Below are 57024 nucleotides of genomic sequence, written 5' to 3' on the forward strand. Positions count from 1 at the left end.
CAGGTGGAAGCCGGCGGCCGCGTGGCGGTGCAGCGGGCCGAGCAGCAGCCGTCCCGGGTCGGCGGGGTCGGGAGCGTAGGCGATGTCGCCGTAGGCCGGCTCGTGGGTGGCGATGGCTTCGGCCTCGACCTTGGCCGCGTCGCCCTCGGGGTGGGCCGCGACGGCGCCCAGCGGGACACGGGCCGCGAGGGCGGTGGTGTGCCGCCAGGCGGCGTAGGTGACGATGCCGCCGACCAGGGCCACGCCAGTGCCGAGCACGGAGGTGGTCAGGGTCGGGCCGAGGTCGCGCCCGTCGAACCAGTCGGGCAGCAGGCGGAACGTGAAACCGCCGAGGGCGAGGGACGGCACGGCGAGGACCCACAGCACGACGGTCATCGTCAGGGGCTGCCTGCCGTGATCAGGGGCTTCGGTGCCCCGGCCGCGGAAGGCGAGCAGCCACAGGCGCATCGCGTAGGCGGCGGTGAGCACGGCCGTGAGCAGGCCGGCGACGAGGACGATCCAGCCCGCGGCGGCGGGGGCGTGCTCGGTGTGCCCGGTGACGACGTGCTCGGCCACGCCGAGCACGGCCTCCTTGGAGAAGAAGCCGCTGAACGGCGGGATCGCGGCGAGCGCGAGCAGTGCCACGGTCATCGTCCAGTAGGCGTCGGGGATGCGGTCGCGCAGGTTCCGCATGCGGGACATGGCGGCGAGCGAGTTGGTGCCGGCGGCGTGGATGATCACGCCGGCCGCGAGGAACAGCAGCGCCTTGAAGGCGCCGTGGGACAGGAGGTGGAAGACGGCGGCCCCGCGGTCGCCGACGGCGAGGGCGCCGGTCATGTAGCCGAGCTGGCCGATCGTCGAGTAGGCGAGGACGCGCTTGATGTCGTCCTGGGCGAGCGCGGCGAGCGCCGAGCCGGTCATCGTGACGGCGGCCATGACGGCGAGCACGACCATCGCGGCCTGGGAGGCCTCGAAGACCGGGAGGAGACGGGCGATGAAGTAGACACCGGCCGCGACCATCGTCGCGGCGTGGATCAGCGCGGAGACCGGGGTGGGGCCCGCCATCGCGTCGGGGAGCCAGGTGTGCAGCGGGAACTGCGCCGACTTGCCCGCCACGCCGGCGAGGAGGAGAAGGGCGATCAGGGTGGGGTGGTCGAGTCCGCCGCTCGCGACGGTGCCCAGGATGCGGGTGATGCGGAACGAGCCGGCGTCAGTGGCCAGGGCGAACAGGCCGATGAGGAAGGGGACGTCGCCGAGCTTGGTGACCAGGAAGGCCTTGAGGGAGGCGGCGCGGGCCTCCGGGGTCTCCCAGTAGTGGCCGACCAGGAAGTAGGAGCAGATGCCCATGACTTCCCAGCCGACCAGCAGCACGATCAGGTCGCCGGAGTAGACAACCAGGAACATCGCGGAGGTGAACAGGGAGACGAGGGCGGCGTAGGAGGGGTAGCGCGGGTCGTCGCGCAGATAGCCCGTCGAGTAGATCTGCACGCAGGAGGCGACCAGGCCGACCAGGACGGCGACGAGGGCGGCGAAGCCGTCGATGTGCAGGGCGAGCTCGATGGGGACCGAGCCGGTGGGAGTGAGTTCCGTGGCCGAGTCGACGGCCGCTCCGCCGCCCTGGCGTGCGGCGACCAGCGCGGCGAGCACCAGGGAGGTGAGCGTCGGCAGGACGGCGAGGGGGCGGACGAAGCCGGGTGCCGTGCGGCCCAGCAGCAGGCCGGCGGCGGCGCCGAGGAACGGAAGGAGGGGGACGAGGACGGCGAGGGTGGTCGTGGTCACGCGGTGGCCTCAGCCTTCTGGGCCTCGTCGGACTGCTCGGCCGGGCGGGCGTCGTGGTCGGGGTCGTCGGGGTCGTGCCGTTCGGCGGTGTCGCGGAGCTTGTCGATGTCCGCGGTGCCGCGGTTGCGGTGGACGGCGAGGACGATGGCCAGCCCGATGCCGATCTCGGCGGCGGCGATGGCGATGGTGAACAGGGTCAGGGCCTGACCGGAGTGCAGGGTCTCCCTGGCGGCCTTGCTGAGCCAGACGTCGAAGGCGACCAGGTTGAGGTTGACGGCGTTGAGCATGAGCTCGACCGACATCAGGACCAGGATCGCGTTGCGGCGGGCGAGGACGCCGTACAGGCCCGTGCAGAAGAGCAGGGCGGAGAGCACGGCAGGGTAGGCGAGGTGCATCAGCGGGCACCTTCCTGCTCGGAACTCTGCGAACTCTCCGTGACCGTCCGGGAACTCTTGGTGGCGCCCGGGGCGTTCACAGGGGGAGAGCTCGACTCCGCCTTCGCCTTGCGGGACAGGACGATGGCGCCGACCAGGGCGGCGAGGAGGAGGACGGAGAGGGCCTCGAAGGGGAGCACCCAATTCTGGAAGAGACTCGCGCCGGTGGCCTCGGTGGAGCCGGCGGCGGGGCCGTCCAGGTCGATCCAGGTCGTGCGGAAGGCGTCGACGACGACCCAGACCAGGGCGGCGGCAGCGGCGACGGCCACGGCGAGGGCGGCCCAGCGGTTGCCGGAGTCGGCATCCGGGGAGCGGCCGATGGGGGCTCTGGTGAGCATCAGACCGAACAGGAGGAGGACGACGACGGAACCGACATAGATGAGGACCTGCACCCAGGCGATGAACTCGGCGGTGAGCAGGAGGTACTCGACGGCGAGGCCGCCGAGGGTGACCACCAGCCACAGGGCGGCGTGCACCAGCTGCCTGGTGGTGACGGTGACGAGGGCGGCGCCGAAGGTCACCAGGCCGACGAGAAGGAAGGCGATCTCGACGCCGGTCGGGGAGAGGAAGCCGTGGGTTTCCGCGGCGGCCCCGGTGGCCGGACCGGTCGCGAGGAGAGCGGCGTTTGCGGCGAGCGTCATTCCGCGCCCTCCTGCCCCGGCTTCGGCTGACCCGGCTCCGGGTGACCCGGCTCCGGACGAGTCGGCTCCGGATGAGTCGGCTCCGGGCGATCCGGCTCCTGATGGGTCAGCTCCGTGCGGCCCGGCTTCGGCTGGTCGGTCTGCTGCTTGGAGTCGCCCTGGGGTCGGGTGGGCTGTTCGGCGGCGCGGGCCTGCTGGTCGGCGTGGGATTCGGCGGCCGGTGGTGCCTGCTGGGCGGCCAGCTTGTCGGCGGCCTTGCGGGCGGCGGCGAGTTCCTTCGGTTCCTCCGCGCCGGGGTCGAGGGCCGGCGGGGCCGGGACGGTCCACATCCACTCGCGGAGCTTGTCGCGCTCGTGGGTGAGGTCGCGGATGTCGGTCTCGGCGTACTCGAACTCGGGTGACCAGAACAGGGCGTCGAAAGGGCAGACCTCGATGCAGATACCGCAGTACATGCACAGGGAGAAGTCGATGGCGAAGCGGTCGAGGACGTTGCGGCTGCGCTCGCGGCCGCCCGGGGCGGCCGGCGGCACCGTCTCCTTGTGGGAGTCGATGTAGATGCACCAGTCCGGGCACTCGCGGGCGCACAGCATGCAGACCGTGCAGTTCTCCTCGAACAGGCCGATCACACCGCGGGTGCGGGGCGGGAGATCGGGCTGGGCGTCGGGGTACTGCGCGGTGACGGACTTCTTCGTCATCGTGCGGAGGGTGACGGCCAGGCCCTTGGCGAGGCCACTGCCAGGAATGGGGGCCATGGTTACTGGATCACCACCTTGACGATGCCGGTGAGGGCGATCTGGGCGAGGGAGAGGGGGACGAGGAGAGTCCAGGCGAGCTTCTGGAGCTGGTCCTCGCGCAGGCGCGGGTAGGTGACGCGCAGCCAGATCACGAGGAAGGCGAGGACGGCGGTCTTCAGCAGGGTCCAGACCCAGCCGAGGCCGTCTGCGCCCCAGGGGCCGTGCCAGCCGCCCAGGAAGAGGACGGTGGTCAGGCCGCACAGGACGACGATTCCGGCGTACTCGGCGAGGAGGAAGAGAGCGAAACGGAGGCCGGTGTACTCGGTGTAGGCGCCGAAGATGATCTCCGAGTCGGCGACGGGCATGTCGAAGGGCGGGCGCTGGAGTTCGGCGAGGCCGGCCACGAAGAAGACGATCGCGCCGATGATCTGCCAGGGCAGCCACCACCACTCGAAGGCGTCGAGGATGCCGGGGAGGGAGACGGTGCCGGCCGCCATCGCCACCGAGGCGGCGGTCAGAAGCATCGGCAGTTCGTAGGCGAGGAGCTGGGCGGCGGTGCGCAGGCCGCCGAGGAGGGAGAACTTGTTCGCGGACGCCCAGCCGGCCATGAGCGAGCCGAGGACGCCCACGCCCATGACGGCCAGGACGAAGAAGACACCCGCGTCGATGACCTGCCCGACGGCTCCCTCGCCGGGGCCGATGGGGATGGCGAGCAGGACGAGGAGGTAGGGCAGGAGGGCGACGGCGGGGGCCAGTTGGAAGATGCGGCGGTCGGCACCCGCGGGGACGACGTCCTCCTTCTGCGCGAACTTCACGCCGTCGGCGATCAGCTGGGCCCAGCCGTGGAAGCCGCCGGCGTACATGGGGCCGAGGCGGCCCTGCATGTGGGCCATGACCTTGTGTTCGGTCTGGCCGATGATCAGGGGGAAGGTGAGGAAGACGACGAAGACGACCAGAAGTCGCAGGGCGACGTCGAGCACGTCGTTCACTGCGGGCCTCCTGTGGGGTCCTCGGGATTGGCGGGGCGGGCGGAATCCCCGGTGTCGCCAGGGTTGGCGGTGGGCTTCGCTTCGTCGTCCGTGGGCTTCGCGTCGTCGCCCGTGGGCTTCGCGTCGTCGCCCGTGGGCTTCGGCGCGTTCGCCGAGTTCGCAGTATCCGGGGTGGCCGAAGCATCCGGGATGGCCGAGGTATCCGGGGTGACCGGGGTGGCCGAGGTGCCCGGGGCGTCTGGGGTATCGGAGGCGCCGGGATTATCGGAGGTGCCTGGGGTTTCCGAGGCGCCCGGGGTGTCCGGGGTTGCCGAGGTATCCGGGGTTGCCGACGTATCCGGGGCGGAGGTGCCCGGGGCGTCTGGGGTATCGGAGGCGCCTGGGGTTTCCGAGGCCCCCGGGGTTTCCGGGCCTGGGCCGGTCGGCGGGCTGGTGGGGCTCTCGGGAGTTTCCGAGGACTCAGGGTTGTCCGCAGGCTCGGAGGTCTGCGACTCGTCCGACGGCTCTGGAGCCGGCAACTGCGCTGCCTCCGGAGACGGTTCGGGGGCCGGTTCGTCGAAGGCGGGACGGGCGTGGTGCCAGGGGGCGTCCGAGCTGCGCGGGGTGGCAGACCCGGAACCGGGCATCGCGGACTCGGAACCATCCTGCGGGGATACGGAGCCGGGCGCCCGGGATGCCGGGTCGTTGGGCTGCTGGCTTGCCGACCCCTGTGCCGCCGAGCGGTTTCGCCGCGGTCCCGCCGACGCCCGGGCAGTCGGCTCCTCGGGCGTCGACTGGCTCGCCGAGCCGTCCGCAGCCGTACGCGCCCGACGCGGAACAGCCGGAGCCGTCTCCGTGCCGGGGGCCGAAGCCGCCGCGTCCGCAGCCGGAGCCTGCGCGCCGGGAGCAGACTGACTCGCCGAACCTCCGGCAGCCGTACGCGCACGACGCGGAGCAACCGGCGACTGCTCACCGGCGGTCGAAGCCTGCGCACCCGGGGGCTGAGTCTCCGTTCCGGCTCCGGACTGGCTCGCCGAGCCTTCCGATGCCGAGCGGGTTCGGCGGGCGGGGCGTTCTCCCGCGGGGCGTTCTCCCGCCGGGCGTTCTCCCGCCGGGCGTTCTCCCGCGGGGCGTGCCGCGGCTCGGGCGGGGCGTTCGCCCGCGGCACGGGCCGGGCCGCGGGCCGGGCGGGCGGGGGCCGGCGGGAGTTGGCCCTTGAGGGGGCCCCATTCGTTGGGGTCGGGGACGCCGGGCGGGAGCATCTGACGGCGCTTGGGGCCGCCGTGTTCCGACTCGCCCGGCTCCTTCGCGCCGGGCCAGGCCTTGGCGACGCGGGCAGCCAGGACGAAGTCCTTGCGCAGGGGGTGGCCTTCGAAGTTCTCGGGCAGGAGCAGGTGGTCCAGCGCCGGGTGGCCTTCGAAGATGATGCCGAACATCTCGTACGTCTCGCGTTCGTGCCAGGCGGCGCCCGCGTAGACGTCGACCGCCGAGGGCAGGGTGGGTGCCTCGTGCGGGACGGTCGTACGCAGCAGGAGGCGTCGAACGGGGGAGAGCGCGGCGACGTGGGCCGCGACGCGGAAGCCGGTGCCCGGTTCGTCGACGGCGCTCAGCCAGTCGAAGTAGGTGCAGCCGAGGCGGTCGCGGGCGGTCTCCAGGGCGGTGATCCAGGCTGCCGGGGGGACGTCGACCGTCAGGACCTCGTAGGACTCCTCGGCCGTGGCGTCCGGGCCGAAGAGCTCCTCGGCGGTGGCGGGCAGCCAGCCGACGGCGGTCATCGCACCTCCCCCGAGGTCGTCTCCGGTGCGGGCGGCCGCACCAGTCCGCTCTGCAGCGCCGCCGCCGAAGGACGCCCCGCGCCGCTGCCGTACCGCTCCCCCAGCGACTCGCGGGCGATCTTCTCCTGGAGTTTCAGGATGCCCTGGAGCAGCGCCTCGGGGCGGGGCGGGCAGCCGGGGACGTAGACGTCGACGGGGATGATCTGGTCGACGCCCTTGGTGACGGAGTACGAGTCCCAGTAGGGGCCGCCGCAGTTGCTGCACGCGCCGAAGGAGATGACGTACTTCGGTTCCGGCATCTGCTCGTAGAGGCGCTTCACGGCCGGGGCCATCTTGTCCGTGACCGTGCCGGAGACGACCATCAGGTCGGCCTGGCGGGGGCCCGGGGCGAACGGGATGACGCCGAGGCGGATGAAGTCGTGGCGGGCCATCGACGCGGCGATGAACTCGATCGCGCAGCAGGCGAGGCCGAAGTTGAAGACCCAGAGCGAGTAGCGGCGGCCCCAGTTGAGGACGACCTTCATCGGCTCGGGGGCGAGGCGGGCCAGGGCGCCCAGCCGCTTGGGCTCGGGCAGCAGAACAGGCTCGGACACCGAGGGGTTCACGTCCATGCCAGGACGCCCTTCTTGTAGGCGTAGAGCAGGCCGACCGCCAGGAAGCCGAGGAAGATGAACATCTCGGCCAGGGTCGTCGCGCCGTAGCCGGGGGCGGCGAAGACGGTCGCCCAGGGGAACAGGAAGATCGAGTCGACGGCGAAGATCACGTAGAGGAAGGCGTAGACGTAGTAGCGGACCTGGGTGTGGGCCCAGCCCTCGCCGACGGGGTCGACGCCGCACTCGTACGTCAGGAGCTTCTCGGGGGTGGGGACCACGGGCCGCAGCAGGCGGCCGGCCCCGAAGGCGACGGCGACGAACAGCACACCGATCACGGCGAGCAGTCCGACGACCGAGTAGGACTGGAAGTAGTCCGCCGCGACGACGGTCGTGGTGACGACGGTCGGTTCCGGCACGTCCGTCCCTCGCTCCCTCAGAATTCGGACCTGGATCCTTCGACGATGCCGCGGCCCACTGGGGCGCCGCCGTTCGACGATCTGTACGCACGGGAGTCTAGGCCCTGATAAGGGCAGGGTAAGCAGCCCGTCACCGCCGGGCATACGGGGGTGGGGTTTTCCTCAGTCGATCCTGGCGGTCCACCTCATGGCGCAGCCGTCCGCCGCCGGGCACGCTAACGCATATGACCCAACGTATCCCGTCCCCGGGCACGAGTCCGGCCCGGTCGGCCACCGGGCCGGACGACCGTCCGCCGCCGGCCCGGCTCGCCTTTGACCGGCACTCCTGGAAAGAGATCGCGCACCTGCTGGCCAACCTTCCGGTCGCGCTGGTCGGTTTCACCTATGTCGTGACGATGCTGTCCGTCGGTTTCGGGCTGACCGTCACGGTGGTCGGGTTCCCGCTGCTCGCGGCCGGCCTCATGGGCGCGCGGCAGCTGGGCCGGCTGGAGCGGGCGCGGGCCCGGGCGCTGCTCGGGGTGCGGATCGAGGAGCCGAGCCGACTGCGGCTGCGGGGTGAGGGCGGCTTCTTCCAGCGGTTGTGGATGCAGCTGAAGGACCCGGTGGGCTGGCGCACGGTCCTGTACGAGTTCATCCGGCTGCCGTGGGGCGTGCTCACCTTCACCGTGACGCTGGCGTCGCTGTTCGTGCTGTGGCCGGTGCTGCCGTTCATCGCACGGGGGCTGGCCAACGCCGACCGGGCCATGGTGCGGGCGTTGCTGTCGCCCTCCGACGAGCTGGAGCGGCGGATCGCCGAGCTGGAGTCGGACCGGGGGGTCGTGGTGGACACGGCCGCGGCCGACCTGCGGCGCATCGAGCGGGATCTGCACGACGGGGCGCAGGCCCGGCTGGTCAATCTGGCGATGGGGCTCGGCCTGGCGAAGGAGAAGGTGCTGGAGGATCCCGATGCGGCGGCGGCGATGGTCGAGGAGGCGCATGGCGAGGTGAAGCTGGCGCTGCAGGAGCTGCGGGACCTGGCGCGCGGCATCCACCCGGCGGTCCTGACCGACCGCGGCCTGGACGCGGCCCTGTCCTCGGTCGCCTCGCGCTGCACGGTGCCGGTGAAGGTGACGGTGGATCTGCCGGAGCGGCCGGCCGCGGCCATCGAGGGCATCGCCTACTTCACCGTCTCGGAGCTGCTGCAGAACGTCAGCAAGCACAGCAGGGCGAAGTCGGCCTCGGTGGATGTGTGGCGGACCGACACCCGGCTGCTGATTCAGGTGTGGGACGACGGTGGTGGCGGCGCGAGCCTGGACGGCGGTACGGGGATGAAGGGCCTGGCGGACCGGCTGGACGCCGTGGACGGGCTGTTCGTCCTGGACTCGCCCGAGGGCGGCCCGACGACGGTCACGGCGGAACTGCCGTGGCGTGAGCGGTCCGCGGCCCTGCGGTAGGGAAAACCCCCCGTTCAACACGCCGACGTACTCCATGGTCCGCCGACCTGCGGCGGAGCAGGGTGGAGGTACGGGAGCACAACCGCGGGACGAGGAGAAGGACGGCGCCGATGGCCACGGAGTACGGACACGGGTACGGGCTCGACAGCGGACCCGGGTTCCCCGGGAGCACCGAACGGCGGCACCGGCTGCCGGCCGTGCTGCGGGCGCCGGTCGAGGGCCGCACCTGGCGCGAGCTCGCCCATGTGCTGCTCAGCCTGCCGCTCGGCATCCTGATGTTCACCTACGCGGTGACGATGGTGTCGCTGGGAGCGGGACTGCTGGTCACGTTCCTCGGCATTCCGGTGCTGGCGGTGGCGCTCGCCGGGTGCCGCGGCTTCGGGGCGCTGGAGCGGACGCGGGCGCGGGCGCTGCTGGGGCTGGAGGTGGGTGAGCCGGAGCCGCTGCGGATGCCCAAGCCGGGCGCGATGGCGTGGATGGGGGCCGTCCTCAAGAGCGGCGTCTCGTGGCGGGCCCTGCTGTACACGGTGCTGCATCTGCCCTGGGCGGTTTTCTCGTTCACCGTCGCCGTGAGCGTGTGGGTGATGGGCTGGGCGCTGCTGACGTACCCGCTGTGGTTCTGGGTGCTCCCGATGCACGCCGGCCCGGACGGGTTCCAGCTGTACGGCGACGGAGCGCACCGGATCCGCCTCGACAACCCCTTCGAGATCACGGTGACCGCGCTGGTGGGGTTGCTGTTCACGATCGCCACGCCGTGGATCGTGCGGGCGCTGACGGTGGTGGACCAGTTGCTGGTGCACGGGCTGCTCGGGCCGTCGCGGCTGGCCTCGCGGGTGGTGGAGCTGGAGTCGGACCGGGGGGTGGTGGTCGACACCGCGGCGGCCGATCTGCGGCGCATCGAGCGGGACCTGCACGACGGGGCGCAGGCCCGGCTGGTGGCGCTGGCCATGGATCTGGGTCTGGCGAAGGAGAAGCTCCAGGAGGATCCGCGGGCGGCCGCGCGGATGGTGGACGAGGCGCACGGCGAGGTGAAGACGGCGCTGCAGGAGCTGCGGGACCTGGCGCGCGGCATCCACCCGGCGGTCCTGACCGACCGCGGCCTGGACGCGGCCCTGTCCTCGGTCGCCTCGCGCTGCACGGTGCCGGTGCAGGTCGAGGTCGACCTGGCGGAGCGGCCGGCGCCGGCGATCGAGGGGATCGCGTATTTCACGGTGTCGGAGCTGCTGCAGAACATCAGCAAGCACGCGCGGGCCACCTGGGCCGGCGTGGAAGTGTGGCGGACGGAGGACCGGCTGATGCTGCAGGTCGTGGACAACGGCGTGGGCGGGGCCGACGTGTCCCGGGGGTCGGGTCTGGCGGGGCTGGTGGACCGGCTCGACGCGGTGGACGGGATCCTGGTGGTGGACTCGCCGGCGGGCGGCCCGACCCGGGTGACCGCGGAGCTGCCGTGGCGGGGGGCTCATGTGCGGTGACCTCCGGTCCGGGCTGGTGCCGGGGCTCCGCTCCTGTGGCCCTGCCAGGGGGTTCCGCTCCCCGGGTCCCCGGCCTTCGCCCACCCACCACTCGACACGGTGAGGCGGGAGGCGGGCCGCTGCTCCTGACCGGCCGTGGGGCCGGGGGCGACGGGGCCAGGGCCAGTCAGCCCAGGCGGTGCATCCAGGAAGCAGGCCCGCCCTCGATTCGGCCGGACAAGAAGCCGCTCCTTCCCCCAACCACCCCCCGACCCTGAAATGCTGGACCCGTCGCACGGGTGGGCGCGCAGCCGTTGTGGGCTGCGGACGGGCGGCATCGTGCTGTGGGGGACCGGACATCGTGGAGGACAGGGTGCGGGTGGTCATCGCCGAGGATTCAGTGCTGCTCAGGGAGGGCCTGACCCGGCTGCTGACCGACCGGGGGCACGACGTCGTCGCCGGTGTGGGTGACGGTGAGGCGCTGATCAAGACCATCACGGAGCTGGACGCGCAGGGCGAGCTGCCGGACGTGGTGGTGGCGGACGTCCGTATGCCGCCGACGCACACCGACGAGGGCGTGCGGGCGGCGGTGCAGCTGCGCAGGGCCCACCCGGGGCTCGGGGTGCTGGTGCTGTCGCAGTACGTGGAGGAGCGCTACGCCACGGAGCTGCTCGCGGGGTCCAGCCGGGGTGTCGGCTACCTGCTGAAGGACAGGGTCGCCGAGGTACGGGAGTTCGTGGACGCGGTGGTGCGGGTGGCGGAGGGCGGTACGGCGCTCGACCCGGAGGTGGTCGCGCAGCTGCTGGGCCGCAGCCGCAAGCAGGACGTGCTGGCGGGGCTCACCCCGAGGGAGCGTGAGGTGCTGGGGCTGATGGCCGAGGGGCGGACGAACTCGGCGATCGCGCGGCAGCTCGTGGTCAGCGACGGGGCGGTGGAGAAGCACGTCAGCAACATCTTCCTGAAGCTGGGGCTGTCCCCGAGCGAGGGGGACCACCGCAGGGTCCTGGCCGTGCTGACGTATCTCAACACCTGACGTTCACGATCCCTGACCCCGGAAACCCGGACAAAGGCGGACGCATAACCATGCCGAAATCGTGTCCAAGATTCGAATGACCCGGAGAACGCGGCCCTTGCGGTCGTAGTGTTGATCCTGGGAAGGCCTGCGGGAAGGCCTGTCCCGGACAGCGTCCTCAAGGGAGGTCCAGTTCAGTGACCAGCCAGGTCAGTAGCCCAGCGGAGCAGGCCGACGAAGCAGTCGTAGGAGAGCAGCGCAAAGCGGCGGGCGCGAAGGACGTGCGTCGCCTGGACCGGGTGATCATCAGGTTCGCGGGGGACTCGGGTGACGGTATGCAGCTCACCGGTGACCGTTTCACTTCGGAGACCGCGTCGTTCGGCAACGACCTGTCGACACTGCCGAACTTCCCGGCCGAGATCAGGGCACCCGCCGGGACCCTGCCGGGTGTGTCGTCCTTCCAGTTGCACTTCGCCGACCACGACATCCTCACGCCCGGCGACGCGCCGAACGTGCTGGTGGCGATGAACCCGGCCGCGCTGAAGGCGAACATCGGCGACCTGCCGCGCGGCGCCGAGGTGATCGTCAACACGGACGAGTTCACCAAGCGGGCGATGCAGAAGGTCGGCTACGAGACGTCTCCGCTGGAGGACGGGTCGCTGGACGGCTACCACCTGCACCCCGTGCCGCTGACCACGCTGACGGTCGAGGCGCTCAAGGAGTTCGACCTCAGCCGCAAGGAGGCCGAGCGCAGCAAGAACATGTTCGCGCTGGGCCTGCTGAGCTGGATGTACCACCGGCCCACCGAGGGCACCGAGAAGTTCCTGAAGTCGAAGTTCGCGAAGAAGCCCGACATCGCGGCGGCCAACGTCGCGGCGTTCCGGGCCGGCTGGAACTTCGGCGAGACGACGGAGGACTTCGCCGTCTCCTACGAGGTCGCCCCGGCTGCCACGGCGTTCCCGCCGGGTGTGTACCGCAACATCTCCGGCAACCTCGCCCTGTCGTACGGGCTGGTCGCGGCGAGCCGGCAGGCGGATCTGCCGCTGTACCTGGGGTCGTACCCGATCACTCCGGCGTCGGACATCCTGCACGAGCTGAGCAAACACAAGAACTTCGGCGTGCGGACCTTCCAGGCGGAGGACGAGATCGCAGGCATCGGGGCCGCGCTGGGCGCGGCCTTCGGTGGTTCGCTGGCCGTGACCACGACGAGCGGTCCGGGTGTGGCGCTGAAGTCGGAGACGATCGGTCTCGCGGTCTCGCTGGAGCTGCCGCTGCTGATCGTGGACATCCAGCGCGGCGGTCCGTCGACGGGTCTGCCCACCAAGACCGAGCAGGCGGACCTGCTGCAGGCGATGTACGGGCGCAACGGCGAGGCTCCGGTGCCGGTGGTCGCGCCGCGTACCCCGGCGGACTGCTTCGACGCCGCGCTGGAGGCGGCGCGGATCGCACTGACGTACCGCACGCCGGTGTTCCTGCTGTCCGACGGTTACCTGGCCAACGGCTCCGAGCCCTGGCGGATCCCGGACATCGAGGAGCTGCCGGACCTGCGGGTGCAGTTCGCCCAGGGCCCGAACCACACGCTCGACGACGGCTCCGAGGTGTTCTGGCCGTACAAGCGCGACCCGCAGACGCTGGCCCGCCCGTGGGCGATCCCGGGCACGCCGGGCCTGGAGCACCGCATCGGCGGCATCGAGAAGCAGGACGGCACGGGCAACATCTCCTACGACCCGGCCAACCACGGCTTCATGGTGCGCACCCGGCAGGCGAAGATCGACGGCATCGACGTCCCGGACGTCGAGGTGGACGACCCGCACCAGGCCCGGACGCTGGTCCTGGGCTGGGGCTCGACGTACGGCCCGATCACGGCGGCGGTGCGGCGGCTGCGCAGGGCCGGGGAGTCCGTCGCGCAGGCGCATCTGCGCCATCTCAACCCCTTCCCGCGGAATCTGGGTTCCGTGCTGGAGCGTTACGACAAGGTGGTGATCCCCGAGATGAACCTCGGGCAGCTCGCCACGCTCATCCGGGCGAAGTACCTGGTCGACGCCCACTCGTACACCCAGGTCAACGGCATGCCGTTCAAGGCGGAGCAGCTCGCCGCGGCTCTGAAGGAGGCCATCGATGGCTGAGACGTCCACGACAGGCACCCGCACCGTCGAAGCACTGTCCCTGGTCCCCAAGGCCGAGGGCAGGCAGTCGATGAAGGACTTCAAGTCCGATCAGGAAGTGCGCTGGTGCCCGGGCTGCGGCGACTACGCCATCCTCGCCGCGGTGCAGGGCTTCATGCCGGAGCTGGGGCTGGCGAAGGAGAACATCGTCTTCGTCTCGGGCATCGGCTGCTCCTCCCGTTTCCCGTACTACATGAACACGTACGGGATGCACTCGATCCACGGCCGCGCGCCCGCCATCGCCACGGGTCTGGCCAGCTCCCGCCGGGACCTGTCGGTGTGGGTCGTCACGGGTGACGGCGACGCGCTGTCCATCGGCGGCAATCACCTGATCCACGCGCTGCGCCGCAACGTCAACCTCAAGATCCTGCTGTTCAACAACCGGATCTACGGTCTGACCAAGGGCCAGTACTCGCCGACCTCCGAGGTCGGGAAGATCACGAAGTCGACGCCGATGGGTTCGCTGGACGCGCCGTTCAACCCGGTGTCGCTGGCGATCGGCGCGGAGGCGTCCTTCGTGGCGCGGACGGTGGACTCGGACCGCAAGCACCTGACGGAGGTGCTGCGCCAGGCCGCCGCCCACCAGGGCACGGCGCTGATCGAGATCTACCAGAACTGCAACATCTTCAACGACGGTGCCTTCGACGCCCTGAAGGACAAGCAGCAGGCCGAGGAGGCCGTGATCCGGCTGGAGCACGGCAAGCCGATCCGCTTCGGTGCAGATCAGGCCAAGGGCGTCGTGCGGGACCCGCTGACCGGAGACCTGAAGGTGGTCGCGGTGACGCCGGACAACGAGGCACAGGTGCTCGTCCACGACGCGCATTCCCCCTCCCCGACCACGGCGTTCGCGCTGTCCCGCCTCGCCGATCCGGACACTCTGCACCACACCCCGATCGGTGTCCTGCGCTCGGTCGAGCGGCCCGTCTACGACACGCAGATGGCCGATCAGCTCGACACCGCGATCGAGCAGCACGGCAAGGGCGACCTGGGTGCGCTGCTGGCGGGTGGCGACACCTGGACGGTCGTGGGCTGACCTGCCGGCCCGACCCGAGGCCCGGACCGCTAGGAGGCGGCCCGGGTCTCGTCATATGTCTGCCGCGCCTTCTCCACGTCGTCCATGCGGTCGCGCGTCCACTGGGACAGGGCCCGCACCTGTTCGGCGGCCTCGCGGCCCAGGCCGGTGAGGGAGTAGTCGACGCGTGGCGGGATGACGGGCTTGGCGTCGCGGTGGACGAGCCCGTCCCGCTCCAGGGTCTGGAGGGTCTGCGTGAGCATCTTCTCGCTGACGCCCCGGCCGCCGTATCCGCTGATCGTCCGGCGCAGCTCGCTGAACCGGTACGGCCGCTCCAGGAGCTCGATCAGGACGAGCACGCCCCAGCGGCTGGTCACGTGCTCCAGGACCAGCCGGTACGGGCACAGGGCTTCGTTATCACTTACCGCCATGCCAGTACCTTACTTCAAAGTGGGTACTTTCCAAGAGTTAGCGCATCTCCTAGGGTTAGTGCCAACGCACCCCACAAGGAGAGTCCTCACCATGAGCATCGTCGTCACCGGAGCCACCGGAAACCTCGGCCGTCACGTCGTGGAACAGCTGCTGGAGAAGGTCCCGGCCGAGCAGATCACCGCGGTCGTGCGCAACGCGGACAAGGCCTCCGACTTCGCCGACCGCGGGGTGAGGATCGCACTCGCCGACTACAACACCCCCGCCTCCTTCGACGGCCTGTTCTCCGCCGGCGACAAGGTGCTGCTGGTCTCCGGCAACGAGTTCGACAAGGGCCGCGTGCAGCAGCACAAGGTCGTCATCGACGCCGCCAAGGCCGCCGGTGTCGCCCTGCTCGCCTACACCAGCGCCCCCGGCACCCTGACCGCCGCGCTGGCCGACGACCACCGCGGCACCGAGGAGATCCTGCTGGACTCCGGAGTGCCCTACACGCTGCTGCGCAACGGCTGGTACCACGAGAACTACACCGAGAACCTCGCCCCGGTGCTGGAGCACAACGCGGTCGTCGCCGCGGCCGGCGAGGGCAAGGTCTCCTCCGCCGCCCGCGCCGACTACGCCGCCGCCGCCGTCGCCGTGCTGACCGGCGAGGGACACGAGAACAAGACGTACGAGCTGGGCGGCGACACCCCGTGGAGCTTCGCCGAGTACGCGGCGGAACTGAGCCGTCAGACCGGCAAGGAGATCGCCTACAGCGCCGTCTCCCCCGAAGCCCTCGTCGGCATCCTGACCGGCGCGGGCCTGCCCGAGCCGTTCGCGCAGATCCTCGCGGGCGTCGACGCCTCCATCGAGAAGGGCGAGCTGGTCGTCTCCAGCGGTGACCTGTCGCGCCTGACCGGCCGTCCGACCACCCCGCTCTCCGAGGCCATCGCCACGGCGCTCAAGGGCTGAACTTCCCCGGCGGGCCCTTGAGCCGCCCCACCCCCGGCTGTCATGACCGTATGCCGATACGGGCATGACAGCCGGGGGCGCTCGGCGTTACCGTCGTGAACGCGGACGCACGCCAGGCGCGGAGGAGGGGCACGTGAGCGGCAAGCCGAGGGGTGAGCGGCACATAGGACTGCTGAACGGCTTCGCGGCCTACGGGATGTGGGGGCTCGTCCCCCTGTTCTGGCCCCTGCTGAAGCCGGCCGGCGCGGCGGAGATCCTGGCCCACCGGATGGTGTGGTCGCTGGTCTTCGTGGGTGCGGCCCTGCTCGTACTGCGCCGCTGGTCCTGGGCCGGTGAGCTGCTGCGCCAGCCCCGCAAAATGGCGCTGATCACGGTCGCCGCGGCGGTCATCACCGTCAACTGGGGCCTGTACATCTGGTCCGTGAACTCCGGACACGTCGTCGAGGCCTCGCTCGGGTACTTCATCAACCCGCTGGTCACCATCGCGATGGGCGTGCTGCTGCTGAAGGAGCGGCTGCGGCCGGTGCAGTGGGCGGCGGTCGGGACCGGCGGCGTGGCGGTCGTCGTGCTGACCATCGGCTACGGCAGGCCCCCGTGGATCTCGCTCTGTCTCGCGTTCTCCTTCGCCACGTACGGGCTGGTGAAGAAGAAGGTGGGCCTCGGCGGCATCGAGTCGCTGGCCGCCGAGACCGCGATCCAGTTCCTGCCCGCGCTCGCCTTCCTGGTCTGGCTGACCGCGCAGGGTGACTCCACCTTCGCGGCCGAGGGCACGGGGCACGCGGCGCTGCTCGCCTCGGCCGGCATCGTCACCGCGCTCCCCCTGGTCTGCTTCGGCGCGGCCGCCATCCGCGTGCCGCTGTCCACCATCGGCCTGCTGCAGTACCTGACGCCGGTCTTCCAGTTCCTGCTCGGCATCCTCTACTTCCACGAGGAGATGCCGCCCGAGCGCTGGGCCGGGTTCGCGCTGGTGTGGCTGGCGTTGACGCTGCTCACCTGGGACGCGTTGCGCGCCGCCCGCCGGGCCTCCCGGACGCTCACCAGCGAGACCGGCGTGCCCGGCACCACCAGCGCGACCGGCACGGTCAGTGCCGCGCGGAACGCCGAGAGCGTGGCCTCCGGGCCGGGCCCGGGGGGCGCCAGGCCGTAGACCGCGGTCACCGCGGCGGCCCGGGCCGCGTACAACTCCCGCGGCGGAAGTCGCGGATGCTACGGCTTCACAGGCGCGTGGCGGCCCGGGCCGCGTACCACTCCCGGCGGAAGCCGCGGACGCTACGGCTTCACCGGGGCGTGGCGGGTGCGGTGCACTCGGGCCTTCTCGCGGTTCCCGCAGTGCTCCATCGCGCACCAGCGGCGGCGGCCCGGGCGGGAGGTGTCGACGAAGAGCAGGTAGCAGTTGTGCGCGCCGCACTCCCGGACGCGGTCGGCGTAGGGCCCGGTGAACAGGTCGATCGCATCGCGGGCGACGGTCGCGAGCAGCCGGCTGCCGGTGGCGCCCGGGGCCCAGGAGCGGGTGCCGTCGGGCTCGATGCGGGCGATGAGCGGGGGCGCGGCCGCTGCGGCGTTGACGACGTCCAAGTGGGCGGCCTGCAGGGGGCGGCCGTGAGCGCGGTCGGCGGCGAGCAGGAACACGGCGTCGCGCAGGGTGCGGGCCCGCTCCAGTTCCTCCGCGGAGACGGTGAGGTCGAGCCCGCCCTGCAGTCGGCTGCGCTCGGCCCAGGTGACCAGGTCGGCGGGTTCGTGCAGCACTTCCCAGCGGGCGAAGGCCCCCGGGCCGCCCGTCGTCGTCAGCTCCAGGCACAGGGTGCCGGGGTCGAAGCGGTAGGGCTTGCCCCCGCCCGAGACCAGCATCAGGCCCGGTGTCCGATCCGGCGTTTCCCCTGTGCGTCCACTCACCTAACCAGTATAAGTGGTTACATGACACAGACACCCGCGTCCCCCGCTCCCGTGCACTGGAAACTCGTCATCGACGCCGGCGACCCGCACGCGCAGGCAGACTTCTGGGCCGCCGCCCTGAGGTACGAGGTCGAGGACAACAGCGCCCTGATCGGGAAGCTGCTCGGTTTCGGCGCCCTGCCCGAGGAGGCCACGGTCGAGTTCCACGGCCGCCGCGCCTTCAAGGACCTGGTCGCCGTACGGCACCCCGAGGACCCGTTCGAGGAGGAGAGCGGGACCGGGCTGGGGCGGCGGCTGCTGTTCCAGCGGGTGCCGGAGGCCAAGACGGTCAAGAACCGGCTGCACCTCGATCTGCACCCGGGCCGGGGGCGGCGTGACGAGGAGGTCGCCCGGCTGGAGGGGCTCGGGGCCAGTGCGCTGCGGCGGGTGAAGGAGCAGGGCGGCGAGTGGGTCGTGATGGCGGACCCGGAGGGGAACGAGTTCTGCGTGCAATGACCTGCGCGACGGCGGCCCCGCTCCATGACGCCCTGGCCGGATACGCATCTTGACGGAGAGTCAGTACCAGCTTCACCATCCAGGCACCCCATTCACTGTGGGCGGCCCGTGGACACCCCACGGGCCTCCTGACGGAATCCGGAGCCCCCACATGAAGCTCTCCGTTTCCGCGCGCGCCGTCGCCGCGGGCGGCATGGCAACAGCCATGCTCCTGACCGGCGGTGCCGTGGCGGACGCCGCGTCATCCGCTCCCTCCAGATCCGCCGCCGCGCCGGACATAGACGTGGCGAACGTCAAGAGCCACCTGTCCCAGCTGCAGTCCATAGCCACCGCCAACGGCGGCAACCGGGCGCACGGCCGGGCCGGCTACAAGGCCTCGCTCGACTACCTCAAGGCCAAGCTGGACGCGGCCGGATACACCACGACGATCCAGCAGTTCACCGCCTCCAGCCGCACCGGCTACAACCTGATCGCCGACTGGCCGGGCGGCGACGCGAACAAGGTCGTGATGGCCGGCTCGCACCTCGACAGCGTCACCTCCGGGCCCGGCATCAACGACAACGGCTCGGGCTCCGCCGCCGTCCTGGAGACCGCCCTGGCCGTGTCCCGGGCGCAGTACAAGCCCACCAAGCACCTGCGGTTCGCCTGGTGGGGAGCGGAGGAGCTCGGCCTGGTCGGCTCCCGCTACTACGTCAACCGGCTGACCACCGGAGACCGTTCGAAGATCAGCGCCTATCTGAACTTCGACATGATCGGCTCCCCGAACCCCGGCTACTTCGTCTACGACGACGACCCGGCGATCGAGAAGACCTTCAAGGACTACTTCGGCGGCATCGGCGTCCCGACCGAGATCGAGACCGAGGGCGACGGCCGCTCCGACCATGCGCCGTTCAAGAGCGCGGGTGTACCGGTGGGCGGCCTGTTCACCGGGGCCAGCCGGACGAAGACGGCGGCACAGGCGGCCAAGTGGGGCGGTACGGCCGGGCAGTCCTTCGACCGCTGCTACCACTCGTCCTGCGACACCACCGCCAACATCAACGACACCGCCCTGAACCGCAACAGCGACGCCCTGGCGTACGCGGTGTGGGGGCTGTCGGAGTAGCCCCCCGGGGCAGCATCACAGCAGCGGTCCGACGCTGAGGACGAGGATCGGGATCAGGGCGGGCGGCACCACGCCTACTGCCTGCGGGCCCGTTCGGTGAGGCGGCCCATGCGGGCGCGGGCCGACTCCAGCTGCTCGACCTCCTCGGCGGCCGGTCCGCCCTCGGCGGCGAGTTCCGTCCACAGGCCGATCAGGTCCCGCCCGAGCTCCAGCCCGAGCGCCGGGTCGCGCACCGCCCGCCAGGCGGTGGCCGCGCTCTCCACGTTGCCGTAGGCGGCCTCCGCGTCGCAGGCCCGGCGGTGGGCACCGGCCAGGTCGAGCGACAGACGGAAGGCGCGGAGCGGGTCTCCGGCCAAGTAGGCGATGTAAGCGGTGAGTTCGCTGAGCCGGAGCACCTCGGGGTGCTCCGGTCCCAGCGTTCCCGACGCCTGCACGAGGGTCTGCTCCGCCAGGCCTGCGGCCTGTTCGATCCTGCCCTCCTTCACCGCCTCGTTGATCCGTGCGATCGGCTCCGCGAGGAGCGCGGGTGCGGCGGAATCGCCCGGGGCGGTGAGGGGTTCGTCCCCGAGCACGGCCTCCGCGACGGCGTCGAAGCCGCGGGGTGGCGTGGGCTTGGGGTCGGGGTCGGCGGCGATCAGGGCGTCTTCGGGGACCGATGCGGGGCGCGGAGCCGGCTGGGCTTCGGGGACGGGGAGCGGCCGCGCGTCCATGGGCGGGGGCGGGCCGAACGCGCCGGTGGGCGCAGCGACGGTGCCGGGCGGCATCGCCGGACCAGGTGCCGGGGGCGCGTCTTCCGGCGCGGGTTCCGCCGACTCCGGCACGGCTCGCAGCTCGAACGTCGGTACGGGTTCCTCGGCCGGCTGCGGCTCGGGCACGGCCCGCAGCGGGAACGTCGGGGCCGAGCCGCTGCCGGAGTCCGGCACGGGACGCAGCACGTGCGTGGCGCTGTCACCGGGCGGGTGCGGCGGCTCGGGCGGCGGGGTCATGGCTCCGCCGCTCCGGGCGTGCTGCGGCTCGTGCCCGGTCGTGGCGTCGGCGCCTCGGGCGTGCTGCGGCTCAGGCGGGAACGCAGCTCCGGCGGGCTGCTGCCCCGGCGGGGTCGTGGCTCCGGCGGGCTGCTGCCCCGGCGGCGTCGCGGCTCCGGCGCCTCGGCCGGGCTGCCGCTCAGGAGGCGTCGCGGCTCCGGCGCCTCGGGCGGGCTGCGGCTCAGGCGGGAACGCGGCTCCGGCGGGCTGCTGCCCCGGCGGGGTCGTGGCTCCGGCGCCTCGGCCGGGCTGTGGCCCAGGCAGGTTCGTCGTGTCGGCGCCTCGGGCAGGCTGCCGCTCGGGCGGGGTCGTGGCGACCGGCTCGGCCGTGAAGTGACTGGAGCCGTCCGGGTCGACCTGGAGCGGGACGACGTAGCCGATGCGCTCGTCGCGGATCGTCGCGAGGACCGGATGGCCGGTGGCGAGGGCGATGTGGTGGAGGCGGTTCAGGACGGCCCGCTGGATCTCCTCGCCGGGCGCCGCGAAGACCGGGACCCCGCCGACGGAGGCACCGTCGGACACCCCGCCGGCTCCCCCGCCCACGTCCGTGCCGGTCCCGGGGACATGGACGTCGATCGGCGCCGCCGGGGTCGCCGCGTGCGCGGCCTGCTTCTGTTCCCGCTTCTTCTCGCGGCTGAGTCGCGACATCGTCCCCTCACTCGGCGTCGTACACCTACTGTCGAGTGTGTCCGCTCGCCCCCGTTTCTCACGTCACCACGGTGTCACAGGCTCGTCCCAAGGGCCGTCGGCCCCGGCGCGGTCGTCGTGGAGGGCATGAGAACCGGGCGTACGAGGGAGGAGTGGGGCATGCACACAGGCATGCGACAAGGGCCGGAGATCTGGCTGCGCGGTCCGGTGACCACCCCGGAGCCGGGGCCGCCGGAGCCCGCGCACGCCCATGCCGCGGCACGGCGTTTCTCCTGGGTCGGCACACACGGCGGCGCGGGCGTCTCCACCCTCGCCGCGGTCTACGGCGGCCACGACAGCGGCCGGTCCTGGCCCGGACCCGGCGATCCCCCGTCGGTGCTGCTGGTCGCGCGGACCCACGCGGCGGGGCTCGACACGGTCGCCGGGGTGGTGGAGATCTTCCGGCGCGGCCAGGCCCCTCCGGGGCTCGACCTGGACGCCGTCGTGCTCGTGGCGGACGCCCCGGGCCGGCTGCCGCGCCCGCTCGCCCAGCGGGTCAGATCGCTGGAGTCGGTGATCGACGTGTACCGCGTGCCGTGGGTGGCGTCCTGGCGGCTCGGCGAGCCGGGCCACCCGCCGCGCGAGACGGCGGCCCTGGCCCGGCTGACGGGAGCGGCACGCTGACGGCCGTACCACCGTCGGCCACACCCCCGTCGGCCGTACCCCCGGCCGCCGTACCCCCGGCCGCCGTACCCCCGTCGGCCACACCCCCGTCGGCCGGGGAGATCGCGGCGGGCGTACGGGCCCGGGAGCTGCGTGCGACGGACGTCGTCGCGGCGGCCCTGGCCCGGATCGAGCGGGCCGATCCGTACCTGTGCGCGTTCGTCGAGGTGTGGGGTGAGGAGGCGTTGCGGCGGGCCGCCGAGGTGGACGCCCGGCTCGACCGGCGGGGCGTGGATCCGTCCCTGCCGCTGGCCGGTGTGCCGATCGCGGTGAAGGGGCGCAACGGGCTGCGTGCGGTGGGTCCGCTGCTCGCGGCCGGTGGTGTGGCCGTGGGAGCCACGTCCGTGCCCGGTCCGGGGACGCCCTGGCAGACGTGGGGACTCGGGGCCCGGGGCCGGACCGTCAATCCGTGGCGGGCCGACCGTACGCCGGGCGGCTCGTCGGCCGGGGCCGCGGCGGCCGTGGCGGCCGGGCTGGTGCCGCTGGCGACGGGCAGTGACGGAGCCGGGTCGGTGCGGATCCCGGCGGCGTGGTGCGGGGTGGCCGGCCTGAAGACGACGAGCGGGCGGCTGCCGTCGTCCGACCGTACGGGGCTCGCCGTACCGGGGGTGCTCGCCCGCTCGGCGGCGGACGCCCGGCTGTGGTGGGCGGTGATGGCCGAGGAACCGGTGCCGGCCGAAACGGCCCTCCCCGTCACCGCCGTCTGGTCTCCCGACCTCGGGTTCGCCGGACCCGACCCGGAGCCCGTGGCGCTGGCCCGGGCTGCCGTGGAACGGCTCGAGGAGGCAGGGGTCGTACGGCTCGTACGGCCGCGAAGGCCGCTGCGGCTGGCGGACCCCGGGCCGGCCTGGCTCGCTCTGCGCACCGCCGGTGCCGATCCGGCCGGGGCCGAGCGCGTCCGGGCGGAGAACGACCGGGCGGAGAACGACCGGCGGCTCGCCGGAGTCTTCAGCGAGGCCGAGCTGTTGCTGACCCCGACGGCGCCCACCGCCCCGCATGGTCACGAGGGGCCCGGGGAGCGCTACTCCACCTCTCTCACTTGGGCGTTCAACCTCAGCGGGCACCCTGCGCTGAGTCTGCCCGCGGGGTTCGGATCCGATGGCTGCCCGGGCGGACTGCAGCTGGTTGCGCCGCACGGGCGGGAGGCGCTGCTGCTGGCCGTGGCGCGGGCGGCGGAGACACGCGTCAAGGGCTGAAGGCCGCCGCAGGTGCGTTGAGCACGGTGGCCGCGAGTAACGGCAGCCCCGGGCGGAGGTCCCTGGTTCGCACCCCTGACGGGCACCCCTGGCGCATTTACTTGCACACACATATGATGCAGACGCGTGTAATTGTCCTACGCCGAGTTTCTGGAGAGGTACCCCCATGACCCGCCGTTTCCTTTTCGTCCTGGGCAGCGCTCGCGCCGAGGGCAACTCCGAGCTGCTGGCCCGCCGGGCCGCCGAGCAACTGCCCCCGGACGTCGAGCAGGAGTGGCTCGACCTCACCGAACATCCGGTCCCGGACTTCGAGGACCTGCGGCACGACAGCGACCACGTCCGTCCGACCGAGGGCAACGTGGCCCGGCTGCTCGACGCCACGCTCGCGGCGACGGACATCGTGATCGTCTCGCCGCTGTACTGGTACTCGGTCTCCGCGCAGACCAAGCGCTACCTGGACTACTGGTCGGGCTGGCTGCGCACGCCCGGCCTCGACTTCAAGGCGACCCTGGCCGGCCGCACCCTGTGGGGCGTCACCGCCCTCGCGCACACGCAGGAGGTGGTCGCCGATCCGCTCGTGGGGACGCTCCACAACTCGGCGGCGTACATGGGGATGCGCTTCGGCGGGGTGCTGCTCGGCAACGGCAGCAAGCCCGGTGACGTGCTGAACGACGACGCGGCCCTGACCCGCGCCAAGACCTTCTTCACGCAGGAGGCGCCCCTGGCCAGGTTCCTGTACGAGGACTGAGCGCTACGCGGTGATGTCCTTCGCCGTGAAGCGCGCCCACGCCGCCGACCCGAAAACCGCCACGTACAGGGCCTGCAGACCGAGGTTCTTCGCCAGGTCGTCCCAGTAGACCGGCTCGCGCATGAGGTCGGCGAAGGACAGCCAGTAGTGGGAGAAGAAGTACGGCTGGAGGGCGTGCAGTTGCGGGATCTGGTCGAGGATCTGGACCGTGATCAGCAGGCCGACCGTCGTCGCCATCGCCGCGATGCCGCTGCCCGTCAGCGTCGAGACGAACAGGCCGAGCGCGGCGACGCCGATCAGTGAAGCGGCGACGGCCAGAGCGATCAGCAGGGCTCTGCCCAGGCCCTCGGCGAAACTGATCTGCGTACCGGAGATGGTCGTCAGGTCCCCGAGCGGGAAGAGCAGCGCGCCGACCGTCAGCGCCGAGACGGCGACCACGAGTGTGGCGGTCAGGCAGAAGATGACGACCGTCGCGTACTTGGTGAGCAGCAGGCGGCTGCGGCCGGCCGGGGCGACCAGGAGATACCGCAGCGTGCCGGAGTTGGCCTCGCCTGCGATCGCGTCGCCCGCGACGACCCCGACCGCCATGGGCAGGAAGAACGGGAGCGTGGCGGCCAGGGCGGTGAAGACGAGGAACAGGCCGTTGTTGGTGATCTGCGAGATGAAGGCGGGTCCGCCGCCGCCTCCGGGGCCTGCCGAGGAACCGTCGCCGGTCTCGATCTTCACCGCGATGCCCACGAGGACGGGGACGGCCGCCAACACCGCCAGCAGGGCCAAGGTGCGCCAGCGGCGGAACGTGGTCAGCAGTTCGTTGCGGAGGAGGGTGGCGCGGAAGGTCGTACGGCGTGTGCGGGCCGTCTGTGGCCGGTCGCGCAGTTCCCCGCGCCCCTGAGGGGTGCTCAGCTCAGCCCGCGACATCGAAGCCCTCCCCCGTGAGCGCCACGAACGCGTCCTCCAGCGAGGCCCGTTCGACCGTGAAGCCACGCACCCGGACCCCTGCCGTCACCAGCGCGGCGTTCACCTCGGCGAGGTCGCGGTCCGGGGGTTCGCCGGTCACCCGGTCGTCGGCGACGACGACGTCGCCGACGCCCTGCTCCTTCAGCACCCGGGCCGCCTCCGCCGGGTCAGGGGTGGTCACGACCAGCCGGCCGCGCGCCCCGGCGGACAGCTCGGCGACCGGGCCCTGTGTGATCAGCCGGCCCTGCGCCATCACGGCCGCGTGCGTGCAGACCTGCTCGATCTCGTCGAGGAGGTGGGAGGACAGGAAGACGGTCGTGCCGTCCGAGGCCAGTTCCCGGACCAGGGTGCGGATCTCGCGCATGCCCTGCGGGTCGAGGCCGTTGGTGGGCTCGTCGAGGACGAGCAGCCGGCGTGGCTGGAGCAGTGCGGCCGCGAGGCCCAGGCGCTGTTTCATGCCGAGCGAGTACGCCTTGGCCTTCTTGCCCGCGGCGGCCGTCAGGCCCACCCGGTCCAGTGCGGCGGCGACCCGGGTCCGCCGGGTGCGTGGATCGGCGGCCGGGTCGGCGCTGTCGTAGCGGAGGAGGTTGTCGCGGCCGGAGAGGAAGCCGTAGAGGGCCGGGCCCTCGATGAGGGCGCCGACGTGCGGCAGCACGGCGCGGGTGGCCCGGGGCATGGGCTGCCCGAGCACCCGGGCGGTGCCGGAGGTGGGCTCGATGAGACCCATCAGCATGCGGATGGTGGTGGTCTTGCCGGAGCCGTTGGGGCCGAGGAAGCCGAAGACGCTGCCCGCCGGGACGGTCAGGTCGAGACCGTCGACGGCGAGCTGTCCGCCGCGGTAGCGCTTGGTGAGCGCGTGGGTGGCGATGACCGGTTCCCCGGCCCCCTCCCGCGCCTGCCGCTGCTCCGGTTCCGTGGCGGACACCTCGCCCATCGGCTTCCTCGTCCTCTCGACGTCCCGTACGGCTACGGGACTACTTGCCGGCGTCGGCCGCCTTCACGAGCGCGTCCTTGGTGACCATGCCCGCGTAGACCTTGCCGTCGTCGGTGACGAGGGCGTTGACCAGGCGGGTCGAGAAGACCGTGCCCGAGCCGAACTTGCCGTGGACCTTGTCGCCGAGCGAGTCGATGAAGCCGCCGAACTCGCCGCCGGCCTCGCCCGAGGGCACGCCCTCGCCGCCGGTGTCGAAGGTGGCTATGGCGTTCCAGCCCTCGCCGATGGTCTTCATGCCGTCGTGGCCCTTGCCGGAGTCCTTCCCGGCCTTGGAGGCGTGGCCCGGCGCCTCACCCAGGTCGAAGGGCTTGCCGGGAGCCTTGCGCGCGGTCTCGCCCGAGGCCTTGTCAGGTGCCTTGCCGATGTCCTTCTCCTCGGTGACCTTCGCGCCCTTGGGCGGCGTGAAGTCGAAGGTGGAGGCGGCCGGCTCGGCGAAGCTCACCTTCGTGAAGCCCGCGTCGACCACGGCCGCGCCGCCGCTCGCCGGGGTGAGCGTGAACTTCAGCGGCATGCCGGTCTTCGCGTCCACGGCCACGGTGATCGCGCCGACCGTCGAGCCGGACTGCTTCGGCTCGACGACGAGCTTGTAGGCGTCCCGGCCGGCGACCTGGGCGGTGCCGTCCACGGTCACGGACGTCGTGTCGTCGACCGCCTTCAGGGCCTCCTCGGCGAAGTCCTTCGGCGTGGCCGGCGGCTGCCGGTCCTTGCCGCTCTCCGGGCTCTCGGAGGAGGTGCCGTGGTAGACCTCGTTGGACTTGCTGTCGTAGCCCCAGACGTCCTTGCCGTTGTGGATGACGCTGTACTCGGCGGCGTTCTCCAGCAGCGACAGCTTCTGCTTGTCCGGGCCGTCGACGGCGACGCGCAGGGTGTGCGTGCCGGAGGCCAGTTCGGTGAGCTTGGCCGTCGGGTCGGCGGAGGAGCCGCCCTCGCCCTCGCCCGCGGCGCCGGACAGCAGGCCGGACTCCAGGCCGCCGAGGTTCGGCAGGCCGAGGTCCGTGCTGATCTTCACCGTGCCGGACAGCTGCTGGACGTCCGACTTCGCGATCTTCTCGATGAGCTGCTGTGCGGTGATCTTCGGGAGGTCGGGGTCACCGGAGTCGGCGAGTGCGGGGACCAGCCCGATCGTCGCGGCCGCCACCCCCACCACCGTGACCGGGACGATGTACCGCGCGGCTTTGCGCCGCCCGGAGCGCTGCTCGTCGGCCTCTACGGCGGTCGTGCTGTCGTCGGATGCGTACGGTGCCATGTGTGCCCTACCTCCGTGGTCGGCGGCGGCTGTCCGTGTCGTCCACGCACTCGTCCCTGAGCCGCCATTCTCACCCGAACAGGTGAGGAGTGGTGTTTTCCGTGGTCACCATCTGACCAAATCGGCCAGGGAGATACGTCAGACCCCGGACTCAACTCCGCGTACTGCTGGGGTATGACACGGGAGGGCGGCTTCTCCCCCGACCCGTAGGGGTCGCGGGTCCGCGTCGCCGGCGGGGACGGGCTAGCCGGCCCGGTGCACCACCGCGTCGCACAGCTCCTGGAGCGCCGTCTTCGCGGTGCACTCGGGCAGCGGTGCCAGCGCCGAACGGGCGTCCTGGGCGTAGCGGACGGTGTCCCGCCGGGCCTGCTCCAGCGCCGGGTGGGCCCGCAGCAGGCGCAGGGCCTCGGTGTGCCGGTCGTCGTCGGTGAGGTCGGAGTCGAGCAGCTCGCACAGGGCGATGTCCTCGGCGAGCCCGAGCCGGGCGGCGCGCTCGCGCAGCCGGAGCACCGGCAGGGTGGCAATGCCCTCGCGCAGGTCGGTGCCGGGGGTCTTGCCGGACTCGTGGGAGTCGGAGGCGATGTCGAGGACGTCGTCCGCGAGCTGGAAGGCGACGCCGAGCCGCTCGCCGTACTGGGTCAGCACGTGCACGACGGTCTCGTCGGCGCCGGACATCATCGCGCCGAACCGGCACGACACCGCGATGAGCGAACCGGTCTTGCCGCCCAGCACGTCCAGGTAGTGCTCGACGGGGTCCCGGCCGTCCTGCGGTCCGGCCGTCTCCAGGATCTGGCCGGTCACCAGGCGCTCGAACGCCTCGGCCTGCACCCGGACGGCCTCCGGGCCGAGGTCGGCCAGGATGTGCGAGGCGCGGGCGAAGAGGAAGTCGCCGGTGAGGACCGCGACGGAGTTGCCCCAGCGGGTGTTCGCGCTCGCGACACCGCGGCGTACGGCGGCCTCGTCCATGACGTCGTCGTGGTAGAGCGTGGCGAGGTGGGTCAGCTCCACGACGACGGCCGACGGCACGATCCCGGGCGCGTGGCGGTCACCGAACTGGGCGGAGAGCATCACGAGCAGCGGGCGGAACCGCTTGCCGCCGGCCCGCACCAGATGCTGGGCGGCCTCCGTGATGAAGGGCACCTCACTCTTGGTGGCCTCGAGCAAGCCTTCCTCGACAGCCGTCAATCCGGCCTGGACGTCGGCTTCCAGAGCCTGGTCCCGCACGCTCAGCCCGAACGGCCCGACGTCGGTCACGAGGGGTCTCCTGTCTGCTGTGTCTGCCGGTGATTACGCGGATTGTCGATAGGTCGCTGCCCTCACTCGAGTCAGCGTATCCGGTCACGTTTCGATCACCGCCAGCGCCCATGGTTACAGGCCGGGTGGTATCCGATCACGACCGCTATGTTTTCGATCAACCCATAAGAACAGATATTTATCGACTTACCCAGGGGTAGCGAGATATGCACGATTTGCCGTGATGAGTCATTGAATTCCCCTTGGTGGAAATTGCTCCACGGGCTCGCGATCAGTGAGTTGAATCACTTCTTCCCCTTTTCCGCCCCGCATCCACACCGGCCCGTACCGCCTTTCCCCGAAGGCCAGTTGAGTCTTGGCTCCCGCAAAGGATCAAGCGGACCAAACACCCCCGACCAAGGTCAACCGCGCGATATGTGACTGAGGTGCTTGTTCCCGACATGTGCTCTCGCATACGTTCCGGCCCTGTCCGGCGGACGCCTAATCCTGCCGCCGCCCGGACTCCCCACAGGAACCGACTCACTCACGCGTGGCAGGAGCGGGGGACCCAGGTAAGTCGCCGGTCCGCACAGCGGCACGGCTCGGGGTGAAGCCGCGTACGGCACACAGCGCCGTAGGCGGCCGGGCACCTCCCGGCCCGAACCCGACAGCTCACCTCGCAGGCGCCGGAGAGGAACATCGCCATGGCCGGACGAGGCAAGCACCGTCGCCCCAGAACCAACCCGCTGACCCGAGGCATCGTCGCCGCCGGGACCGGCGGAGCCGCACTCACCCTTCCGCTCCTCGGCGCCACGCACGCGAGCGCCGCCGAACCCCAGAGCGCCCCCGCCGCGGCGCAGTCCGTGCCCCGGGCGGCCCAGCCCGCCAAGTCCCTCACGTACACCGTGATCAAGGGCGACTCCCTCGCCCGCATCGCGGACAAGTACGACGTCACGGGCGGCTGGAAGCAGCTCTACAAGGACAACCGCGCCGCAGTCGGCGACAACCCGAAGCTGATCCATCCGGGTCTGAAGCTCAAGGTGAAGACCACCAAGTCGGTCGCGCCGAAGAAGACGGCGACCAAGTCGTCCGCCCCCGCCAAGCCGGCCGCGAAGCCCGCCGGCGGTGTCACCCAGGCCACCCAGGCGTCCGCGAAGACCTACGCGAACAACCTCGACGGTTGGATCCGCGAGTCGCTGGACATCATGGCGCGGCAGGGCATCCCGGGCTCCTACGACGGCATCTACCGCAACATCATGCGCGAGTCGTCCGGCAACCCCCAGGCGATCAACAACTGGGACTCCAACGCCGCCAAGGGCACCCCGTCCAAGGGCCTGCTCCAGGTGATCGACCCGACGTTCGCCGCCTACCACGTGCCCGGCACCCCCTACGACCCGTTCGACCCGGTCGCCAACATCACCGCGGCCTGCAACTACGCGGCCGACCGCTACGGCTCGATCGACAACGTCAACGGCCCGTACTGAGCCGACCCGCCCAGCAGTCGCTCGAGGACGACGGCGATGCCGTCGTCCTCGTTCGACAGGGTGACCTCGTCGGCCACGGCCTTGAGTTCGGGATGGGCGTTTGCCATCGCGACGCCGTGACCGGCCCAGTCGAACATCGGGATGTCGTTGGGCATGTCGCCGAAGGCGATGGTGTCCGCCGGCCGCAGGCCCAGATGCTCGGCGGCCAGCGCCAGGCCCGTCGCCTTGGTGATCCCGCACGGCTGGAGCTCGACCGTGCCGGGCCCCGACATCGTCACCGTCGCCAGTGAGCCGACCACCGAGCGGGCCGTCGCCGCCAACTCGTCGTCCGTCAGGTAGGGGTGCCGCAGCAGCACCTTGCTGATGGGCTCGCCCCACAGCTGCTCGCGCCGCTCGACCCGGACCGCGGGCAGGGTCGGGTGCGGCATCAGATAGCCCGGCTCGATCAGCGTGAGCCCGTCCACCCCGTCCTGGTCCACGGCCGCGTAGACCTGCCCCACCTCGGCCTCGATCTTGCCGAGGGCGGTCTCCGCCAACTCCCGGTCCAGGGTGATGGACCACAGCAGCCGGTCCGCGCCGGCGTCGTACACCTGAGCGCCCTGCCCGCACACCGCGAGCCCCGTCGCGCCGAGGTCGTCCAGGAGCGGCCGCACTCTCGGCGCCGGCCGGCCCGTCACCACGAGGTGCTGGGCACCGGCGTCCGCCACCCGTGCGAGCACGGCGAGAGACCGGTCGGAGAGGGTGTCGTCGCCGCGCAGCAGCGTCCCGTCCAGATCGGTGGCGATGAGTGAATATGCGAGGGGTGCGGCCATGATCAGAGAATACGGACAACGCGCCCCTTCGTTTCATCGCACGGCGGACGCCGATTGCCCGGTTGAAGGCCTCTGCACCAGTTGGCAACAAGATGCTCCGCTACCTACCCGTGGGGCCGCATAGAGCGGTACCTTCCAAGTGTCCAGGGGGACTTGATCGGGGGGTCGGGTTGAGCAGTGGGCGCATTCGCGTGGCTGGGCCCGGGGAGCTCGGCGAAAGGGAGAGGGAGCGCTGGCGTGCGCTGCGCGCCGTCTCGGAGGCACCGCGCAACCCTTTCATGGAGCCGGAGTTCACCGAAGCCGTCGGCCGGTTCAGGCCGGGGGCCCGGATCGCGGTGGTGTACGAGGGGCCGGAGCCGGCCGGCTTCCTGCCCTATGAGCGGGGCCCGTTGGGGCAGGGCCGGGCGATCGGGCTGGGTGTCTCGGACGCGCAGGGCGCGATCCTGCGACCGGGCCTGGACGTGGAGACGGGTGAACTGCTGAAGGCCTGCTCGGTGTCGAGCTTCGCCTTCGACAATCTGGAGGCCGAGCAGCGGCTGTTCGTCCGGTACGCGGCCGAGGAGCACGCCACCTACGTCATCGACGTGGAGAAGGGCTTCGAGACGTACGAGTCGGTGCTGCGCGCGCAGTCGCCGAAGTTCCTGAAGACGACCCTGGCCAAGGAACGCAGGCTGGGCCGGCAGGCCGGTGAGCTGCGGTTCGTCTTCGACGAACGCGACCCGGCCGCGCTGCGCACGCTCATGGAGTGGAAGTCCGCGCAGTACCGCAGGACCGGCCGCCGGGACCGGTTCGCCCAGGAGTGGATCACCCGGCTCGTCGGGGAGCTGGCCCGGACCCGGGCGCCGGAGTGCAGCGGCACGCTGTCCGTGCTGTACGCCGGTGAGCGGCCCGTCGCCGCGCACTTCGGGCTGCGTTCGGCCTCGGTGCTGGCCTGCTGGTTCCCTGCCTACGACCCGGAGTTCGCGAAGTTCTCGCCGGGTCTGGTGCTGCACCTGCGCATGGCCGAGGCGGCGGCCGCCGCCGGTATCGGCACGCTCGACCTGGGGCGGGGTGCGGCCGAGTACAAGGACGCACTGAAGACGGGCGAACTGCCCGTGTACGAGGGTGCGGTGACGCGTCCGGGAGTCGGCGCGGCGCTGCACTGGCTGAGCCGCGAGCCGGCACGCCGCGCGCACAGCTTCGTCCGCAGCAGGCCGCGACTCGCGTCGCTGGCCGCGCGGACGCTCAAGGGCGCGGCTCGGCTGCGCCGTACCTGACACACGAGGGGGGTGGGCGCATGGCCCGTTCGGTGCGTGCGCGGGAGGAGATACGGCGGTTCCTGGACATCGGGGCGGTGCAGGTCGCCGAGCTGGACCTCGACGGTGACGAGGCGGTGCTCAGACCCGGTCCGGGGAGTCCGCCCGTGACACACGGAGAGGTGTTCGTGCTGGTCAGGAGAGGCGGCCGGCCCGTGGGGACGCTGCTCGGGCGGGTGCCGGAAGGGGCGGATCCGAGGGCCGTGCTGGCAGAACGGGCCCGGGCGGAATGCGGGCCCGCCGACCTCGGCGAACCCGGGGAGCCGCCGTACGCGAGTGTCGTCGTCGCGACCCGGGAGCGGGCCGGGCAGCTGGCCCGGGCGCTGGACTCGCTGCTGGCGCAGGACCATCCGCGGTTCGAGATCGTCGTCGTCGACAACGCGCCCGTCACGAGCGAGACACGGGAGCTGATCGAGCGGAAGTACGCCGAGCGCGTGCGGTACGTCTGCGAGCCTGTTCCGGGGCTCGCAGCCGCCCACAACGCCGGGCTGGACGCCGTGCGCGGCGAGGTGGTCGCCTTCACCGACGACGACGTGGTCGCCGACCCGCGCTGGCTGACCGAGCTGACCGCGCCCTTCGCCGCCGACCCCGGACTCGGGTGCAGCACCGGGCTGATCCTGCCGGCGCGGCTGTCCACCCCGGCCCAGGTGCTGCTGGAGAGCCATGGCGGCTTCGCCAAAGGCTTCACTCCAAGGACGTACGACCCGGCGCACCCGCCGGGCGACGAGCCGCTGTTCCCGTTCACCGCCGGGCGGTTCGGCTCGGGCGCGAACATGGCGTTCCGGACGGCGGTGCTGCGTTCCGTCGGCGGTTTCGACCCCGCCACCGGGGCCGGGACGGCGGCCCGGGGCGGCGACGACCTCTACGGCTTCGTCCGCGTCCTGGCGCAGGGCCACCGGTTGCGCTACACGCCGTACGCCCTGGTGTGGCACCACCACCGGGAGACCTGGCGGGACCTGGAGACCCAGGCCTACGGCTACGGCGCCGGGCTCACCGCCTACCTCACCGCGGTGCTCGTGAACCGGCCCGCGCTGCTGCCGGCGTTCCTGGCGAGGCTGCCCCGCGGCCTCGCCCACGCCCGCACGCTGACGGCGGTACGCGAGACGGACGGGGCGGACGGCACCGGCACCGGCACCGGCACACCGGGCGACCACGACGCCCGCACGCACCCCTGGCCGCGGCGGCTGTCGCGGCTGCAACGCAGGGGGATGCTGTACGGGCCGGTCGGCTATCTGAAGGCACGGCGTGCGCTGCGCGCGACCGCTCGTGAGAAGACGGCTCGGGGGGCGAGATGACGACGGACGACAGAGACCGGGCGGCCCGGGGCGAGATGACGACGGACGACAGAAGCCGGGCGGCCCGGGGCGAGATGACGACGGACGACAGAAGCCGGGCGGCCCGGGGCGAGATGACGACGGACGACAGAAGCCGGGCGGCGCGGGGTGCGCGGGAGGGTGAGGGGCCCATAGGCCCGCCGCCTGCGGAAGGCACTCCCGCCATCCCCGTCTTCCTGTACCACTCTGTGATGGACGATCCGCCGGACTGGATCGCCGAGTTCACGGTCACGCCGAAGCAGTTCGCCGCGCATCTCGACGCCGTCGTCCGCAGCGGGCGTACGCCCGTCACGATCAGCGCGGTCGCCGATCACCTGGCCGGGCGGGCGCCGCTGCCGCCCCGCCCCGTGCTGCTCACCTTCGACGACGGTTTCGCCGATCTGCCCGGACCCACCGCCGAGGCGCTGACCGAACGCGCGCTGCCCGCCACCGCCTATCTGACCACCGGCGCCATCGCCCCGGGCGGCCGCAGTCTGCTGCCGCCCGCCCCGATGATGAGCCTGGCCGGCGCTGCGGAGCTGGAACGTTCCGGCATGGAGATCGGCAGCCACACGGTGACGCACGCGCAGCTCGACACCCTGTCCGCCAAGGCCCTGGCCTACGAGCTGCGCGCCTCCAAGGCCGTGCTGGAGGACGCCCTCGGGCACGAGATCCGGCATCTCGCCTACCCGCACGGCTACAACAGCCCCCGGGTACGGGCCATGTCGGCCAGGGCCGGCTACGAGACGGCGACGGCCGTGCGGCACGCGCTCAGCTCCGACCGCGACGAGCGGTACCGCATCGCCCGGCTCATCGTCCGGCGCACCCATACGGTCGCCGATGTCGAAGGCTGGCTGGCCGGGGCGGGCGCGCGGGTCGCCCCGTACCGGGACGGGCCGAAGACGATCGCGTGGCGGTGGTACCGGCGGGCCCGCGCGGTGCTGCACGGGCCCGAGTTCGCGGGCTGACCCCGCGCCAGGGCCGGAGTCGACAACCGGCGACAACGCGGCGGAGGCGCGCCCCACGCCCCAAGCCCCAAGCCCCAAGCCCCAAGCCCCAAGCCCCAAGCCGCCGACATGATCCGGACGACAAACCTCAGCGCAGCGGCTGGTTCAGGTACGGGTCGGAGACGGCCTTGCGCAGGCTGTCCCAGGCCGCGTCGTTGGCCACCGCCAGGTTGCAGTGCGGTCCGGGGTCGCGGTAGTTCCACTGGAGGGCGGCCCTGACGCCGTCCAGGCCCTTCAGCACCCCGGGCACCTGCGCGTACCACTCGGCCTGCCGCTGCGGGCGGTTCCCGTCCGCAGCGGTGCCGAACTCGGAGAGCATCAGCGGCTTGTCGTCGGAGATGTTCGCGCGGATCCAGTCGTGCGTGGCCTTCTGGGTCTGCGCGAACGTCAGCCAGCCCGCGTCGTGACAGCGGTAGTAGTTGTACTGGTTGTAGCCGATCCAGTCGACGTAGTCGTCGCCCGGGTACATCCTCTTGATCTCGTCGGCGTGGTCGAGGTATCCGGTGGTGATCCACGTCCACACCACGTTGTCCACGCCCAGGGCGCGGAACCGGTCGTGGATGTGCCGGTAGGCCTTCACGTAGTCGGCGGGAGTGCCGCTCGCCGGGGTGCGGGTGTCCATCTCCAGGTCGAAGGAGAGAAACACCTTCTTGCCGTAGTCCTTGATGCGCCGGGCCTGGACGTCGATGACCCGGTCGTCCAGCTCGCCGGCCGCGATCTGCTCCCAGGTCGGCTGCTGCCGCTTCGTGCCGCCCCACCGCTTGCTCTCCCAGGAGAGCAGCAGCAGGTGGTCCTCGCCCACGCGCCGCTCCTCCGGCGTGAGCAGCTGTCCCTCCCGCCGCGTGCCCGAGGGCAGGGACATGTCGTGGTACGTGTACACGATGTCCAGCTCGCGGCCCACCCGCTTCTCGTAGGCGCGCACCTTCTCCGGCAGGTCGCTGCGCTCGTGCGGCACGAAGGCCCCGAACCAGGCGCCGCAGGGCGGTTCCAGAAGGGCCGTCGGGCGGCAGTCCGCCCGGGACCCGGCCGCTCCCTGCTCCTGCGGTCCGGAGGCGTCCCGCAGGGCGAGTACGGCGACCAGGACCGCGCTGACGACCGTGGCGGACGTGATCAGCAGTCGGCGGCGACTCGATGCCAGCGGGCCGGCGGCCGCGTGCTCTTGGCGCGGATCGTCCTCGTGCGGCTTCCTGCGGTGCTGGCCGCCGGTGACGTGCGGCGTGCGGCGAAAGGGACGGTGGGGGCGGTTGAACCTCACTGAGCGGAACCCTTCGGTGTCCTCGGTGTCGTCCTCGGCTGCGGGGATGCGCGCAGCGGCGGACAGAACGCGGTGAGTGTGGTCAGCAGCGTCAGCGTCAGCAGCACCCGCTGCGCGCTGAAGGTGTGCGTGGCGATCAGCACGGTCGCGACGAGCATCACGGCGCCGATGCTCAGGAACAGCGTCAGCATCAGCCGCTCCAGCAGATCGGAGTGGCGGGCGAATTCCGGGTCCCGGCGCTCCACGGGCCCTTCGGCGGGCCGCGCCCCCAGGGCGGGGGCGCAGACTCTGACCACGGCCGCGCCCGGCCCCGCCGCCAGGAACAGCACGACCGCGGCGCCCCGCAGCGGCGATCCGCCGGGCAGGGCGAGCGCGGCCAGCGCCAGCCAGCCGCCGAACGGGGGCAGCATTCGGACCACGAGTTCCTGCGGTGTCATCGCTCCGCTCCCCCTGACTGCTCCAGTACGTAGAGCCATCCGGCGCTGTTCTCCGCCACGAGCCGGAACCTCGGTGACGCGGCGACGGACTTCTGGATGCGCTCCAGCTGCGCCCGGTCGAGCTGCCCGTTCATCTCGGAGTTGGCCAGCTGCCCTTGGGTGAGCAGGAAGTAGGCCCGGGCCGGCCGTTCCACTCCGGCCATGTCGCGCGCGAGCGTTACGGCGGGTTTCCTGACGATCTGATCGACGTGACTGCGGCCGTCGTCGAGGAACCAGTAGTGGTCGACGCTCCCGTAGTCGGCGTACGCGTCCGGGTAGTTGCGGTTGGCGGCCACGACCAGCGAGCCGTCGGGCGCCTGGTCGAAGAGCTGCCGTACGAGGGCCACTTCCTGGGGCGGGAAGTAGTTGATCCGGTCCTTGCCGGAGTAGGCGGGCACGAACGCCAGGGTGGTGCCGAGCAGCGCGGCCAGCGGCACCCAGGTGCCGGCCCCCCACCGGCGGGCCCGGGCGGAGCCGGTGGCCTGCAGGTTGCCGGCCTCCTGCGCGGCGGCGTCGGCGGCCAGGGTGCGGACCTTGGGCAGCAGCGCCGCCGCGGCGAAGAAGGCGGCGCCGGGCAGCATGAACAGCAGCACCCGGAAGATCATCTCGCTGCCGTAGCTGCTGGCCGCGAACATCGGCAGCGGGGCCGCCGCGACCAGCAGCAGGGGCCGGGCGCGGTGGCGCAGCACCCGCTGGCGCCACACGCCGACACCCGCGAGCAGCAGGACGGAACCGGACAGCAGCCGGGCCGCCCAGGACGTCGCGATCGCTCCGGTGCCGGTCGGAGTGGCGCCGTAGCCCGTCTCGACGTTGGCGCCGACGTCGCCGATGGAGCGGATCATGTCCGGCATCGCCGCGGACAGGAAGGGCAGCGCGGCCGTGAGGCACCAGGCCAGGAAGATCACGACGGTCGTGACGGCCGGGACCCAGTCGCGGTAGCGGCGGCTCAGGCACAGGGCGAGCAGGCAGACGACCAGCATGCCCGGGGTGAGCTGGTGGGAGATGACGATCGCCACGATCATGACGGTGATCACCACCGTCCACACCGCCTGCCGCGGCTGTCCGCGCCGCACGGCGGACCGGCCGAAACGCCGCAGGACGATCGCGAGCACACCCACGTGCAGCGCGTACGCCACGGACTGGGGGGAGAAGTAGTCCTGCCCGACCCAGTTGGCGACGTAGAAGAGCCAGACCGCGGTCCAGATCAGCCGCCGGTCCTCGGTGAAGGTGCGGTAGATCAGCAGCAGCGGGAGCAGCAGCATCAGGCTGGAGACCAGGGGCCACCAGGCCATGAACATCGCCGTCGAGTCCACGCCCAGCAGCCGCTGCAGGGCGGCCTGGGCGGCGAAGAAGCCCGGCCACTGGTCGTACACCGCCATGTCGCCGACCTGATCGGCCGTCTGCAGTCCGCCGGCCGTCAGCAGATGGTCGATGACCGCCTCGTGCTTCCACGCCCAGGCATACAGCGGGGTCGGGTAGAGCACGGCCTGCGTGGCCCGCTCCATCACCAGCAGGCCCAGCACGTACGCCGCCGACCAGGCTCCCGGGCGGCGCGCGTCGCGGACCGTGAACCAGAAGCCGGTGGTGAGCACCGCGAGCCCTGCCCAGAACGTCGGGTGCAGTGCGCTGACCAGCCCGTAGTCGTCGAGCCGCGAGACGTCGGTGTGCCGCACGGCGTACGCCCAGAGCGCGAGCGCGACGAGCAGCGGGACAGCGGGCCGGGCGTGCGGGCGGCGACCGGACCAGGCGGGGGGCAGGTCGGACAGATCCGTCACGGGCTCATGGGCGGGGCTCGACGACTCCGAGGAGGAGGGGCTGGAGGACTGGCTGGCCGTCTCGGGGCCGCCGGCGGGGGTGTTCGCGCCGTCCCGTGCGGGTGTGGGTTCCGGCGTGGATCTCTCCCTCGGTGTGACTGGCGGACGCACGGTGGTTCCCCCCTGGTTGTTGCTCTCTTCGGCTCTCTTCGGCCCTCTTCGGCCCTCTTCGGCTCTCTTCGGGCCTGTTCGGGCCTGAGCTCGGGTCGGTCTCGGCTTCGGTGTGATCAATCGCGGGGCCGGCCGGTCGGTGGTCCGTCGGCCGTTCGGTTGGCTATGGGGCCGGTCGAGGCCGTGGTGCGGGAGCGCGCCCGCGCCGACGCGGCGCGGTGGAGCAGCAGGAGCAGCGTGAGGGCGGCGAGCAGGGGCGGCGCGAGGGGTGCGAGCGCGTCGCGCCACACCCAGCCGCCGACCGCGACGAGATACACAACCCCCCAGCGCCCCGGCCACGTCAGCCGGCCGCCCGCACTCGCGAGCAGCAGCCCCAGCGGTACGAGACACAGCAGCTGGCAGACCGGCGGTGCCCAGCGCAGCAGCGGCTCGGGCCCGTCGAGCCCCACCGCGTCCGCCAGGAAGCCGGCCGTCTTCTCGTACAACGCCCCGTGCACCGGCCGCGGTTCCCGTCCGAGGGCGACCGGTGCGGCGTACAGGGCGCACACGACGGCGCCCAGGGCCACGCCGGGCAACCACGGGTCGCGCCGGGTGCTCAGCGTGACCGCGGCGACGAACACCACGAGCAGCATGCCGCCCGCGGTGAGCGACGGCAGGGGCAGGCCCTCCAGCAGCTGACGCCCGCTCAGAGCCGCTTCGGATGCCCGGTCGAGCCACGGCAGGTCCCGCAGCGGGGCCCAGAAGAACACGACGGCCACACCGAGCAGGCTCCACAGGGCGCCGCGCAGCCGCCGCTCCCGCGGCAGCTCCTGATCCGGTTCCGATGCCTCGTGGTCCGGTTCGAATGCTTCGTGGTCCGGTTCCGATGCCTCACGGGGCGGTACCGATGCCTCACGGGGCGGTACCGATGCCTCACGGGGCGGTACCGATGCCTCACGGGGCGGTACCGATGCCTCGCGGGGCCGTTCCGATGCCTCGCGGGGCGGTGGTTCCCTGGTCGGTCCGTCCGGCCGCACGATGAGCGCCAGTGTGTCCGCCTGCAGCGCCTCGCGCTCGTACCCGGGGCGCCCGATGAACAGCGTGACCGTGTCCTGGTCGCCGTCCTTGGACTGGCAGGCGGCCCGGCGGGCCCAGGTCGTGCCGTATCCGGCGGTGGCGTTGAGTTTCGCCCAGTGGGTGCCGTAGGCGGGGCCGGCCGGTGGACGGACGGCCGGGGCGCTGTCGTCGTGGCGCAGGGCCGCGCGCAGTCCGGCCATGGAGACGACGGCGATCAGCGTCATGCTCAGCAGCACCGCCCAGCCGGCGCCCGCGATCCCGGACGGGGTGAACAGCACGGCCGCACTGCCCAGCACCAGGGCGCACATGGCCCCTTGGAGCGCGGCCAGCACACCTGTGCGCCCCTGTACGCGCAGTACGCCGATGTACAGCTCCACCACGACCCGTGGCAGGGCACCGAGGGCGAGCAGCCGCAGCACGGTCGAGCCGTGCTCGGCGTAGTCCGGGCTGAAGGGCGTGAGGATCTGCGGGGCGAAGACGACCAGCACGGCCACGACCGGGACCAGCAGCAGCGTCATGCGCCGCAGTGCGCCCCGGACGCCGTCGGCGAGCTGGCGCGGGTCGTGCGAGGCGTGCGCGGTGAGGGACGAGGCCATGTTGATGGCCATGAACTCCATCGTTCCGCCGACGGTGTAGGCCACGTAGAAGTAGCCGTTCTCGGCGGCGCTGAAGCGGACCGCGACCATCACCGGCAGCAGGTTGATCATCGCCAGGCTGAACAGGGCGCCCAGCGAGTCCCCGGCCAGGAAGCGGCCCATGTCCCGGATCTTCGGGGGTTCCTTGTCGCGCTCGGCCGCCGCCTGGCGCGGGATGAGCCGGCGGAAGATCAGCCAGCCCAGCGGCAGGGTGGAGAAGGCGATCGCCACCGCCCAGGAGACGAAGATGCCGAGGACGGGCAGCGTGCCGGCGAAGACGGCCAGGAGTGCCAGCTTCCCGACCGAGAAGACCGCGTTCCCGGCGGGCACCCACTCGGCCTTGCGCAGCCCGGTGAGCACCCCGTCCTGAAGGGTGAGCAACGCCCAGGCCACACAGGCGGCGACGAACACGGCACCCGCCACGGGCGTGCCCAGGGGCGCGTAGGACGCCCCCCACGCGTCGAGCGTGAGCAGGAAGACGGCGGCGGCGAGCGCCACGATCAGCGAACTGGCCACGTACGTGCCCCACACCAGCCGCCCGGTCTCCCGTCCCGCGCGCGGGACGAAGCGGACGACGGCGCCGATCATCGTCGTCGCCGTGATGCTGGCGAGCAGCCGCATCGCGGCGATCGCGGCCGACCCCTGGCCGACGGCCTCCTCCGTGTAGTAGCGGGCGGCCACCAGCCAGAATCCCAGGCCCAGTACGGCCGAGACGCCGGTGCTGAGCATGAGGAAATAGGCGTTCTTGAACAACGAGTCGTGGGTGTGGTCGCTTTCGGCAGGCTTCGGCCCGCCGCCGTCGGTGCGCGCGGCGGCGGGCTCGTGCACCTGGATCTCAGCCACGGGACTGTCCCAGCCCTCCCGGTGTCGGCTCGTTCCCGGGCAGTTCTCCCGGCGCCCGGACGGGTCGCGCCCCGGAGCGCTCCAGCACCTCGACGACCGTCCTCGCCCGCAGCGGGTCCACGGGCAGCGCGTGCCGCGCGAACCAGCGGGCCGCCTCGGGGGCCGGTGAGGGGTCGGTGAACTCCGCACCGGCGTAGTCGTCCAGGGGCGGGTCGTAGAGGTAGCCGACGACGATGCCCTGCCGCGCCAGCGCCGCCATCGCCGCGTCCCGGTCGGCCACGAACAGCGGGACGCGGAACAGCGGCTGCGTCCCGTGGCCGTCGCGCGGCTTGGCCCAGGGGGTGGACATCAGCAGTTCCGTGCCCGCCCGGCAGGCGTCCAGCACGTCGTCCAGCCGGTCGAGCCGGTGCCCGATGCGGCGCTGCCGCAGCCGGCCGGACCGAAGGCGGTAGTCGTGCATGTCGACGCGCACCCACGGGTGGTGGGCGTCGAGCCCGGGCGTCTCGCGGGCGGCGAGGGCGAGTTCGTCCGGGCGCAGCGGCATCCGGATCTCCTCGCGGTCCGCCAGCCCCAGCAGCCGGATCGCGGACCGGGCGGCGCGCCGCAGCCGCAGCCCGCGCACCGCCGCCTCCGCGTACGGCCGGACCAGATAGGCGAGTTCGGCGCTCGCCCGGCGCGGCGCGAGCAGTTGCTCGCAGGTCTTCTCCACCGCCTCCCGTAACCCCGGATCGGCGAGCGAGAGCATGCCTCCGGCCTTCGCCCCGACGTGCTTGGACAGGCTGAACACGGAGGCCTCACCCCACGCCCCGACCGGCCGGTCCCCCACCCGGCTGCCGATCGCGTGCGCCCCGTCCTCGAAGAGCGGGATCCCCAGCGCGTCGCACTTCTGCCTGAGGCGCGGCGCCGGGTCCGGGTTCCCGTACAGGTTCGTCGTGAGCACGGCCGACACCGAGCCCCACACCTCGCCCGGCACGGCATCGATGTCGATGGACGCGTCGAGCGGGTTCAACGGCGCCTGCACCGGCCTCAGTCCGGCCGCGAGCACGATGAAGAAGATCACGTCGTCGTTGACCGGCGACATCAGCACCCGTCCGCCGGGCGGGCACCAGTGGCGCAGCGCCACGTACAACCCGAAACGGCACGACGGTACATACACACATTCCCGGCCGAGCCGGACGCGCATGGTCTCTTCCAGCCGCTTCGGCTGTGCACCACGCCGCACCGAACCCGGACCGGCCTCCCCTATGGCCATCCGCCCCCCAGATGTGCCGTGGGAAAGCCCCCTCCCCGAGGCCTTCCGGCACCCGCCCAGAGTCGCCCCGTTCGCACCGCTCCGTCAAGATTGCGTCGCGTCCTGTGGATAACTTCCGGCACGTACGAATGCGGCGTCCCGTCCGGCGCGCCGGAGTCACCCCGTCCGGTCCCACCCGGGCCTACCTGCCCCGTTCGCCTCTTCGCGCCTCCTCGGACTCTGCCCAGGACCGGTGTGTCACCCGTAACGTGTGGCACGACCACGAACACGTGGCGACGACATGGCACACCCGAAAGCGAGGCAGCACCCGATGCCCCCCTTCGATGTCCCCGAGGGCGACCCCTTCGGCCCGCACAACCTGCCGTACGGCGTGTTCTCCCTCCCCGGCTCGTCCCACCGGACGGTGGGCGTCCGGCTGGGCGACCATGTGCTGGACGCGGGCGCGGCGGCCCACGCGCTCGGCTCGCCGTACGCCTCCCTGCTCGCGCGGCCGACCCTCAACCCGCTGCTGGCCGCGGGGCGCACGGCCTGGTCGGACGTCCGGCGGGCGCTGACCGCCTGGGTGACCGTGCCGTCCCACCGCGAGACCGTCGCACCCCTGTTCCACCCCCTGTCGTCGGTGACCCTGCACCTGCCGTTCGAGGTCGCGGACTACGTCGACTTCTACGCCTCCGAGAACCACGCCCGGAACGTCGGGCAGATGTTCCGGCCCGACGCCGAGGACTCCCTCACCCCCAACTGGAAGCACCTGCCGATCGGCTACCACGGCCGCTCCGGCACTGTCGTCGTCTCCGGCACGGAGGTCACACGGCCCTCCGGCCAGCGCAAGGCCCCCACGGATGCCGCTCCCGTCTTCGGCCCTTCCGTCCGCCTGGACATCGAGGCCGAGGTCGGCTTCGTCGTCGGCGTGCCCTCCCGGATGGGCGCGCCGGTGGCCCTCGGCGACTTCCGCGAGCACGTGTTCGGGCTGTGCCTCCTCAACGACTGGTCCGCGCGCGACATCCAGGCCTGGGAGTACGTGCCCCTCGGCCCGTTCCTCGGCAAGTCCTTCGCCACCTCGGTGTCGGCGTGGATCACCCCGCTGGACGCCCTGGAGGAGGCCCTCGTGGCGCCTCCGGCCCGGACGCACGAGCTGCTGCCGTACCTGGACGACGGCGACGAGGAACCGGGCGGCTACGACCTGCGGATCAGTGTCGCCGTCAACGGTCACGTGGTCTCCGAGCCGCCCTTCTCCACGATGTACTGGACGGCCGCCCAGCAGCTGGCCCACATGACCGTCAACGGCGCCTCCCTGCGCACCGGCGACCTCTACGGCTCCGGCACGGTCAGCGGCCCGGCGGAACGGGAACGCGGCTCCCTGCTGGAGCTGACCTGGAACGGCCGCGATCCGCTCGAACTCCCCGACGGCAAGCGCACGTTCCTGGAGGACGGGGACGAGGTGACCCTGACGGCCTGGGCCCCGGGGCCCGACGGTGTGCGGGTGGGGCTCGGCGAGGTGACGGGGCGGGTGGTCCAGGGCTGAGTCCGTGTGAGGCCACGTCCCAGCCGACGACGGTCCCAGTCCTCGGAACCGGCCGGGGGCAGCCGGCCGGCGCCCTCTCCGGTTCCGTCCGCCGGCGCTCGTCCTGTTCGGATGTCGTTCGACCCCTGACGCACACCGCCCGGCCCGTCATACTGGGCGCGGGGCGGTGTGCCCGCACGTCCGCCACGCTCGTCGTGGCCACCGGTGCGCTCGTCGGGGCCACCGGTGCGCTCGTCGTGGCCACCGGTGCGACAGGCGACCGCCCTCCCCCGCACGCCCCGTAGCCGCCCCTCTTGTGACGAGGAACCGGAGCCCGTGGTCATGACCGTCTGCCTGCTCCTGCTGAGCGTCGTCGCCGTGACGGCCGCCGTCCCCGTTCCCCGTGCGCTGACCCGGGCGTCCTGGCCCGAGCGGGAACCGGTGGTCGCGCTGTGGGTCTGGCAGTGCCTGGTCGCCACCGTCCTGCTGGCGTGCGTGACGGCGCTCTCCCTGGGCGCCGCCGCCGTATTCGGCACGGTCCGCGCGCAGCTCTTCGCCCCGGCGCCACCCGCGGTGACCGCGGCGTACGACCTGTCCGCCGCCCCGCCGTGGGCCGCCGCGCTCACCCTGCTGCTGGCCTGCGGCGCCGCCTGGACCACCGCGATGCTCGCGCGGGAACTCGTCGAGGCGCGTCGGCGACGGGCCAGGGCCCGGGCCCATCTGCGGGAGCGCGCCCCCGACCTGCCGGCCGGCCTGCCCGCGGCCCGGGGTCCGCTGCTGGTCCTGGAGGACGAGTACCCGGACGCCTGGTGGATGCCCGGCCACCCGCCCCAGCTGATCGTCACCACGGGCGCCCTGCACCGTCTGACCGGCCACCAGCTCGACGCCGTCCTCACCCACGAGCGGGGCCACGCCCGGGCCCGCCACGACTGGCTGCTGCACCTGTCCACCGCGCTGGCCACCGGCTTCCCCCGCATCCCGCTGTTCGCCCATTTCTGCGACCAGACCCACCGCCTGGTCGAACTGGCCGCCGACGACACGGCCTCCCGCCGCTGCGGCCACCTGACCACGGCCCTGGCCCTGATCGAGCTCAACCAGCACCGCGGAGTCCTGTCCTGCGCCTCCAGCCACCGCCTGCTGGGCGAGCGGGTCGACCGGCTCCTGCAACCGCCGCCCCGGCTGGGCCGCCGGCACCGGGCCCTGACCACCACGACAGCCGCGCTCGTGCCGCTGCTGCCTCTGCTGATCGCGTTCGCGCCGGGCCTGACGGCGCTGTCGTAGCCGCACCTGCCGAGAGACGGCGGGCTGTCGGAGCGACACCGGCGGAGAGGCGGCCGACTGTCGGAGCGACACCGGCTGAAAGACGGCCGACTGTCGGAGCGACACCGGCTGAAAGACGGCCGACTGTCGGCGCGGCACAGGCTGAAAGACGGCCGACTGTCGGCGCGACACCGTCCGGGCGGTCGGTGGCGGATCCGGTCAGAGGACGGCCAAACGGCCAGCTCACTCGTCGGACGCGTCACATCCCCGGTGGCGCAACATTCCTGCAACACCACTTTTCCTATCGGATAGGTATGGTCCGACCCATGCCCAGTGACCGCATCCGAGACCACGCCGGACAGGGAGCCGCGACCACCGTCGCCGCCCACCGCGCGCGGCGACGGCTGCGCGCCGACCGGGCACGGCAGTTGGCGGACCTGCTCCGGCGACTGCTGCTCACCGGCGCCTTCCCCGATGGGGTCCTCCCGCACGAGTCGACCCTCGCCACCGAGTACGGCGCGAGCCGCAACACGGTCCGCGAGGCACTCGACCTGCTGCGGGCCGAGGGCCTCGTGGAGCGTCAGCCCGGTGTCGGCACCGTGGTCGTGGCCCACAAGTACCCCCACGGCCTCGACCGCCTGATGGGCCTCGCGGAGACCCTTCGCGAGCACGGCCGGGTCACCAACGAGGTCCGCACCATGGGCCCCTCCCCGGCACCCGCGCCGGTCGCCGACCGCCTCGGGCTCGCGCCCGGCACCGACGTCCTCTACATCGAACGCCTGCGCAGGCTCGGCGGACTGCCCCTGTCCCTCGACCTCACCTACATCCCCCTCGACATCGGCACCGGCCTGCTCGGCGCCGACCTGGAGAACACCGACGTCTTCCGCCTCCTGGAAGCCGTCACCGGCCAGCGCCTCGGCCACGCCGAGATCACCCTGGAAGCGGTCAGCGCGGACACCCACTCGGCCGCCGTGCTCGAGGCCCCGCGCGGCACCGCCGTCCTCATGCTGGAACGCCTCACCCACCTCGCGGACGGCCGCCCGGTCGACCTGGAGTTCATCCGTTTCCGCGGCGACCGCATCACCATGAGCGGCCTGCTGCACCGGAACCGGTAGCCAACCCGCTCGCGCACATCCCTGGAGACAGCCATGCCCTTGGCGCCCCAGCGGGCCGACGTGCCCGTGACCATCGACGAGTCGAAGTGCATCGACGGCTGCACGCTCTGTGTGGACATGTGCCCGCTGGACTCCCTCGCCATCGACGAGCGCAACGGCAAGGCGTACATGCATGTCGACGAGTGCTGGTACTGCGGCCCGTGCGCGGCCCGCTGCCCCACCGGAGCCGTCACGGTCAACATGCCCTATCTGCTCCGGTGAGAGGCCCGAACCATCATGAAACGCACAGTCGTCGCCATGTCCGCCGTCGTCCTCCTGCTCCCGCTCAGCGCCTGCGGCGGTGACGCGGAGGCGGGCAACGGCTCCACGGTCACCGTCACCGTCGGCTACCAGTCCAGAACGATCAACACCGTCACGGCGGGCACCCTGCTCCGCTCCCTCGGCTCCTTCGAGAAGCAGCTCAACGCCCTGAACGACGGCATCCACTACAAGGTCGACTGGCAGGACTACGCCACCGGCGCCCCCATCACCGCCCAGATGACCGCCGGGAAGATCGACATCGGCTCGATGGGCGACTTCCCGCTCCTCATCAACGCGGCCCGCGGCAAGCAGCTGAACAACCCCACCCGCCTGGTCTCGGTCACCGGCTACAACCTCCGTGGTGGCCTCAACACCATCGTCACCGCGCCGGACTCCAAGCTGACCTCCCTGAAGGACCTGGAGGGCAAGAAGGTCTCCACGAGTGTCGGCTCGGCCGCCGACGGCACCCTCGTACGGGCCCTGCAGCGCGCCGGCATCGATCCGAACGGCGGCATCGAGAAGCTCAACCAGCAACCGTCCGTCGGCGCCTCCGCCCTCGCGGCGGGCAGCACGGACGCCTTGTCCCAGTTCGTCGCCTGGCCGGGCCTGCTCGCCTTCCAGGGCAAGGCGAAGGCGATCTACGACGGCGCTCGGATGAACCTGCCCACCTTCCACGGCGTCACCGCCCGCGAGGACTTCGCGAAGCGGCGCCCGGCCGTGCTGGAGGCATTCCTGAAGGCCCAGGCGGAGGCGACCGACTATCTGAACGAGCAGCCGGTGGACGCCGCCGAGAAGGTCGCGAAGGCGACGGGCCTGCCCGCCGAGGTCGTCTACCTCTACAACGGCGATCACGGCATCGCCACCTTCGACCCGGCCATCAAGCCCCAGCTCGTCTCCGCGCTGAAGCAGGACGTCTCGATCCTCAAGTCGGCGAAGCTCACCGGCGACGTGGACGTCGACTCCTTCGTCGACGACCAGTACGTGAAGAAGGCCCTCGGAACGACGTCGTACACCAGGCATCTCGCCACGAAGCCCGCAGCGGCCGCGAGTGAGGCGTGGCCCAAGGGCGCCTCCAAGACCGTCACTTTCGACTCCCCCTCCGAGCTCCTGCGTTACGTCGCCGGCCACCGTGACGGCCTGCGTGCCTCCTACGTCCCCGACACCACCACCGGCACCCTCTGGTTCGCCGACAAGGCCGTGTGGGTGGCCGACGGCGACAGGCTGCTGCCCTTCGTCGCACCCGACACCGCGCAGGCGTACATCGCCGGGCACGGCGGAGCGCGGATCGTCTCCTACGCCGACGCTCTGGAGCGGGCCTCGTGAGGCGGTATGTGCTCCGCGTCCTCTCGCTGGTCGCCGCCCTCGGCCTGTGGCAGGCGCTGACCAGCCTGAACGTCGACCTGTGGCTGCGCTTCTCGCAGTTCCCGGCGGTCACCGACGTGGCCCGGGCCTTCGCCGGCCGGGTGTCCGGGCCGGACTACTGGACGGACCTCACCGACAGCCTCACCCGGATCCTCACCGGCTTCCTGCTGGCCGCCGTCCTCGGTGTGGCCACGGGCGTGCTCGTGGCGCGCTCGCGTCTCGCCGAGGACCTGCTCGGCCCGGTGCTGGAGGTGATCCGCCCGATCCCGGCCATCGCCCTGGTGCCCGTCGCGATCCTGCTGTTCCCCTCGAACGAGCAGGGCATCGTCTTCATCACCTGCACCGCCGCCTTCTTCCCGGTCCTGGTCTCCACCCGGCACGCGGTGCGCGCCCTGACACCCGTGTGGGAGGAGGCCGTGCGCACCATGGGCGGCGGCCGGTGGCGGATCCTCGGCTCCGTCGTCCTGCCGGGCGCCCTTCCCGGCGTGTTCGGCGGTCTGTCCGTCGGCATCGGCGTCTCGTGGATCTGTGTGATCTCCGCCGAGATGATCTCCGGCCAGTACGGCGTCGGTTACCGCACCTGGCAGGACTACACGGTCGTCGACTACCCCGGCGTGTTCGTCGGCATGGTCACCATCGGCGTGCTCGGCTGGCTCACCTCCACCGCCGTGGAACTCCTGGGCCGCCGCCTCACCCGCTGGCTGCCCCGCACCGCGTACGTGCCCGGCGCCCGGCCACCCCGGCCCACCCGGTCCGTGAAGCCGGCACCGGCCGCCCCCACCGCCGTCCCCGGCGGGGCCCGATCCGAGGAGGCACGCGATGAGCACCTCGTCTGAGACCGTCCCGAACACCCCGTCCGGGGCTGCCCCGGACACCTCGTCCGAGACCGCCCGGCACGCCTCGTCCGAGACCACCCGGAACGCCTCGTCCGAGACCGCCGCCGGCGCCGCCCCGGTGCGCGGCACCCGCCTCGGCCTCACCGGCGCCTCCCTCGGCCGACCCGGCGCGACCGCCTTGGACAAGGTCGACCTGGACATCGCCCCCGGCGAGATCCTCACCGTCGTCGGCCCCTCAGGTTGCGGCAAGTCGACCCTGCTGCGCACCCTGGCCGGCCTGCTGCCGCCGCTCGCCGGCGAGATCGCCCAGGACGGGCACCCGCTGACCGGCCCCTCGGCCGACCGGGCCCTGGTCTTCCAGGAGGACGCCCTGCTCCCCTGGCGCACCCTGCGCGCCAACGTCGAACTCCCCCTCGCCATCCGCGGCGTACCCCGCGCCGAGCGCCGGAAGCAGGCCCAGGCCTGGCTGGAGCGGGTCGGACTCGGCTCACAGGCACGGCAGTTGCCGCACCGGGTCTCCGGGGGGCAGCGCCAGCGCGTCCAACTGGCCCGCGCCCTGGCCGGACGCCCGCGCGCCGTCCTGATGGACGAGCCGTTCGGCGCGCTCGACGCGCAGACCCGCGCCGGGATGCAGGACCTGCTGGTGGAGGTGCTCCAGGGCACGGGCGCCACCGTCGTCTTCGTCACCCACGACGTGGACGAGGCCCTGTTCCTCGGCGACCGCGTGGCCCTGCTCGGCGCGGGCGGCCTCGTCGCCGTCCGGGACATCCCCCGCCCGCGCGACCGCGGCGCACACGACGACCCGGCGCGCGTGGCCCTGCGGCGCGACGTCCTCACCTCGCTCGGTACGTGAAAGGCACCCCGGTGACCACCTCCGTGAACTCCCCTGCGGACACCCCCCTGGCCGTCCCGTCCCTCGCCGACGCCGAGGAACTGACCTGCGACGTCCTCGTCATCGGCGGCGGCACCGCGGGCACCATGGCCGCCCTGACCGCCGCAGAGCACGGCGCGAACGTGCTGCTGCTGGAGAAGGCGCACGTCCGCCACTCCGGCGCGCTCGCCATGGGCATGGACGGCGTGAACAACGCGGTCATCCCGGGCCGGGCCGAACCCGACGACTACGTCGCCGAGATCACCCGCGCCAACGACGGCATCGTCGACCAGTCCACCGTCCGCCAGACCGCCACCCGCGGCTTCGGCATGGTGCAGCGGCTGGAGTCCTACGGCGTGAAGTTCGAGAAGGACGAGCACGGCGACTACTCCGTCCGCCAGGTGCACCGCTCCGGCTCCTACGTACTGCCGATGCCGGAGGGCAAGGACGTCAAGAAGGTCCTGTACCGGCAGCTGCGGCGACGCGAGATGCGGGAGAGGATCCGCATCGAGAACCGGGTCATGCCGGTACGCGTCCTCACCGCCGGGGGGCAGGCCGTGGGCGCGGCCGGCTTCAACACCCGCACCGGGCAGTTCGTCCAGGTCCGCGCTGGCGCGGTGATCCTCGCGACCGGCGCCTGCGGCCGCCTCGGCCTCCCGGCGTCCGGCTACCTCTACGGCACCTATGAGAACCCCACCAACGCGGGCGACGGCTACGCCATGGCCTACCACGCGGGCGCCGAGCTCACCGGCATCGAGTGCTTCCAGATCAACCCGCTGATCAAGGACTACAACGGCCCGGCCTGCGCCTACGTCGCCAACCCCTTCGGCGGCTACCAGGTCAACCGGCACGGCGAACGCTTCGTCGACTCCGACTACTGGTCGGGCCAGATGATGTCCGAGTTCGCCGCCGAGGTCGCCTCCGACCGGGGCCCCGTCTACCTGAAGCTGAGCCACCTCCCCGAGGAGTCGGTCTCGGCCCTGGAGACGATCCTGCACTCCACCGAGCGCCCCACCCGCGGCACCTTCCACTCCGGGCGCGGCCACGACTACCGCACCCACGACATCGAGATGCACATCTCCGAGATCGGCCTGTGCGGCGGCCACTCCGCCTCCGGCGTCCGCGTGGACGACCACGCCCGCACGACCGTCCCGCGGCTGTACGCGGCCGGCGACCTGGCCTGCGTCCCGCACAACTACATGATCGGCGCGTTCGTCTTCGGCGATCTGGCGGGCGCGGACGCTTCCCAGTACCAGGCCTACACGGGCGAGTTGCCCGCGGACCAGCTCCGGGAGGCCCACGAGCTGATCTACCGCCCGCTGCGCAACCCCGACGGCCCGCCGCAACCCCAGGTCGAGTACAAGCTGCGCCGCTTCGTGAACGACTACGTGGCCCCGCCCAAGTCCGGTGCCCGGCTGTCGCTGGCCCTGGAGGCGTTTCAGCGGATGCACACCGACATCGCCGAGATGGGCGCCCGCACCGCGCACGAGCTGATGCGCTGCGCCGAGGTCACCTTCATCCGCGACTGCGCGGAGATGGCCGCGCGCTCCTCCCTGGCCCGCACGGAGTCCCGCTGGGGCCTCTACCACGAGCGCCTGGACCACCCCCAGCGTGACGACGCGTCCTGGTTCCACCACCTCGATCTGCACAAGTCCCCTTCCGGTGCGATGGAGTTCACGGCACGGCCCGTGGCTCCCTATCTCGTTCCCGTGGACGGTTTCGACCCCGTCGGCGGTCCGTCTCGGGTCCTCGGCGAGGTGCACGCCGAGGATGTGGCCATGGCAGGCTCGCGGGACGTGGCGCCGGTCGCGGCCCCGGTGGGAGCAGCGGCCCCGGAGCCGACTGCGGCGCCGCAGACTTCGGTCACCGCGCCGTCCGGTGAGGAGTCCTCCGCCCGCCTGCTCGAACTCGTCGCCCTAGCCGAGGAGGAGCCCGAACTCGGCTCCCTTCAGCCGTACTTGACGGATCCCGCGCCCGCTGTCCGCCGCGAGGCCGTCGCCGTGCTCACCGAGACACTGCCGCCCGGGACGGGCACCGCGCTCGCCGCCGCCCTGCGCGACACCGCCGCCGAGGTCCGTGCCGCCGCGGCCGCGTCACTGCGTGAGCTCGTCGAGACGCTCCCGGCCGAGCCCGATCTGCGTGACGGTCTCGCCGCCGCCCTGCGCGAGCCGGACCCTGTGGTCCGCGCGGCGGCCCTGGACGTCCTGCGCGCCCTGCGCCTCGGCGACGCCGCCCTGTTCGCGGACTCCCTCACCGACTCCGACATCGCCGTCCGCATCGAGGCCGTCCGCGCCCTGGTCTCGGTCGACGCCGCCGGCGAGCTGGCCGGTGCGGCGGGCACCGACCCCTCCCGCGAGGTACGGGTCGCGATCGCCAAGGGCCTGGCCACGGTGAGTGCCGAGCGGCCGGCGGGTGACGTCCCGGGCGGCACGGATCACACCGCCGGCGCGATCGAAGCGGCCCTCACCGGCCTCCTCGACGACCCCGACGCCCTGGTGCGGGCAGCGGCCTACGGAGCACTGGGCACCACCGGCTGCCCGGCGCCCCTCACCGCACACGCCGTGGCCGCCCTCTCCGAGTCGGCGTGGCAGGTGCGGGCCGGAGCCGCGACGGCCCTGTCGGTCGCCGACCCCGACGTGGCGGTCCCGGCCCTCGCCAAGGCCTTGGCCGACACCAACGCCGATGTCCGCAAGGCCGCCGTCCTGGCGCTGACCCGGCACCGCGCCACCGAGGAGGCCCGGGCGGCCCTGGCCACGGCGACGACGGACTCCGACGCGGATGTCAGGGCGTACGCGGGACGGGCACTGTGACCGGGTAGGCCCGGGCGGCCCTGGCCACAGCGACGACGGACTCCGACGCGGATGTCAGGGCGTACGCGGGACGGGCACTGCGACCGAGCGGGCTGCCGAGTGGCGCCCTCGCCGGTGGCGCGCGGCGACCGTCTGACCAGGCCGGAGCCCGGCCCTATATCCAGTCGTCGGGCTCCGGCTCCGCGTCCATCTCCGGCCAGTGGTACGGCTCACCGGCGTCCTGACCCGCGGCGCGGGCCGGAGCCTGATCGGATGCCGGAGCCCGGCCCGACGCCGGAGCCCGGCCGGACGCCTGGACCGAGGGAGAGTCGGCGGTGGAGGCGGAGGCGCCCGCAGGAGCCGAACCGGACGGCCCGCCCAGCGAGGCGAGCACCTCCAGCACCCCCTCCCCGTACGTGGTGAGCTTCTTCTCGCCGACCCCGCTGATCCCGCCGAGCTCCCCCACCGACGTCGGCCACACGGTGGCGATCTCCCGCAGTGTGGCGTCGTGGAAGATCACGTAGGCCGGGACGCCCTGTTCACGGGCCTGTTCGGCGCGCCAGGCGCGCAGCGCATCGAAGGCCGGCAGCAGCTCCTCGGGCAGCTCGGCGGCGACCGCCTTGCCCTTGCGCTCGCCCCGCCCGGAGCCCGAGGACGACGCCCCCGACCGGGAGGTCGCCGGCTTCTTCGGCTCCTTGCGCAGCGGCACGTCCCGCTCCCGCCGCAGCACCGCCCCGCTGGCCTCGGTCAGCACCAGCGTGCCGTACTCGCCCTCCACCGCGAGCAGCCCCTGGGCGAGCAACTGCCTTATGACGCCCCGCCATTCGGCCTCGGTCAGCTCTTCGCCGATGCCGAACACGGACAGCTGGTCGTGGTCGAACTGGATGACCTTGCCGGTCCGCTTCCCCAGCAGGATGTCGACGATCTGCACCGCGCCGAACTTCTGTCCGCGTTCCCGCTGCAGCCGGACGACCGTCGACAGCGCCTTCTGCGCCGCGATGGTGCCGTCCCAGGTCTCCGGCGGAGTCAGGCAGGTGTCGCAGTTGCCGCAGCCGGACGGGTCGGGTTCCTGGCCGAAGTAGGCGAGGAGCTGGCCCCGGCGGCACTGGGCCGTCTCGCACAGCGCCAGCATCGAGTCCAGGTGGGCCTGGGCCCGGCGCCGGAAGGCCTCGTCGCCCTCACCGGACTGGATCAGCTTGCGCTGCTGGATGACGTCGTTCAGCCCGTAGGCCATCCAGGCCGTCGAGGGCAGCCCGTCGCGGCCGGCCCGGCCCGTCTCCTGGTAGTAGCCCTCGACCGACTTGGGCAGGTCGAGGTGGGCGACGAAGCGGACGTCCGGCTTGTCGATGCCCATGCCGAAGGCGATCGTCGCCACCACGACCAGGCCGTCCTCCCGCAGGAAGCGGGACTGGTGGGCCGCACGCGTGCCCGCGTCCAGACCCGCGTGGTACGGCACCGCCTCGATGCCGTTGCGGCTGAGGAACTCGGCGGTCTTCTCGACCGAGTTGCGCGACAGGCAGTAGACGATGCCCGCGTCGCCCGCGTGCTCCTCGCGCAGGAAGCTCAGCAGCTGCTTCTTCGGGTCCGCCTTGGGCACGATCCGGTACTGGATGTTGGGCCGGTCGAAGCTCGCCACGAAGTGGCGGGCCGTCGGCATGTTCAGCCGCTGGGTGATCTCCTGGTGCGTCGCGTGCGTGGCCGTCGCCGTCAGCGCGATCCGCGGCACGTCCGGCCAGCGCTCGCCGAGCAGGGACAGGGCCAGGTAGTCCGGCCGGAAGTCGTGGCCCCACTGCGAGACGCAGTGCGCCTCGTCGATCGCGAAGAGGGAGATCTTGCCGCGGGAGAGCAGATCGAGCGTGCTCTCCAGCCGCAGCCGCTCCGGTGCCAGGTACAGCAGGTCCAGCTCGCCGGCGAGGAACTCGGCCTCGACCATCCGCCGCTCGTCGAAGTCCTGCGTGGAGTTCATGAACCCGGCCCGCACGCCGAGCGCCCGCAGCGCGTCCACCTGGTCCTGCATCAGGGCGATGAGCGGGGAGACGACCACGCCCGTACCCGGCCTGACCAGGGACGGGACCTGATAACACAGCGACTTGCCGCCACCGGTCGGCATGAGCACGACGGCGTCGCCGCCCGCCACGACATGGTCGATGACGGCTTCCTGCTCACCGCGGAAGGCCTCGTACCCGAAGACCCGGTGCAGTGCGGCCAGCGCCTCGCTCGCGTCGGGGCCGAGGGGCCCGGCGGGGCCGTCGCCCGCACCGATCGCGGGCCCTGCCCCGGTCACCGCGTCCAGTTCCGTCATCACACCCGTCCCGCCCGTAGCGCCCATCGTTGCGTCCCCCGTGCGTCGCGCCTCGACCACTGCGTCCACCATAGGCGCCCGCACCGACAGCCCCGGAGTTATCCACAGGTCCCGCCCGGTGGAGTCGATGCTCACAGGAACATTCGATCACCTTCGATTCGACCTGGCGGGCAGCTCGCCGCCCCGGAAACGCCGTGGGACCCGGCTCCCGAAGGAGACCGGGTCCCACACAGACGGACGAGGACCTCAGCGGACGAGGACGTCAGCGGACGAAGACCTCAGCGGACGAGGACGTCAGCGGACGAAGACCCCCGCCTGCCCCGCCAGATCCAGGAAGTACTGCGGCGCCACACCGAGCACCAGCGTGACCGCCACGCCCACCCCGATCGCCGTCATCGTCAGCGGCGACGGCACGGCCACCGTCGGGCCCTCCGGCCGCGGCTCGCTGAAGAACATCAGCACGATGACGCGGATGTAGAAGAACGCCGCGATCGCCGACGAGATCACACCGATGACGACGAGCGGTGCCGCCCCGCCCTCCGCCGCCGCCTTGAACACGGCGAACTTCCCGGCGAAGCCGGACGTCAGCGGAATGCCCGCGAAGGCGAGCAGGAACACCGCGAACACGGCCGCCACCAGCGGGGACCTGCGCCCGAGCCCCGCCCACTTGGACAGGTGCGTCGCCTCACCGCCCGCGTCGCGGACCAGGGTCACCACCGCGAAGGCGCCGATCGTCACGAACGAGTACGCCGCCAGGTAGAACAGCACCGACGAGACGCCGTCGGGCGTGGTCGCGATGACACCGGCGAGGATGAATCCGGCGTGCGCGATCGACGAGTACGCCAGCAGCCGCTTGATGTCGGTCTGCGTGATGGCGACGATCGCGCCGCCCAGCATGGTGACGATGGCGACGGCCCACATGACCGGCCGCCAGTCCCAGCGCAGGCCCGGCAGGACGACGTACAGCAGGCGCAGCAGCGCGCCGAACGCCGCCACCTTCGTGGCCGCCGCCATGAAGCCGGTCACCGGCGTCGGAGCGCCCTGGTACACGTCCGGCGTCCACATGTGGAACGGCACCGCGCCCACCTTGAACAGCAGGCCCATCACCAGCAGCGCGGCACCGATCAGCAGCAGCGCGTCGTTGCCCATGGTGTCGGCGAGTGCCGGGTTGACGTCCTGCACGGTGCCGTCGACGACCTGCGCGATCGTGGCGTACGACATCGAGCCCGCGTAGCCGTAGAGCAGCGCGATGCCGAACAGGGTGAACGCGGAGGCGAAGGCGCCGAGCAGGAAGTACTTGACCGCCGCCTCCTGCGACATGAGGCGCTTGCGGCGGGCCAGCGCGCACAGCAGGTACAGCGGCAGGGAGAGGACCTCCAGCGCCACGAACAGCGTCAGCAGATCGTTGGCCGCCGGGAAGATCAGCATGCCGGCGACGGCGAACATCAGCAGCGGGAACACCTCGGTGGTGGTGAACCCGGCCTTGACCGCGGCCTTCTCGCTCTCGCTGCCCGGCACGGACGCGGCCTGGGCGGCGAAGGAGTCGACGCGGTTGCCGTGCGCCTCCGGGTCGAGGCGCCGCTCGGCGAAGGTGAACAGGCCTACCAGCGCTGCCAGCAGGATCGTGCCCTGCAGGAAAAGGGCCGGTCCGTCGACGGCGATCGCGCCCATCGCGGCGATGCGCGCCTTGGTCGTGCCGTACCCGTCGGCCGCGAGCGCCACGACCGCGGCGAAGGCGGCGGCGAGTGCGACGACGGACACGAACATCTGGGTGTAGTAGCGAGACTTTCGCGGGACGAACGCCTCGATCAGGATCCCGATGATCGCCGCGCCGACGATGATCAGAGTGGGGGCGAGCTGCCCGTATTCGATCTTCGGCGCGTCGATCTTGGAGATCGGGTCGGCCGCGGTTGTCCACAGGCTGTGGACGGCTGTTGCGCTCACTTGGCCGCCTCCACCTCGGGCTGGGGGTCCTTCTGCTGTACGTCGGACATGGTCTGCTTGACCGCCGGGTCGATGATCTGCGTGACGGGCTTCGGGTAGACGCCCAGGAAGATCAGCAGGACGACCAGCGGGGCGACGACCACGAGCTCACGGACCCGCAGGTCCGGCATCGCGGAGACCGCCGGTTTCACCGGGCCCGTCATCGTCCGCTGGTACAGGACGAGGGTGTAGAGCGCGGCGAGGACGATGCCGAAGGTGGCGATGATGCCGATCACCGGGTAGCGCGTGAACGTGCCGACCAGGACCAGGAACTCACTGACGAACGGCGCCAGCCCCGGCAGCGAGAGGGTCGCGAGGCTGCCGATCAGGAACGTGCCGGCGAGCACCGGGGCGACCTTCTGCACCCCGCCGTAGTCGGCGATGAGCCGCGAGCCGCGCCGGGAGATCAGGAAGCCCGCCACCAGCATCAGCGCGGCCGTCGAGATGCCGTGGTTGATCATGTAGAGCGTCGCGCCGGACTGGCCCTGGCTGGTCATCGCGAAGATGCCCATGATGATGAAGCCGAAGTGGGAGATCGACGCGTAGGCCACCAGCCGTTTGATGTCCCGCTGCCCGACCGCGAGCAGCGCCCCGTAGATGATGCTGATCAGGGCGAGGACGAGGATGGCGGGCGTGGCCCACTTGCTGGCCTCCGGGAAGAGCTGGAGGCAGAAGCGGAGCATCGCGAAGGTGCCGACCTTGTCGACGACCGCCGTGATGAGGACCGCCACCGGGGCCGTCGACTCCTGCATCGCGTTGGGCAGCCAGGTGTGCAGCGGCCACAGCGGCGCCTTCACCGCGAAGGCGAAGAAGAAGCCGAGGAAGAGCCACCGCTCGGTGTTGGTCGCCATGTCGAGCGTGCCGTTGGCACGGGCCTCGGCGATCTCCGTCAGCGAGAAGTTCCCGGCGACCACGTACAGGCCGATCACCGCGGCCAGCATGATCAGACCGCCGACCAGGTTGTAGAGGAGGAACTTGACGGCCGCGTACGACCGTTGGGTGGCCGCCGCCTTCTCGCCGTGCTCGTGGGCACGGTCCCCGAAGCCGCCGATGAGGAAGTACATCGGGATCAGCATGGCTTCGAAGAAGATGTAGAAGAGGAAGACGTCGGTGGCCTCGAAGGAGAGGATCACCATCGCCTCTACGGCGAGGATCAGGGCGAAGAAGCCCTGCGTCGGCCGCCACCGGCTGCTGCCCGTCTCCAGGGGGTCGGCGTCGTGCCAGCCCGCGAGGATGATGAACGGGATCAGCAGGGCGGTCAGCGCGACCAGCGCCACCCCGATGCCGTCCACACCCAGTTCGTAGCGGACGCCGAAGTCCGCGATCCAGGCGTGGGACTCGGTG

At 72.0% G+C, this 57024-nt stretch carries 48 protein-coding genes and 1 riboswitch (2 of these 49 only partly in view); of the genes, 24 read left to right on the forward strand and 24 right to left on the reverse strand.

Annotated features, from left to right (window positions below; all coding sequences use genetic code 11):
- The 8 genes in view from ACZ7EG_RS09040 to ACZ7EG_RS09075 are tightly spaced (at most 2 nt apart) and all read right to left on the reverse strand, a layout consistent with a single transcriptional unit that may run on beyond the window.
- On the reverse strand, positions 1–1758 hold the 5' portion of the coding sequence (locus ACZ7EG_RS09040; RefSeq protein WP_471074316.1) for an NADH-quinone oxidoreductase subunit 5 family protein. It extends 237 nt beyond the left edge of the window; only the first 1758 of its 1995 coding nucleotides appear in the window; the start codon lies at positions 1756–1758; the stop codon falls past the left edge of the window.
- Positions 1755–2153, reverse strand: a complete 399-nt coding sequence (gene nuoK / locus ACZ7EG_RS09045; protein ID WP_471074319.1) for an NADH-quinone oxidoreductase subunit NuoK — start codon at positions 2151–2153, stop codon at positions 1755–1757. The genes ACZ7EG_RS09040 and nuoK overlap by 4 nt, the downstream gene beginning before the upstream one ends.
- Positions 2153–2833 (reverse strand): NADH-quinone oxidoreductase subunit J family protein, encoded by a 681-nt coding sequence (locus tag ACZ7EG_RS09050; RefSeq protein WP_471074322.1) that lies wholly within the window; start codon positions 2831–2833, stop codon positions 2153–2155. Before ACZ7EG_RS09050 ends, nuoK begins: the two co-directional genes overlap by 1 nt.
- Positions 2830–3585, reverse strand: a complete 756-nt coding sequence (locus tag ACZ7EG_RS09055) for a NuoI/complex I 23 kDa subunit family protein (RefSeq protein ID WP_471074325.1) — start codon at positions 3583–3585, stop codon at positions 2830–2832. The genes ACZ7EG_RS09050 and ACZ7EG_RS09055 overlap by 4 nt, the downstream gene beginning before the upstream one ends.
- A 2-nt stretch (positions 3586–3587) precedes the next feature.
- Entirely contained in the window at positions 3588–4556 is a 969-nt protein-coding gene (locus ACZ7EG_RS09060; protein ID WP_104785612.1) for a complex I subunit 1/NuoH family protein, read from the reverse strand.
- Positions 4553–6310 (reverse strand): NADH-quinone oxidoreductase subunit C, encoded by a 1758-nt coding sequence (locus ACZ7EG_RS09065; protein ID WP_471074328.1) that lies wholly within the window; start codon positions 6308–6310, stop codon positions 4553–4555. Before ACZ7EG_RS09065 ends, ACZ7EG_RS09060 begins: the two co-directional genes overlap by 4 nt.
- Complete coding sequence (locus tag ACZ7EG_RS09070; protein WP_471074331.1) at positions 6307–6921, reverse strand: NADH-quinone oxidoreductase subunit B; 615 nt, start codon at positions 6919–6921, stop codon at positions 6307–6309. Before ACZ7EG_RS09070 ends, ACZ7EG_RS09065 begins: the two co-directional genes overlap by 4 nt.
- Positions 6912–7319, reverse strand: coding sequence for an NADH-quinone oxidoreductase subunit A (locus tag ACZ7EG_RS09075; RefSeq protein WP_104785621.1), 408 nt, complete (start codon positions 7317–7319; stop codon positions 6912–6914). Before ACZ7EG_RS09075 ends, ACZ7EG_RS09070 begins: the two co-directional genes overlap by 10 nt.
- Before the next feature lie 224 nt (positions 7320–7543).
- On the opposite strand from ACZ7EG_RS09075, the gene ACZ7EG_RS09080 reads away from it, so the two are divergent.
- The 5 genes from ACZ7EG_RS09080 (at position 7544) to ACZ7EG_RS09100 (ending at position 14413) form a co-directional block, all read left to right on the forward strand.
- Positions 7544–8752 carry a sensor histidine kinase gene (locus ACZ7EG_RS09080; protein WP_471074334.1) on the forward strand — a complete coding sequence of 403 codons (1209 nt, stop codon included), beginning with the start codon at positions 7544–7546 and terminating at the stop codon, positions 8750–8752.
- A 110-nt stretch (positions 8753–8862) separates the two neighbouring features.
- On the forward strand, positions 8863–10224 hold the full coding sequence (locus tag ACZ7EG_RS09085) for a sensor histidine kinase (RefSeq protein WP_471074337.1): 1362 nt from the start codon (positions 8863–8865) through the stop codon (positions 10222–10224).
- A gap of 340 nt (positions 10225–10564) precedes the next feature.
- On the forward strand, positions 10565–11236 hold the full coding sequence (locus ACZ7EG_RS09090; protein WP_471074340.1) for a LuxR C-terminal-related transcriptional regulator: 672 nt from the start codon (positions 10565–10567) through the stop codon (positions 11234–11236).
- Between the two features lie 176 nt (positions 11237–11412).
- Positions 11413–13341, forward strand: coding sequence for a 2-oxoacid:acceptor oxidoreductase subunit alpha (locus ACZ7EG_RS09095; RefSeq protein ID WP_471074342.1), 1929 nt, complete (start codon positions 11413–11415; stop codon positions 13339–13341).
- Positions 13334–14413, forward strand: a complete 1080-nt coding sequence (locus tag ACZ7EG_RS09100; protein WP_471074345.1) for a 2-oxoacid:ferredoxin oxidoreductase subunit beta — start codon at positions 13334–13336, stop codon at positions 14411–14413. Before ACZ7EG_RS09095 ends, ACZ7EG_RS09100 begins: the two co-directional genes overlap by 8 nt.
- A gap of 29 nt (positions 14414–14442) precedes the next feature.
- Here the strand turns inward: ACZ7EG_RS09100 and ACZ7EG_RS09105 are convergent, their stop codons facing one another.
- A complete protein-coding gene (locus ACZ7EG_RS09105; protein WP_471074348.1) occupies positions 14443–14823 on the reverse strand; it encodes a winged helix-turn-helix transcriptional regulator in 381 nt (126 codons plus the stop codon).
- A 91-nt stretch (positions 14824–14914) separates the two neighbouring features.
- On the opposite strand from ACZ7EG_RS09105, the gene ACZ7EG_RS09110 reads away from it, so the two are divergent.
- Together ACZ7EG_RS09110 and rarD are read left to right on the forward strand one after the other, a co-directional pair.
- Positions 14915–15769 (forward strand): SDR family oxidoreductase, encoded by an 855-nt coding sequence (locus tag ACZ7EG_RS09110; protein ID WP_471074351.1) that lies wholly within the window; start codon positions 14915–14917, stop codon positions 15767–15769.
- 196 nt (positions 15770–15965) lie between these two features.
- On the forward strand, positions 15966–16916 hold the full coding sequence (gene rarD / locus ACZ7EG_RS09115) for an EamA family transporter RarD (protein WP_471074885.1): 951 nt from the start codon (positions 15966–15968) through the stop codon (positions 16914–16916).
- A 122-nt stretch (positions 16917–17038) separates the two neighbouring features.
- Here rarD and ACZ7EG_RS09120 read toward each other — a convergent pair whose 3' ends face one another.
- Positions 17039–17617 carry a CGNR zinc finger domain-containing protein gene (locus tag ACZ7EG_RS09120; RefSeq protein WP_471074888.1) on the reverse strand — a complete coding sequence of 193 codons (579 nt, stop codon included), beginning with the start codon at positions 17615–17617 and terminating at the stop codon, positions 17039–17041.
- A gap of 66 nt (positions 17618–17683) precedes the next feature.
- Between ACZ7EG_RS09120 and ACZ7EG_RS09125 the strand changes: the two genes are divergently transcribed.
- Together ACZ7EG_RS09125 and ACZ7EG_RS09130 are read left to right on the forward strand one after the other, a co-directional pair.
- On the forward strand, positions 17684–18157 hold the full coding sequence (locus ACZ7EG_RS09125; RefSeq protein ID WP_471074354.1) for a VOC family protein: 474 nt from the start codon (positions 17684–17686) through the stop codon (positions 18155–18157).
- 151 nt (positions 18158–18308) lie between these two features.
- Complete coding sequence (locus ACZ7EG_RS09130) at positions 18309–19259, forward strand: M28 family metallopeptidase (protein WP_471074357.1); 951 nt, start codon at positions 18309–18311, stop codon at positions 19257–19259.
- 74 nt (positions 19260–19333) lie between these two features.
- Here ACZ7EG_RS09130 and ACZ7EG_RS09135 read toward each other — a convergent pair whose 3' ends face one another.
- Entirely contained in the window at positions 19334–20932 is a 1599-nt protein-coding gene (locus ACZ7EG_RS09135; protein ID WP_471074360.1) for a tetratricopeptide repeat protein, read from the reverse strand.
- 159 nt (positions 20933–21091) lie between these two features.
- Here ACZ7EG_RS09135 and ACZ7EG_RS09140 point away from each other — a divergent pair, with 159 nt between their 5' ends.
- The 3 genes from ACZ7EG_RS09140 to ACZ7EG_RS09150 all read left to right on the forward strand — a co-directional run bounded on the left by ACZ7EG_RS09140 (position 21092) and on the right by ACZ7EG_RS09150 (position 23578).
- On the forward strand, positions 21092–21595 hold the full coding sequence (locus ACZ7EG_RS09140) for a DUF6668 family protein (RefSeq protein ID WP_471074363.1): 504 nt from the start codon (positions 21092–21094) through the stop codon (positions 21593–21595).
- Between the two features lie 128 nt (positions 21596–21723).
- Positions 21724–22830: an amidase gene (locus ACZ7EG_RS09145; protein WP_471074891.1), complete on the forward strand. Its 1107-nt coding sequence runs from the start codon at positions 21724–21726 to the stop codon at positions 22828–22830.
- A 166-nt stretch (positions 22831–22996) separates the two neighbouring features.
- Positions 22997–23578 carry a flavodoxin family protein gene (locus ACZ7EG_RS09150; RefSeq protein ID WP_471074366.1) on the forward strand — a complete coding sequence of 194 codons (582 nt, stop codon included), beginning with the start codon at positions 22997–22999 and terminating at the stop codon, positions 23576–23578.
- A 3-nt stretch (positions 23579–23581) separates the two neighbouring features.
- Here the strand turns inward: ACZ7EG_RS09150 and ACZ7EG_RS09155 are convergent, their stop codons facing one another.
- The 4 genes from ACZ7EG_RS09155 to ACZ7EG_RS09170 all read right to left on the reverse strand — a co-directional run bounded on the left by ACZ7EG_RS09155 (position 23582) and on the right by ACZ7EG_RS09170 (position 28029).
- Positions 23582–24496, reverse strand: a complete 915-nt coding sequence (locus tag ACZ7EG_RS09155; protein WP_471074369.1) for an ABC transporter permease — start codon at positions 24494–24496, stop codon at positions 23582–23584.
- Entirely contained in the window at positions 24483–25469 is a 987-nt protein-coding gene (locus ACZ7EG_RS09160; RefSeq protein WP_471074372.1) for an ABC transporter ATP-binding protein, read from the reverse strand. Before ACZ7EG_RS09160 ends, ACZ7EG_RS09155 begins: the two co-directional genes overlap by 14 nt.
- A 40-nt stretch (positions 25470–25509) precedes the next feature.
- Positions 25510–26775: a LolA family protein gene (locus ACZ7EG_RS09165; RefSeq protein ID WP_471074375.1), complete on the reverse strand. Its 1266-nt coding sequence runs from the start codon at positions 26773–26775 to the stop codon at positions 25510–25512.
- 243 nt (positions 26776–27018) lie between these two features.
- On the reverse strand, positions 27019–28029 hold the full coding sequence (locus ACZ7EG_RS09170; RefSeq protein ID WP_471074379.1) for a polyprenyl synthetase family protein: 1011 nt from the start codon (positions 28027–28029) through the stop codon (positions 27019–27021).
- 502 nt (positions 28030–28531) lie between these two features.
- A riboswitch (cyclic di-AMP (ydaO/yuaA leader) is annotated at positions 28532–28709 on the forward strand.
- A gap of 3 nt (positions 28710–28712) precedes the next feature.
- On the opposite strand from ACZ7EG_RS09170, the gene ACZ7EG_RS09175 reads away from it, so the two are divergent.
- Positions 28713–29492 (forward strand): transglycosylase SLT domain-containing protein, encoded by a 780-nt coding sequence (locus ACZ7EG_RS09175; RefSeq protein WP_471074382.1) that lies wholly within the window; start codon positions 28713–28715, stop codon positions 29490–29492.
- On the opposite strand, the gene ACZ7EG_RS09180 is transcribed toward ACZ7EG_RS09175, so the two are convergent.
- Positions 29456–30304 carry an HAD family hydrolase gene (locus tag ACZ7EG_RS09180; protein WP_471074385.1) on the reverse strand — a complete coding sequence of 283 codons (849 nt, stop codon included), beginning with the start codon at positions 30302–30304 and terminating at the stop codon, positions 29456–29458. The genes ACZ7EG_RS09175 and ACZ7EG_RS09180 overlap by 37 nt on opposite strands.
- 185 nt (positions 30305–30489) lie before the next feature.
- On the opposite strand from ACZ7EG_RS09180, the gene ACZ7EG_RS09185 reads away from it, so the two are divergent.
- From ACZ7EG_RS09185 to ACZ7EG_RS09195, 3 genes are all read left to right on the forward strand, one after another.
- The gene (locus ACZ7EG_RS09185; RefSeq protein WP_471074894.1) at positions 30490–31560 is read left to right on the forward strand and encodes a GNAT family N-acetyltransferase; all 1071 of its coding nucleotides are present in this window, start codon (positions 30490–30492) and stop codon (positions 31558–31560) included.
- A 20-nt stretch (positions 31561–31580) separates the two neighbouring features.
- On the forward strand, positions 31581–32894 hold the full coding sequence (locus ACZ7EG_RS09190) for a glycosyltransferase family 2 protein (protein ID WP_471074388.1): 1314 nt from the start codon (positions 31581–31583) through the stop codon (positions 32892–32894).
- A 230-nt stretch (positions 32895–33124) separates the two neighbouring features.
- Complete coding sequence (locus tag ACZ7EG_RS09195; RefSeq protein WP_471074897.1) at positions 33125–33880, forward strand: polysaccharide deacetylase family protein; 756 nt, start codon at positions 33125–33127, stop codon at positions 33878–33880.
- Positions 33881–34007: 127 nt separating this feature from the next.
- Here the strand turns inward: ACZ7EG_RS09195 and ACZ7EG_RS09200 are convergent, their stop codons facing one another.
- From ACZ7EG_RS09200 to ACZ7EG_RS09220, 5 genes are all read right to left on the reverse strand, one after another.
- Positions 34008–35174 carry a glycoside hydrolase family 26 protein gene (locus ACZ7EG_RS09200; RefSeq protein ID WP_471074391.1) on the reverse strand — a complete coding sequence of 389 codons (1167 nt, stop codon included), beginning with the start codon at positions 35172–35174 and terminating at the stop codon, positions 34008–34010.
- A complete protein-coding gene (locus ACZ7EG_RS09205; protein WP_471074394.1) occupies positions 35171–35611 on the reverse strand; it encodes a hypothetical protein in 441 nt (146 codons plus the stop codon). The genes ACZ7EG_RS09200 and ACZ7EG_RS09205 overlap by 4 nt, the downstream gene beginning before the upstream one ends.
- Entirely contained in the window at positions 35608–37425 is a 1818-nt protein-coding gene (locus ACZ7EG_RS09210; RefSeq protein WP_471074397.1) for a glycosyltransferase, read from the reverse strand. Before ACZ7EG_RS09210 ends, ACZ7EG_RS09205 begins: the two co-directional genes overlap by 4 nt.
- A gap of 266 nt (positions 37426–37691) precedes the next feature.
- Positions 37692–40109 (reverse strand): lipopolysaccharide biosynthesis protein, encoded by a 2418-nt coding sequence (locus tag ACZ7EG_RS09215; protein WP_471074400.1) that lies wholly within the window; start codon positions 40107–40109, stop codon positions 37692–37694.
- Positions 40102–41361 carry a DegT/DnrJ/EryC1/StrS family aminotransferase gene (locus tag ACZ7EG_RS09220; protein WP_471074403.1) on the reverse strand — a complete coding sequence of 420 codons (1260 nt, stop codon included), beginning with the start codon at positions 41359–41361 and terminating at the stop codon, positions 40102–40104. The genes ACZ7EG_RS09215 and ACZ7EG_RS09220 overlap by 8 nt, the downstream gene beginning before the upstream one ends.
- 310 nt (positions 41362–41671) lie before the next feature.
- Here ACZ7EG_RS09220 and fahA point away from each other — a divergent pair, with 310 nt between their 5' ends.
- From fahA to ACZ7EG_RS09260, 8 genes are all read left to right on the forward strand, one after another.
- Positions 41672–42883 (forward strand): fumarylacetoacetase, encoded by a 1212-nt coding sequence (fahA, locus tag ACZ7EG_RS09225; protein WP_471074406.1) that lies wholly within the window; start codon positions 41672–41674, stop codon positions 42881–42883.
- A gap of 321 nt (positions 42884–43204) precedes the next feature.
- Positions 43205–44143 (forward strand): M56 family metallopeptidase, encoded by a 939-nt coding sequence (locus ACZ7EG_RS09230; RefSeq protein ID WP_471074409.1) that lies wholly within the window; start codon positions 43205–43207, stop codon positions 44141–44143.
- 305 nt (positions 44144–44448) lie between these two features.
- Complete coding sequence (locus ACZ7EG_RS09235) at positions 44449–45237, forward strand: GntR family transcriptional regulator (RefSeq protein ID WP_471074412.1); 789 nt, start codon at positions 44449–44451, stop codon at positions 45235–45237.
- A 33-nt stretch (positions 45238–45270) separates the two neighbouring features.
- Positions 45271–45498: a 4Fe-4S dicluster domain-containing protein gene (locus tag ACZ7EG_RS09240; RefSeq protein WP_003992261.1), complete on the forward strand. Its 228-nt coding sequence runs from the start codon at positions 45271–45273 to the stop codon at positions 45496–45498.
- Between the two features lie 15 nt (positions 45499–45513).
- Positions 45514–46860 carry an ABC transporter substrate-binding protein gene (locus tag ACZ7EG_RS09245; RefSeq protein ID WP_471074415.1) on the forward strand — a complete coding sequence of 449 codons (1347 nt, stop codon included), beginning with the start codon at positions 45514–45516 and terminating at the stop codon, positions 46858–46860.
- Positions 46857–47735 (forward strand): ABC transporter permease, encoded by an 879-nt coding sequence (locus tag ACZ7EG_RS09250; RefSeq protein ID WP_471074418.1) that lies wholly within the window; start codon positions 46857–46859, stop codon positions 47733–47735. Before ACZ7EG_RS09245 ends, ACZ7EG_RS09250 begins: the two co-directional genes overlap by 4 nt.
- On the forward strand, positions 47719–48588 hold the full coding sequence (locus ACZ7EG_RS09255; protein WP_471074421.1) for an ABC transporter ATP-binding protein: 870 nt from the start codon (positions 47719–47721) through the stop codon (positions 48586–48588). The genes ACZ7EG_RS09250 and ACZ7EG_RS09255 overlap by 17 nt, the downstream gene beginning before the upstream one ends.
- A gap of 11 nt (positions 48589–48599) precedes the next feature.
- The gene (locus ACZ7EG_RS09260; protein WP_471074424.1) at positions 48600–51416 is read left to right on the forward strand and encodes a fumarate reductase/succinate dehydrogenase flavoprotein subunit; all 2817 of its coding nucleotides are present in this window, start codon (positions 48600–48602) and stop codon (positions 51414–51416) included.
- Between the two features lie 154 nt (positions 51417–51570).
- Here the strand turns inward: ACZ7EG_RS09260 and recQ are convergent, their stop codons facing one another.
- From recQ to ACZ7EG_RS09275, 3 genes are all read right to left on the reverse strand, one after another.
- Complete coding sequence (gene recQ / locus ACZ7EG_RS09265; RefSeq protein ID WP_471074427.1) at positions 51571–53697, reverse strand: DNA helicase RecQ; 2127 nt, start codon at positions 53695–53697, stop codon at positions 51571–51573.
- A gap of 294 nt (positions 53698–53991) precedes the next feature.
- Positions 53992–55641, reverse strand: a complete 1650-nt coding sequence (nuoN, locus tag ACZ7EG_RS09270) for an NADH-quinone oxidoreductase subunit NuoN (RefSeq protein WP_471074430.1) — start codon at positions 55639–55641, stop codon at positions 53992–53994.
- On the reverse strand, positions 55638–57024 hold the 3' portion of the coding sequence (locus tag ACZ7EG_RS09275) for an NADH-quinone oxidoreductase subunit M (protein WP_471074433.1). It continues 185 nt past the right edge of the window; only the last 1387 of its 1572 coding nucleotides appear in the window; its start codon lies beyond the right edge, outside the window — the gene reads right to left on this strand; its stop codon occupies positions 55638–55640. The genes nuoN and ACZ7EG_RS09275 overlap by 4 nt, the downstream gene beginning before the upstream one ends.

Source organism: Streptomyces sp. NPDC037100, from assembly GCF_055606225.1.

Coding starts and splice junctions, on each gene's coding strand:
- nuoK (WP_471074319.1), bottom strand. CDS start 2,153: ATGCACCTCGCCTACCCTGCCGTGCTCTCCGCCCTGCTCTTCTGCACG.
- ACZ7EG_RS09050 (WP_471074322.1), bottom strand. CDS start 2,833: ATGACGCTCGCCGCAAACGCCGCTCTCCTCGCGACCGGTCCGGCCACC.
- ACZ7EG_RS09055 (WP_471074325.1), bottom strand. CDS start 3,585: ATGGCCCCCATTCCTGGCAGTGGCCTCGCCAAGGGCCTGGCCGTCACC.
- ACZ7EG_RS09065 (WP_471074328.1), bottom strand. CDS start 6,310: ATGACCGCCGTCGGCTGGCTGCCCGCCACCGCCGAGGAGCTCTTCGGC.
- ACZ7EG_RS09070 (WP_471074331.1), bottom strand. CDS start 6,921: ATGGACGTGAACCCCTCGGTGTCCGAGCCTGTTCTGCTGCCCGAGCCC.
- ACZ7EG_RS09080 (WP_471074334.1), top strand. CDS start 7,544: ATGACCCAACGTATCCCGTCCCCGGGCACGAGTCCGGCCCGGTCGGCC.
- ACZ7EG_RS09085 (WP_471074337.1), top strand. CDS start 8,863: ATGGCCACGGAGTACGGACACGGGTACGGGCTCGACAGCGGACCCGGG.
- ACZ7EG_RS09100 (WP_471074345.1), top strand. CDS start 13,334: ATGGCTGAGACGTCCACGACAGGCACCCGCACCGTCGAAGCACTGTCC.
- ACZ7EG_RS09105 (WP_471074348.1), bottom strand. CDS start 14,823: ATGGCGGTAAGTGATAACGAAGCCCTGTGCCCGTACCGGCTGGTCCTG.
- ACZ7EG_RS09110 (WP_471074351.1), top strand. CDS start 14,915: ATGAGCATCGTCGTCACCGGAGCCACCGGAAACCTCGGCCGTCACGTC.
- rarD (WP_471074885.1), top strand. CDS start 15,966: ATGTGGGGGCTCGTCCCCCTGTTCTGGCCCCTGCTGAAGCCGGCCGGC.
- ACZ7EG_RS09120 (WP_471074888.1), bottom strand. CDS start 17,617: ATGCTGGTCTCGGGCGGGGGCAAGCCCTACCGCTTCGACCCCGGCACC.
- ACZ7EG_RS09125 (WP_471074354.1), top strand. CDS start 17,684: ATGACACAGACACCCGCGTCCCCCGCTCCCGTGCACTGGAAACTCGTC.
- ACZ7EG_RS09130 (WP_471074357.1), top strand. CDS start 18,309: ATGAAGCTCTCCGTTTCCGCGCGCGCCGTCGCCGCGGGCGGCATGGCA.
- ACZ7EG_RS09135 (WP_471074360.1), bottom strand. CDS start 20,932: ATGTCGCGACTCAGCCGCGAGAAGAAGCGGGAACAGAAGCAGGCCGCG.
- ACZ7EG_RS09140 (WP_471074363.1), top strand. CDS start 21,092: ATGCACACAGGCATGCGACAAGGGCCGGAGATCTGGCTGCGCGGTCCG.
- ACZ7EG_RS09150 (WP_471074366.1), top strand. CDS start 22,997: ATGACCCGCCGTTTCCTTTTCGTCCTGGGCAGCGCTCGCGCCGAGGGC.
- ACZ7EG_RS09155 (WP_471074369.1), bottom strand. CDS start 24,496: ATGTCGCGGGCTGAGCTGAGCACCCCTCAGGGGCGCGGGGAACTGCGC.
- ACZ7EG_RS09160 (WP_471074372.1), bottom strand. CDS start 25,469: ATGGGCGAGGTGTCCGCCACGGAACCGGAGCAGCGGCAGGCGCGGGAG.
- ACZ7EG_RS09165 (WP_471074375.1), bottom strand. CDS start 26,775: ATGGCACCGTACGCATCCGACGACAGCACGACCGCCGTAGAGGCCGAC.
- ACZ7EG_RS09175 (WP_471074382.1), top strand. CDS start 28,713: ATGGCCGGACGAGGCAAGCACCGTCGCCCCAGAACCAACCCGCTGACC.
- ACZ7EG_RS09180 (WP_471074385.1), bottom strand. CDS start 30,304: ATGGCCGCACCCCTCGCATATTCACTCATCGCCACCGATCTGGACGGG.
- ACZ7EG_RS09190 (WP_471074388.1), top strand. CDS start 31,581: ATGGCCCGTTCGGTGCGTGCGCGGGAGGAGATACGGCGGTTCCTGGAC.
- ACZ7EG_RS09195 (WP_471074897.1), top strand. CDS start 33,125: ATGGACGATCCGCCGGACTGGATCGCCGAGTTCACGGTCACGCCGAAG.
- ACZ7EG_RS09205 (WP_471074394.1), bottom strand. CDS start 35,611: ATGACACCGCAGGAACTCGTGGTCCGAATGCTGCCCCCGTTCGGCGGC.
- ACZ7EG_RS09220 (WP_471074403.1), bottom strand. CDS start 41,361: ATGGCCATAGGGGAGGCCGGTCCGGGTTCGGTGCGGCGTGGTGCACAG.
- fahA (WP_471074406.1), top strand. CDS start 41,672: ATGCCCCCCTTCGATGTCCCCGAGGGCGACCCCTTCGGCCCGCACAAC.
- ACZ7EG_RS09230 (WP_471074409.1), top strand. CDS start 43,205: ATGACCGTCTGCCTGCTCCTGCTGAGCGTCGTCGCCGTGACGGCCGCC.
- ACZ7EG_RS09235 (WP_471074412.1), top strand. CDS start 44,449: ATGCCCAGTGACCGCATCCGAGACCACGCCGGACAGGGAGCCGCGACC.
- ACZ7EG_RS09240 (WP_003992261.1), top strand. CDS start 45,271: ATGCCCTTGGCGCCCCAGCGGGCCGACGTGCCCGTGACCATCGACGAG.
- ACZ7EG_RS09245 (WP_471074415.1), top strand. CDS start 45,514: ATGAAACGCACAGTCGTCGCCATGTCCGCCGTCGTCCTCCTGCTCCCG.
- ACZ7EG_RS09255 (WP_471074421.1), top strand. CDS start 47,719: ATGAGCACCTCGTCTGAGACCGTCCCGAACACCCCGTCCGGGGCTGCC.
- recQ (WP_471074427.1), bottom strand. CDS start 53,697: ATGACGGAACTGGACGCGGTGACCGGGGCAGGGCCCGCGATCGGTGCG.